The sequence below is a fragment of the Shinella sp. M31 genome (assembly GCF_049199205.1).
Lineage (GTDB): Bacteria > Pseudomonadota > Alphaproteobacteria > Rhizobiales > Rhizobiaceae > Shinella.
In genome coordinates this window covers 4487-50413 of record NZ_JBLZPH010000025.1, presented here as the reverse complement: position 1 = coordinate 50413, position 45927 = coordinate 4487, and the positions used below count along the sequence as shown (strand labels likewise).

At 62.9% G+C, this 45927-nt stretch carries 47 protein-coding genes; 36 read left to right on the top strand and 11 right to left on the bottom strand.

The annotated features are described in order from the left end of the window. Together rhaI and ACOZKU_RS04650 are read right to left on the bottom strand one after the other, a co-directional pair. A partial coding sequence (gene rhaI, locus ACOZKU_RS04655; protein WP_421577864.1) for an L-rhamnose catabolism isomerase occupies window positions 1–1006 on the bottom strand: 1006 nt, incomplete at its 3' end. Between the two features lie 8 nt (window positions 1007–1014). Beyond that, window positions 1015–3114 carry a bifunctional rhamnulose-1-phosphate aldolase/short-chain dehydrogenase gene (locus ACOZKU_RS04650; RefSeq protein WP_421577859.1) on the bottom strand — a complete coding sequence of 700 codons (2100 nt, stop codon included), beginning with the start codon at window positions 3112–3114 and terminating at the stop codon, window positions 1015–1017. A 201-nt stretch (window positions 3115–3315) separates the two neighbouring features. Between ACOZKU_RS04650 and ACOZKU_RS04645 the strand changes: the two genes are divergently transcribed. From ACOZKU_RS04645 to visR, 20 genes are all read left to right on the top strand, one after another. After that, entirely contained in the window at window positions 3316–4128 is an 813-nt protein-coding gene (locus ACOZKU_RS04645; protein WP_421577858.1) for a DeoR/GlpR family DNA-binding transcription regulator, read from the top strand. 36 nt (window positions 4129–4164) lie between these two features. Then, complete coding sequence (gene rhaS / locus ACOZKU_RS04640) at window positions 4165–5151, top strand: rhamnose ABC transporter substrate-binding protein (RefSeq protein ID WP_421577857.1); 987 nt, start codon at window positions 4165–4167, stop codon at window positions 5149–5151. Between the two features lie 190 nt (window positions 5152–5341). After that, a complete protein-coding gene (locus ACOZKU_RS04635; protein WP_421577856.1) occupies window positions 5342–6865 on the top strand; it encodes a sugar ABC transporter ATP-binding protein in 1524 nt (507 codons plus the stop codon). Next, window positions 6862–7848, top strand: a complete 987-nt coding sequence (locus tag ACOZKU_RS04630; protein WP_421577855.1) for an ABC transporter permease — start codon at window positions 6862–6864, stop codon at window positions 7846–7848. The genes ACOZKU_RS04635 and ACOZKU_RS04630 overlap by 4 nt, the downstream gene beginning before the upstream one ends. Continuing rightward, the gene (locus tag ACOZKU_RS04625) at window positions 7841–8845 is read left to right on the top strand and encodes an ABC transporter permease (RefSeq protein ID WP_421577854.1); all 1005 of its coding nucleotides are present in this window, start codon (window positions 7841–7843) and stop codon (window positions 8843–8845) included. The genes ACOZKU_RS04630 and ACOZKU_RS04625 overlap by 8 nt, the downstream gene beginning before the upstream one ends. A gap of 3 nt (window positions 8846–8848) precedes the next feature. Next, window positions 8849–9163: an L-rhamnose mutarotase gene (gene rhaM / locus ACOZKU_RS04620; RefSeq protein WP_421577853.1), complete on the top strand. Its 315-nt coding sequence runs from the start codon at window positions 8849–8851 to the stop codon at window positions 9161–9163. A gap of 4 nt (window positions 9164–9167) precedes the next feature. Then, on the top strand, window positions 9168–10529 hold the full coding sequence (locus ACOZKU_RS04615; RefSeq protein ID WP_421577852.1) for an FGGY-family carbohydrate kinase: 1362 nt from the start codon (window positions 9168–9170) through the stop codon (window positions 10527–10529). 523 nt (window positions 10530–11052) lie between these two features. Next, window positions 11053–12651 carry a globin-coupled sensor protein gene (locus ACOZKU_RS04610; protein WP_421577863.1) on the top strand — a complete coding sequence of 533 codons (1599 nt, stop codon included), beginning with the start codon at window positions 11053–11055 and terminating at the stop codon, window positions 12649–12651. A gap of 144 nt (window positions 12652–12795) precedes the next feature. Continuing rightward, window positions 12796–13095 (top strand): STAS domain-containing protein, encoded by a 300-nt coding sequence (locus ACOZKU_RS04605; protein ID WP_117368141.1) that lies wholly within the window; start codon window positions 12796–12798, stop codon window positions 13093–13095. Then, window positions 13092–13457 carry a chemotaxis response regulator CheY1 gene (gene cheY1 / locus ACOZKU_RS04600; RefSeq protein ID WP_117368143.1) on the top strand — a complete coding sequence of 122 codons (366 nt, stop codon included), beginning with the start codon at window positions 13092–13094 and terminating at the stop codon, window positions 13455–13457. The genes ACOZKU_RS04605 and cheY1 overlap by 4 nt, the downstream gene beginning before the upstream one ends. Before the next feature lie 23 nt (window positions 13458–13480). After that, on the top strand, window positions 13481–15766 hold the full coding sequence (locus ACOZKU_RS04595; protein WP_314092611.1) for a chemotaxis protein CheA: 2286 nt from the start codon (window positions 13481–13483) through the stop codon (window positions 15764–15766). Between the two features lie 7 nt (window positions 15767–15773). Beyond that, entirely contained in the window at window positions 15774–16238 is a 465-nt protein-coding gene (locus tag ACOZKU_RS04590; RefSeq protein WP_421577851.1) for a chemotaxis protein CheW, read from the top strand. Beyond that, a complete protein-coding gene (gene cheR, locus ACOZKU_RS04585; protein ID WP_117368149.1) occupies window positions 16235–17140 on the top strand; it encodes a protein-glutamate O-methyltransferase CheR in 906 nt (301 codons plus the stop codon). Before ACOZKU_RS04590 ends, cheR begins: the two co-directional genes overlap by 4 nt. Continuing rightward, window positions 17137–18192, top strand: coding sequence for a protein-glutamate O-methylesterase CheB (gene cheB, locus ACOZKU_RS04580; RefSeq protein WP_421577862.1), 1056 nt, complete (start codon window positions 17137–17139; stop codon window positions 18190–18192). Before cheR ends, cheB begins: the two co-directional genes overlap by 4 nt. Then, complete coding sequence (locus tag ACOZKU_RS04575) at window positions 18192–18581, top strand: response regulator (protein WP_298099611.1); 390 nt, start codon at window positions 18192–18194, stop codon at window positions 18579–18581. The genes cheB and ACOZKU_RS04575 overlap by 1 nt, the downstream gene beginning before the upstream one ends. Then, on the top strand, window positions 18578–19132 hold the full coding sequence (cheD, locus tag ACOZKU_RS04570) for a chemoreceptor glutamine deamidase CheD (RefSeq protein WP_314092617.1): 555 nt from the start codon (window positions 18578–18580) through the stop codon (window positions 19130–19132). Before ACOZKU_RS04575 ends, cheD begins: the two co-directional genes overlap by 4 nt. Window positions 19133–19220: 88 nt before the next feature. Then, window positions 19221–19610 (top strand): chemotaxis protein CheT, encoded by a 390-nt coding sequence (cheT, locus tag ACOZKU_RS04565; RefSeq protein ID WP_313523542.1) that lies wholly within the window; start codon window positions 19221–19223, stop codon window positions 19608–19610. A 267-nt stretch (window positions 19611–19877) separates the two neighbouring features. Beyond that, window positions 19878–21578, top strand: coding sequence for a flagellar basal-body MS-ring/collar protein FliF (fliF, locus tag ACOZKU_RS04560; RefSeq protein WP_421577850.1), 1701 nt, complete (start codon window positions 19878–19880; stop codon window positions 21576–21578). A gap of 568 nt (window positions 21579–22146) precedes the next feature. Further along, on the top strand, window positions 22147–22890 hold the full coding sequence (gene visN / locus ACOZKU_RS04555; protein WP_314092623.1) for a transcriptional regulator VisN: 744 nt from the start codon (window positions 22147–22149) through the stop codon (window positions 22888–22890). A gap of 69 nt (window positions 22891–22959) precedes the next feature. Continuing rightward, the gene (gene visR, locus ACOZKU_RS04550) at window positions 22960–23703 is read left to right on the top strand and encodes a transcriptional regulator VisR (protein ID WP_421577849.1); all 744 of its coding nucleotides are present in this window, start codon (window positions 22960–22962) and stop codon (window positions 23701–23703) included. Between the two features lie 55 nt (window positions 23704–23758). Here the strand turns inward: visR and ACOZKU_RS04545 are convergent, their stop codons facing one another. From ACOZKU_RS04545 to motA, 6 genes are all read right to left on the bottom strand, one after another. Then, entirely contained in the window at window positions 23759–24205 is a 447-nt protein-coding gene (locus tag ACOZKU_RS04545; RefSeq protein ID WP_421577848.1) for a hypothetical protein, read from the bottom strand. A gap of 5 nt (window positions 24206–24210) precedes the next feature. Continuing rightward, window positions 24211–25290 (bottom strand): flagellar biosynthesis protein FlhB, encoded by a 1080-nt coding sequence (gene flhB, locus ACOZKU_RS04540; protein ID WP_314092628.1) that lies wholly within the window; start codon window positions 25288–25290, stop codon window positions 24211–24213. 112 nt (window positions 25291–25402) lie between these two features. After that, window positions 25403–26437: a flagellar motor switch protein FliG gene (gene fliG, locus ACOZKU_RS04535; RefSeq protein WP_313523554.1), complete on the bottom strand. Its 1035-nt coding sequence runs from the start codon at window positions 26435–26437 to the stop codon at window positions 25403–25405. A gap of 30 nt (window positions 26438–26467) precedes the next feature. Next, a complete protein-coding gene (gene fliN / locus ACOZKU_RS04530; RefSeq protein ID WP_421577847.1) occupies window positions 26468–27052 on the bottom strand; it encodes a flagellar motor switch protein FliN in 585 nt (194 codons plus the stop codon). Window positions 27053–27114: 62 nt separating this feature from the next. After that, window positions 27115–28059, bottom strand: a complete 945-nt coding sequence (locus ACOZKU_RS04525) for a FliM/FliN family flagellar motor switch protein (protein WP_421577846.1) — start codon at window positions 28057–28059, stop codon at window positions 27115–27117. Between the two features lie 3 nt (window positions 28060–28062). Then, window positions 28063–28938, bottom strand: a complete 876-nt coding sequence (gene motA / locus ACOZKU_RS04520; protein WP_314092634.1) for a flagellar motor stator protein MotA — start codon at window positions 28936–28938, stop codon at window positions 28063–28065. A gap of 177 nt (window positions 28939–29115) precedes the next feature. On the opposite strand from motA, the gene ACOZKU_RS04515 reads away from it, so the two are divergent. From ACOZKU_RS04515 to ACOZKU_RS04440, 16 genes are all read left to right on the top strand, one after another. Then, window positions 29116–29895 carry a DUF1217 domain-containing protein gene (locus ACOZKU_RS04515; protein ID WP_421577845.1) on the top strand — a complete coding sequence of 260 codons (780 nt, stop codon included), beginning with the start codon at window positions 29116–29118 and terminating at the stop codon, window positions 29893–29895. Between the two features lies 1 nt (window position 29896). After that, window positions 29897–30622, top strand: a complete 726-nt coding sequence (gene flgF / locus ACOZKU_RS04510; RefSeq protein WP_421577844.1) for a flagellar basal-body rod protein FlgF — start codon at window positions 29897–29899, stop codon at window positions 30620–30622. A 54-nt stretch (window positions 30623–30676) separates the two neighbouring features. After that, window positions 30677–32032, top strand: a complete 1356-nt coding sequence (gene fliI, locus ACOZKU_RS04505; protein WP_421577861.1) for a flagellar protein export ATPase FliI — start codon at window positions 30677–30679, stop codon at window positions 32030–32032. After that, window positions 32029–32595: a flagellar protein gene (locus ACOZKU_RS04500; protein ID WP_421577843.1), complete on the top strand. Its 567-nt coding sequence runs from the start codon at window positions 32029–32031 to the stop codon at window positions 32593–32595. Before fliI ends, ACOZKU_RS04500 begins: the two co-directional genes overlap by 4 nt. A gap of 196 nt (window positions 32596–32791) precedes the next feature. Continuing rightward, window positions 32792–33172 carry a flagellar basal body rod protein FlgB gene (gene flgB, locus ACOZKU_RS04495; protein WP_117368463.1) on the top strand — a complete coding sequence of 127 codons (381 nt, stop codon included), beginning with the start codon at window positions 32792–32794 and terminating at the stop codon, window positions 33170–33172. Window positions 33173–33175: 3 nt separating this feature from the next. Further along, on the top strand, window positions 33176–33595 hold the full coding sequence (flgC, locus tag ACOZKU_RS04490; RefSeq protein WP_313523566.1) for a flagellar basal body rod protein FlgC: 420 nt from the start codon (window positions 33176–33178) through the stop codon (window positions 33593–33595). Continuing rightward, a complete protein-coding gene (locus ACOZKU_RS04485) occupies window positions 33592–33921 on the top strand; it encodes a flagellar hook-basal body complex protein FliE (protein WP_117368181.1) in 330 nt (109 codons plus the stop codon). The genes flgC and ACOZKU_RS04485 overlap by 4 nt, the downstream gene beginning before the upstream one ends. Before the next feature lie 9 nt (window positions 33922–33930). Further along, window positions 33931–34713: a flagellar basal-body rod protein FlgG gene (gene flgG, locus ACOZKU_RS04480; RefSeq protein ID WP_314092645.1), complete on the top strand. Its 783-nt coding sequence runs from the start codon at window positions 33931–33933 to the stop codon at window positions 34711–34713. 23 nt (window positions 34714–34736) lie between these two features. Then, a complete protein-coding gene (flgA, locus tag ACOZKU_RS04475; RefSeq protein ID WP_421577842.1) occupies window positions 34737–35246 on the top strand; it encodes a flagellar basal body P-ring formation chaperone FlgA in 510 nt (169 codons plus the stop codon). Further along, complete coding sequence (locus tag ACOZKU_RS04470; RefSeq protein WP_421577860.1) at window positions 35246–36355, top strand: flagellar basal body P-ring protein FlgI; 1110 nt, start codon at window positions 35246–35248, stop codon at window positions 36353–36355. Before flgA ends, ACOZKU_RS04470 begins: the two co-directional genes overlap by 1 nt. Next, window positions 36352–36882, top strand: a complete 531-nt coding sequence (locus tag ACOZKU_RS04465; RefSeq protein ID WP_421577841.1) for a MotE family protein — start codon at window positions 36352–36354, stop codon at window positions 36880–36882. Before ACOZKU_RS04470 ends, ACOZKU_RS04465 begins: the two co-directional genes overlap by 4 nt. Then, a complete protein-coding gene (gene flgH / locus ACOZKU_RS04460; protein ID WP_314092652.1) occupies window positions 36879–37589 on the top strand; it encodes a flagellar basal body L-ring protein FlgH in 711 nt (236 codons plus the stop codon). The genes ACOZKU_RS04465 and flgH overlap by 4 nt, the downstream gene beginning before the upstream one ends. 33 nt (window positions 37590–37622) lie before the next feature. After that, a complete protein-coding gene (locus ACOZKU_RS04455; RefSeq protein ID WP_421577840.1) occupies window positions 37623–38150 on the top strand; it encodes a flagellar basal body-associated FliL family protein in 528 nt (175 codons plus the stop codon). After that, the gene (fliP, locus tag ACOZKU_RS04450) at window positions 38147–38893 is read left to right on the top strand and encodes a flagellar type III secretion system pore protein FliP (RefSeq protein WP_421577839.1); all 747 of its coding nucleotides are present in this window, start codon (window positions 38147–38149) and stop codon (window positions 38891–38893) included. The genes ACOZKU_RS04455 and fliP overlap by 4 nt, the downstream gene beginning before the upstream one ends. Before the next feature lie 236 nt (window positions 38894–39129). Next, a complete protein-coding gene (locus ACOZKU_RS04445; RefSeq protein WP_117368195.1) occupies window positions 39130–40014 on the top strand; it encodes a flagellin in 885 nt (294 codons plus the stop codon). Window positions 40015–40268: 254 nt separating this feature from the next. Continuing rightward, on the top strand, window positions 40269–41234 hold the full coding sequence (locus ACOZKU_RS04440; protein WP_314092662.1) for a flagellin: 966 nt from the start codon (window positions 40269–40271) through the stop codon (window positions 41232–41234). A 67-nt stretch (window positions 41235–41301) separates the two neighbouring features. Here the strand turns inward: ACOZKU_RS04440 and glf are convergent, their stop codons facing one another. The 3 genes from glf to ACOZKU_RS04425 are packed head-to-tail and all read right to left on the bottom strand — an operon-like array spanning window position 41302 to window position 45882. Next, complete coding sequence (gene glf / locus ACOZKU_RS04435; RefSeq protein ID WP_421577838.1) at window positions 41302–42459, bottom strand: UDP-galactopyranose mutase; 1158 nt, start codon at window positions 42457–42459, stop codon at window positions 41302–41304. Window positions 42460–42497: 38 nt separating this feature from the next. Continuing rightward, window positions 42498–43784 (bottom strand): hypothetical protein, encoded by a 1287-nt coding sequence (locus ACOZKU_RS04430; protein WP_421577837.1) that lies wholly within the window; start codon window positions 43782–43784, stop codon window positions 42498–42500. A gap of 52 nt (window positions 43785–43836) precedes the next feature. Continuing rightward, on the bottom strand, window positions 43837–45882 hold the full coding sequence (locus tag ACOZKU_RS04425; RefSeq protein WP_421577836.1) for a glycosyl transferase: 2046 nt from the start codon (window positions 45880–45882) through the stop codon (window positions 43837–43839). Between the last annotated feature and the right edge of the window lie 45 nt (window positions 45883–45927).

Below are 45927 nucleotides of genomic sequence, written 5' to 3'. Positions count from 1 at the left end.
TCGGGTCGGTTACGTTATGGCTCTGGTCGAGCATATGCGCCGGGGCAAAGCCCTCCGCCTTGCGCACTTCCGCATCGACCAGCTCGTTGAAGACGAGGAACAGGCGATAGGGATCGATCGAACCCGTATCGAGATCGTCGTCGCCATATTTCGAATCGTTAAAATGGAAACCGCCGAGTTTCTTGAACTGGATAAGCCTTGCGACGATCATCTCGATATTGACGTTTGGCGCATGGTGGCCGAGGTCAACGAGGCAATAGGCCTTGGGGCCGAGTTCCTGGGCGATCAGGTAATTGGTGCCCCAGTCCTGCACGACGGTCGAATAGAAGGCCGGCTCGTACATCTTGTGCTCGGTGAAAAGCCGCCAGTCGTCCGGCAAGCCGTTGTAGATCGCCTTCATCGCGTCGAGATAGCGCTCGAAGCTTTTGGTGAAATTCGCCTGGCCCGGAAAGTTCGTGCCATCACCGATCCACACCGTCAGCGCCTTGGAGCCCAGCGCGTTACCGATGGCGATGCATTCCAGATTGTGCTCGACAGCCTGCTGGCGCGTGCCGGCATTGGCGTGCGACAGCGAGCCGTATTTGTAGGAGTGCTCCTGCTGCGGCGCATCGGAAAAGGTGTTGGAGTTCATCGCGTCGAAGCCGAGGCCGAGGGCAGCACCCCTTTCCTTCAACTCCTTGAGGTCCGAAACCTTGTCCCACGGAATATGCAGCGAGACGGTCGGCGTCGCGCGCGTCAGTTCCTGGATGACGGCGCAGTCCTCCAGCTTGTCGTAGATATTGCGCGGCTCGCCATCGCCGGGGAAGCGGGCGAAACGCGTGCCGCCGGTGCCGACACCCCAGGAGGGCACGGCGACCGCATAGGCCGCCACCTTCGCCTTCACCGCATCGATATCGATGCCGCGGCGGGCAAGCTGTGCGCCGAGATGCTCGTAGTCGCTTTTCAGGTCGGCGAGGCGCTTGTCGTTCTCGCGCGCAACCACATCCTTGGAAATCATCGTCATCAGGAAGTTCCTCAGCGCGTGAAGGACTGGGCATTGCCCGCGTCGACATTGACGATGTTGCCGGTCGATTTCGCCGACATGTCGGAGGCGAGGAAGTAGATGGCCTCGGCGATATCCTCCGGGAAGACCGAGAGTTTCAGCATCGAACGCTCGCGATAGAGTGCCTCCAGCCCTTCGGTGTCGGTCTTGTAGATTGCCGCGCGCTGCTCCTTCCACTCGCCGGTCCAGATCTTCGAGCCGCGCAGCACGGCATCCGGGTTCACCACGTTGACGCGGATCTGCTCGGAGGCGCCTTCGAGCGCGAGGCATCGGGCAAGATGGATTTCGGCGGCCTTCGCCGTGCAATAGGCCGAGGCGCCGGGGGAGGCGGCAAGGCCGTTCTTGGAGGCGACGAAGACAACGTTGCCGCCGGCCTTCTGGCGGCGGAAGATGCGGAAGGCTTCGCGCGAGACGAGGAAATAGCCCGTCGCGAGAATGCCGATATTCTTGTTCCACAGTTCCAGCGTCGTGTCCTCGATGACGGCGGAGGAGGCAAGGCCCGCATTGGAAACGAGAATGTCGAGGCCGCCGAATTCGACCAGCGTATCAGCAAAGCTTTTTGCGACCAGCGCCTCGTCGGTGACGTTCATGGTGACCGCGCGCACGACATCCTTGCCGTAGCGGCCGGCAAGCTCGCTCTGCGCCTCGGCCAATGCCGCCTCGTCGATATCGGCGAGCACGACGCAGGCGCCTTCCGCCATCAGCCGGTTCGCCGTCGCCTTGCCGATGCCGCCGGCGCCGCCGGTGACCAGCGCGATGCGACCGGCGAGGCTTTTTGGCTTCGGCATGCGCTGGAGCTTCGCTTCCTCCAGCAGCCAGTATTCGATGTCGAAGGCTTCCTGCTCCGGCAGGCCGACATAGTCCGAAACGCCGGACGCGCCGCGCATCACATTAATGGCGTTGACGTAGAATTCGCCGGAAATACGCGCCGTCGCCTTGTCCTTGGCGAAGGTGATCATGCCGACGCCGGGTACGAGATAGACGACCGCATTGGGGTCGCGCATGGCGGGGCTGCCCACGCGCTTGCAGCGCTCGTAATAGGCCGCATAGTCGGCGCGATAGGCGGCGACGGCCTCATCGAGGCCGGCCAGCGTCTTGTCGACATCAGGATTGGCGGGGTCGAAATCGACGACCAGCGGGCGGATTTTCGTACGCAAAAAATGGTCCGGGCAGCTGGTGCCGAGCGCCGCGAGCGGGGCGAGGTCCTTCGCCGTGACGAAGTCCAGCACCGCGCTGCTGTCGTCGAAATGGCCGACCTTCTTCTCGTCCTTGCTGATCATGCCGCGAATGACCGGCATCAGCTTTTCGGCGACCGCGCGGCGTTCGGCCGGTGCCAGAACCGGCTTCACCGCGCCGCCGAAGGCAGGGGCCGTGTTGTTGCCCTCGAACCAGGCGATCGCCTTGTTGATGATCTCGACCGTCGTCTCGTAACATTCCTTGGCCGTATCGCCCCAGGTGAAGAGGCCGTGGCTTTCCAGCACGAGGCCGCGTGCACCAGGATTTTCCAGGCAGAACTTTTCGAGCCAAAGGCCCAGCTCGTAGCCGGGGCGCTTCCAGGGCAGCCAGCCGATATCGTCGCCGAAGATTTTCTGGGTCAGCTCGCGGGAATTCTTCGCGGCCGCAATCGCGATGATCGCGTCGGGATGCATGTGGTCGACGTGCTTCCTCGGTACATAGGCGTGCAGCGGCGTGTCGATGGAGGCGGCGCGCGGGTTGAGGTCGAAGGTGCAGTGGGGCAGATACCCCACCATCTCGTCCTCATACTCGAGGCCGCGATAGAGGCTTTTCAGCGCGTTCAGCTTGTCCATGTAGAGCGTGGCGAAGCCGTCCATCTTGATCGTGCCGACATCGCCGCCCGAACCCTTGACCCAGAGCACCTCGACATTGCCGGCGCCGAGCGGATCCTTCTCGATGACCTTCGCCGAGGTGTTGCCGCCGCCGTAATTGGTGATGCGCTTGTCGGAGCCGAGCAGGTTGGAGCGATAGAGCAGGCGCTCGGGCTCGCTCATGGCCGACGCCTTGGCGTCATCCCACAGGTTTGCAAGGCGTGCGCCCTGGTTCTTGTCCAGCATCGGCATTTCCTCCCGGTATTTTCTCGTGGCAGCACCTGGCGCGGCGCTCGACGGCATGCTTTCAGATCACACGGGATTTTTGCCGATGTCAATCATAAACGATCAAAAACAATCATACCGCACTGCACAATGAAAAAATATGATTGATTGTGATTGACAATGCGCGATCCTGATGGAAGCATTGCGAGCACTGGAGGAGCCATGCACGAGAAGGAAAGACATCGGATCATTCTGTCCGCGGTTCAGGAAAAGCCGGTCGTCACCGTGCCTGAGCTGGTGGACCTGACCGACAGTTCCGAGGCGACGATCCGCCGCGATATCGCGGCGCTTCACGTGCAGAAGAAACTGCGCCGGGTGCGCGGCGGGGCGGAAGCGCTGCATCCGCCGCAATTCGTCGGCCTTGCCGGCCGGCCATTTACGGTCAACGAGACGCTGAACACCCGCCAGAAGCAAGCGATCGCCAAGGAGGCGGTGGCGCTCTGCGAGGATGGTGACCCGATCATCATCAACGGTGGGACCACCACCTTTCAGATGGTGCATTTCCTGACCAACCGCCGCATGCAGGTCTTCACCAATTCGTTCAACATCGCCGAGCACCTGCTGAAGCATTCGAAGAACACGATCATGCTGTCCGGCGGCACGATCTACCGTGAGCAGAACATCGTGCTCAGCCCCTTCGACAATGACGTGACGCGCAATTTCTATGCGCGCCGCATGTTCATAGGCGCGCAGGGCATCGGCCCGCTCGGCCTGATGGAGGCCGATCCGCTGCTCATCCAGGCCGAACAGAAGCTGATCGACCAGGCAGACGAGCTCATTGTGCTGGTCGATTCCACCAAATTCCGCAAGCGCTCCAGCCTCATTCTCTGCGGCCTGAAGCGCATTGCCACCGTCATCACGGATTCGGGCATCGAGGACAGGGATGCCGCGATGCTGGAGGAGGCCGGTGTCAACCTGATCGTCGCGAACGTTCAGGCCGGCACCAGATCGGAGACTGCATCCTCATCGGCATGAGGCCGGAGGGTTGATTTTTCACTGGGAGGAAATGACGTGAAAATTCTCAAAACCTTGCTCGTAACAGCGGCCGTTTCGGTCGCGATGATGGCGACCGCGCAGGCGGAAACCAAGAAAATCGCGCTTGTCGTGAAGGCGCTCGGCATCGGCTTCTTCGAAGCCGCCAATAAGGGCGCACAGGAAGCCGCCAAGGAACTCGGCGATGTCGAGGTCATCTATACCGGCCCGACGACGACGACCGCCGAAGGCCAGATCGAGGTGATCAATTCGCTGATCGCCCAGAAGGTCGACGCCATCGCCGTTTCGGCCAACGACACCAATGCGCTGGTGCCGGCCCTCAAGAAGGCCATGGACCGCGGCATCAAGGTCATCTCCTGGGATTCCGGCGTCGCCCCTGAAGGCCGTCTGATGCACCTCAACCCGTCGTCGAACCCGCTGATCGGCAACATGATCATCAAGCTCGCCGCCGACAACCTGCCCGAAGGCGGCGACGTCGCGGTGCTCTCAGCAACCGCCACCTCGACCAACCAGAACACCTGGATCGAGGAAATGAACAAGGTGCTGCCGAACTACAAGGGCATCAATGTCGTGGCGACCGTCTATGGCGACGACCTTGCCGACAAGTCCTACCGCGAGACGCAGGGCCTCATCCAGTCTCATCCGAACCTGAAGGCGATCATCGCGCCGACCTCCGTCGGCATCGTCGCCGCCGCCCAGGCCGTCACCGACGCCGGCAAGATCGGCCAGATCAACGTTACCGGTCTCGGCCTCCCCTCGGAAATGGCCGGCCATGTGAAGTCGGGCGCCTCCAAGTCCTTCGCGATCTGGAACCCGATCGACCTCGGCTACTCCGCCACGATGATCGCCAACGACCTGATCGGCGGCGCGGAAGCCAAGCCCGGCGCCGAACTGAAGATGGGCCGCATGGGCACCGTCAAGCTCGACGACAAGAACGAAGGCGCCATGGCCGATCCGTTCATCTACGATGCCAAGAACGTCGAAGAGTTCGCCAAGATCTTCTGATCCGGCGACGGCGTGGAATAAGCCCCTCATCCGGCCTGCCGGCCACCTTCTCCCCGCAGGCGGGGAGAAGGAAACGGGCCGCAACGCCTCTGTTGCCTCTCCCCGCTCGCAGGGAGAGGGCTAGGGTGAGGGGCAGCCCAAGCCGCATCGCTCGCAATCGAGCCAACATATCCAACCGGTGGACCGAGATTTGCTGCAGGACACGACCATATCGCGGACCAGGCCCGCCGTCGCGCTCGAGGGGATCTCGAAATCGTTTCCCGGCGTGCGCGCGCTGTCGGACGTTTCGCTCTCGCTCTATCCCGGCTCGGTGACGGCGCTGGTCGGCGAGAACGGCGCCGGCAAGTCGACGCTGGTGAAGATCCTCACTGGCATCTACCAGCCCGACGAGGGCACCATCCGCGTCGATGGTGCGGAAACCCATTTCCCGACCGCCAATGCCGCCGCGAAGGCCGGCGTGACGGCGATCCACCAGGAGACCGTGCTGTTCGACGAACTCTCGGTCGCCGAAAACATCTTTCTTGGCCATGCGCCGCGCGGCAGCTTCGGCCTGATCGACTGGAAAAAGATGAATGCCGATGCCCGCGCGCTCCTGTCGCGCGTCGGTGCCGATCTCGACCCGTCGATCCGCCTGCGCGATCTCGGCATCGCCAACAAGCACCTCGTCGCCATTGCGCGTGCACTCTCCATCGATGCCCGCGTCGTCATCATGGACGAGCCGACGGCCGCTCTGTCGCACAAGGAAATCCACGAGCTTTACGATCTGGTCGACCGGTTGAAGGCCGACGGCAAGGCAATCCTCTTCATCTCCCACAAGTTCGACGAGATCTTCCGCATCGCCGATCGCTACACCGTCTTCCGCGACGGGCGCATGGTGGGTGAGGGGTTGATCTCGGAGACGACGCAGGACGATTTGGTGCGCCAGATGGTCGGCCGCGATGTCGGGCAGGTCTTTCCCAAGCAGGAGGTCGCCATCGGCGAACCGGTGCTGACCGTCTCCGGCTATCGTCACCCGACGGAATTCGAGGACATCAATTTCGAACTGCGCCGTGGTGAAATCCTCGGTTTCTACGGTCTCGTCGGTGCCGGGCGCTCGGAATTCATGCAGTCGCTGATCGGCATTACCAAACCCTCCGCCGGCGCGATTCGGCTGGATGGCGAGATCAAAGTTATCCGCTCGCCGGCCGAAGCCATCGAAGCCGGCATCGTCTATGTGCCGGAGGAGCGCGGCCGGCAGGGCGCGATCATCGGCCTGCCGATCTTCCAGAACGTCACGCTGCCGTCGCTCACGCGCACCTCGCGCTCCGGCTTTCTGCGCATGGCGGAAGAATTCGCCCTGGCGCGCGAATATACCGCGCGGCTCGATCTGCGCGCCGCCTCGCTCGATCAGGATGTCGGCACTTTGTCAGGCGGCAACCAGCAGAAGGTCGTCATCGCAAAGTGGCTGGCGACGCGGCCGAAGGTCATTATCCTCGACGAGCCGACCAAGGGCATCGACATCGGCTCCAAGGCCGCCGTGCATGCCTTCATGAGCGAGCTTGCGGCCTCCGGCCTCAGCGTCATCATGGTCTCCTCGGAAATTCCCGAGATCATGGGCATGGCCGACCGCGTCATCGTCATGCGCGAGGGCCGCATCGCCGGCCGTTTCGAGCGCGCCGACCTGACGGCCGAAAAACTCGTGCGCGCCGCCGCCGGCATTCAGGAGGCCGCGTGATGAAGCTTCTCCTCAAGAACCGCGAAATGCTGCTGGTCGTCGCGATCGTCGCGCTGCTCGTGTTGATTGCCGTGCGCTTCCCGCCCTTCGTGGCGCCGGGCAATCTTGCCAATGTCTATAATGACACGTCGATCCTGATCATCCTGGCGCTCGGCCAGATGGCCGTCATCCTGACGCGCTGCATCGACCTGTCGATGGCTGCCAATCTGGCGCTGTCGGGCATGGCGGCGGCCATGCTCAATGCCGCGTTCCCGGGCCTGCCGGTGCCATTGATCATTCTCGTCGCCGTCGGTCTCGGTGCGTTCCTCGGCTCGATCAATGGCCTGCTCGTCTGGAAGCTCGACATCCCGCCGATCGTCGTCACACTCGGCACGCTCACCATCTATCGCGGCCTGATCTTCCTGCTTTCGGGCGGCGCCTGGATCAACGCGCACCAGATGAGCGATGCCTTCAAGGCCCTGCCGCGCGCCAGCATCCTCGGCTTCCCGCTGCTCTCCTGGCTGTCGCTGGTCATCATCGCCATCATGGTCGTCGTGATGCGCCGCACCCCGCTCGGCCGCGCCTTCTTCGCGCTCGGCGGCAATCCCCATGCGGCGGTCTATACCGGCATCGATGTCGGCCGCACGCGCTTCCTCGCCTATTGCCTGTCGGGCACGCTGGCCGGCCTTTCGGGCTATCTCTGGGTCTCGCGCTATGCCGTCGCCTATGTCGATATCGCCGCCGGCTTCGAGCTCGATATCATCGCGGCCTGCGTCATCGGTGGCGTATCGATTGCCGGCGGCATCGGCTCGGTCGGCGGCGCGGTGCTCGGCGCGCTGTTCCTCGGCGTCATCAAGAACGCGCTGCCCGTCATCAATATCTCGCCCTTTGCCCAGATGGCGATCTCGGGCATGGTCATCATCATTGCCGTTGCCGTGAATGCGCGTGCCGAAAAGCGCAAGGGCCGGGTCATTCTCAGGAAAGCGGAGGCCGCCCATGGCTGACGTCCAGACGATCGCACGCCACATTCCCGATCGGCTGGAAAGCCGCGGCGCGCGCCTCATCAAGAGCTGGGAGACGCTGCTGGTCGCCGTGGCGCTGGCGATTTTCCTCGTGAACTCCTTCGCCTCGCCCTATTTCCTCGATCCGTGGAACCTGTCCGACGCGACCTTCAACTTCACCGAAAAGGCGATGATCGCGTTTGCCATGGCGCTGGTCATCATTTCGGGCGAAATCGACCTCTCCGTCGCCTCGATTATCGCGCTCACCTCCACGGTGATGGGCTATGCCGTGCAGCTCGGCTTCGATACGCCCGCACTCGTCATGATCGGCCTTGCGACCGGTCTCCTCTGCGGCGCCTTCAACGGTCTGCTCGTCACCGGCCTCGGCCTGCCCTCCATCGTCGTCACCATCGGCACGATGAGCCTCTTCCGGGGCCTTTCCTTCCTCATCCTCGGGGATCAGGCCTTCACCGGATATCCGGCGAGCTTCTCCTGGTTCGGCCAGGGTTACGTCTGGTGGGTCTTCTCTTTCGAATTCTGCCTTTTCGTCGCGCTCGCGGTGATCTACGGCATCGTCCTGCACAAAACGAATTTCGGCCGCGCCGTCTATGCCATCGGCAACAACCAGACGGCCGCGCTGTTTTCCGGCGTGCGCGTCGGCCGGGTGAAATTCGTGCTCTTCCTGCTGACCGGCCTGATGGCGGCCATCGCCTCGATCTGCCTGACCGCCCGCCTCGGCTCGACGCGCCCGTCCATCGCGCTCGGCTGGGAGCTGGAAGTGGTGACGATGGTCGTGCTCGGCGGCGTAAACATTCTTGGCGGTTCCGGTACCATTCCGGGCGTCGTGCTGGCCGCCCTCATCATGGGCATGGTGACCTTCGGCTTCGGCCTGCTCAACGTGCCCGGCATCGTCATGTCGATCTTCATCGGCCTGCTGCTAATCTCGGTGATCGCGCTGCCGATCCTCTATCGCCGCTTCCGTGGCCGCAGGAGCCATTGAGCCATGGAGAAATATGCGTTTCGCATGCGGCTCAATCCCGGCTGCGCGGCCGAATACAAAGCACGGCACGATGCGATCTGGCCGGAATTGGTCGCGCTCCTCAAGGAGGCCGGCGTCTCCGACTACTCCATCCATCTCGATGTGGAGACTAACCTGCTCTTCGGCGTGCTCTGGCGACGTGACGACCGCACGATGGCGGACCTGCCAAACCATCCCGTCATGAAACGCTGGTGGGCGCATATGGCCGATATCATGGAGACGAAGCCGGACAACAAGCCCGTCGCGGTGCCGCTCGTCACCGTCTTTCATATGGATTGAGCCGATGAAGACCATTGCCGTCATCGATATCGGCAAGACGAATGCCAAGGTCGTGCTGGTCGATGGCGAGAGCTTTCGCGAGGTCGCCGCCCGCACCATGCCGAACGGCGTGATCAACGCCGCGCCCTATCCGCATGTCGATACGGAAAAGCTCTGGGCCTTCATCGTCGAAAGCCTTGCCGCACTGAATCGCGAACGCCAGATCGACGCCATCTCCGTCACGACGCACGGCGCGACCGCAGCCCTGGTGGGCGAAGACGGCGACCTTGTCCTGCCGGTTTTGGACTACGAGTATGAAGGCCCGCAGGAGGCTGCGGAGACCTATCGGAAGGTGCGGCCAGCCTTTGCCGCGAGCGGTACGCCGATCATGCCGATGGGCCTCAATGCCGGCTTGCAGATCTACTGGCAGTCGAAACGGTTCCCCGAAGCTTTCGCCAGAACGCGCCACATCCTGATGTATGCGCAATATTGGTCCTTCCGCCTGAGCGGCATCGCCGCCAGTGAAGTGACTTCGCTCGGCTGCCATGCCGATCTCTGGGAACCGATGAGCGGCCGCTTCTCCAGCCTCGTGAAAGACGAGGGCTGGAGGGAGCTGATGCCGCCGGTGCGCAAGGCTGGCGATGCGCTCGGTCCGGTCCGCCCTTACATCGCGGTGGCGACGGGCGTCAGGCCGGATGTGCCTGTCCATTGCGGCATCCACGATTCCAACGCCTCGCTTCTGCCCTATGTGCTGACGCGCAAGGCGCCCTATGCGGTGGTCTCCACCGGCACCTGGGTCGTGGTCATGGCGATCGGCGCAAAACCGGTCGCTCTGGACGAGGCGCGCGATACGCTCGTCAACGTCAATGCGCTCGGAGATCCCGTACCGTCCTCCCGTTTCATGGGTGGGCGGGCTTTTTCCATGCTTGGCGGCAAGTCCGGCGATCTCCCTGCCTCCGCCGTCGCCGCCGTGCTGGATCGCGACGCCATGCTGCTGCCGTCGCTGCCGGAGGAATCCGGGCCCTATCCCGGCCGCAAGGCGCTCTGGACCGTGCCGCGCGATGCCTTGAGCGACGACGAAGCGCAGGCCGTGATCGCCTTCCATCTCGCGTTGATGACGACGACCTGCCTCGATCTCATCGGCGCTGACGGCCCTGTCATCGTCGAGGGGCCGTTTGCGGCCAACCGGGCCTTTCTGATGATGCTGAAGATGGCGACAGGCCGCGACGTGCTGGCCGGCGGCAGCGCCACGGGCACGAGCATCGGCGCCGCCTGTCTTGCGGCGGGAAGCGCACCGGAGCCGGCATTGGTTGCGATCACGCAAGACCTGCCACCGGGGGCGGCGGGCTATGCGGCGCGCTGGCGCGCGCTCGCCGACAAGGCGTGAGGATGGTCGCTGGCGGGGTCTAGAAAACCCGGGCCTTGGCCGGGGCGCGGCCGGCGTCGATATCGAGAAGCAGCGTGATGGCGGCCAGCGTTGCCGCTGCAATCACCGTGGCGCCCAATGCCAGAACAATCATTGTCCGTTCCTCCTGACATCATTGTCAGTTCATGAGGGCACTCTACGCGCGCGAGCTTGCGTGTGGCTGACGTTACGGCGGCATGTTTTAATTTTAGCGATCCCCGAAGCAAGGCATAAAGCATTAACCTTCAGGCAAGGAATTAACCATAAACATGGTTCTACACGTCGGAATGGGAAATTCGCCATTTCTCACCCAGGCATGATGCCGACCCGCCGTACCGGATCAGAGCCGGTATTCGAGTTTCACAGAATTTGATCATGGATCGAGGGGTGCCCGTGCTTTGAGAGCACGGCCGGCTTCTCAGCCTTTCCTCCATGCGAAAATTCGGTCGGTTCGCTCACGAGCGCAACCGGGCATCGTTGGTTTGGGAGCATACTGGTGCAGGAAATGCCGGCAGAAAACGCTCGAACGGGACAGGCAGCCAGCCTGCGCGACCGTTTGCGCTTTGCCGGCGTCGAAGCAGCCCAGGGCGAAACGCTCCGCCGCCACCGCCAGACGCTCGAACGGCATGTCGAAACGGCCCTGCGCGATCTCTTCCAGCGTTTCCAGACCTTTCCCGATGCCGCCCGCCACTTCCAGAGCGAGCGCCAGATCGACCGCCTGCACGACCTCCAGAGCTCCCATTGGAGCGTGCTGACCGACGCGCGGTTCGACGGCCTCTACGCCGAGCGGGTGAAAGTTCTTTCCGACAGCGAAAGCCAGATGGGCCTCGACCCGCGCTGGCGCATTGCCGGCCATTCGGTCGTCGTCGAAACGGTCGTCTCCGGCCTGATCGAGGAATATTGGCCGAAATCCATCCTGCCCGGCGCCGGCAAGGCCCGCCGCAAGGAACTGACCGAACTCGTCTCCGCCTTCATCCGCACCGCGATGGTCGATGCGGAGATCGGCGTTTCGCTGCGCTTCAACGAGCTGCGCCACGCCCATGGCCGCGCTCTTGCCGAACAGCGTCGCGAAGACCGCGCCGAACTCGACCGCGTGTTCGGCGAAACGATCCGCAGCCTCTCCGCCCTCGATTTCTCCGCCCGCGTCTCCGGCGAGATGCCCGAGGCGTGGCGCGATATGGCCGACACGCTGAACGGCGCGCTCGACGAGATCCGGAAGCACCTTGCTTCCGCCGCCGACCGCGCCACGGAAAGCGACCGACTCGTCGGCACGCTTGCGTCCGGGGCATCCGGCCTTTCGGCCCGCTCGGCCGAGCAGTCGGCAAGCCTTATCGAAACCGCCAATGCGCTGGGCGCCATCGTCGGACGCGTGCGCCAGACGCTGGATGAAACCCGCAAGGCCCAATCCGCCGCGCTCGCAACGCAGGCTTCGGTGACGCAGAGCGGCAACATCGTCGGCGAGGCCATGTCGGCCATGGCCGATATCGAGGCCTCGGCGGAGAAGATCGGCCAGATCATCGGCGTGATCGACGAGATCGCCTTCCAGACCAATCTGCTGGCGCTCAATGCCGGTATCGAGGCGGCGCGCGCCGGCGACAGCGGTCGCGGCTTTGCGGTCGTCGCGCAGGAAGTGCGCGCGCTCGCCCAGCGCTCGGCGGACGCGGCGCGCGAGATCAAGCAACTCGTCACCAGCACCAAGTCGCAGGTCGAGACCGGCGTCGAACATGTTCACCGCACGCAGGATGCGATCGGCAACATCGTGCGCCAGGTCGAGGGCATCAACGACGCCATCACCGGCATCGTGCGCGAAAGCGCCGTGGATGCCGAAGGGCTCGACGGCGTCACGGCCGAGATCGGCCGCACCAGCCGCGCGCTGGAAGCCGACGCATCGGACGCCGACCGCATCGGTTCCGAAAGCCACGACCTTCACACCGTCATCCTCGAACTCGGCCGCACGATCCGCGAATTCCGCGTTTCGGCGCAGCGCGATGCCCGGCCTGCCCGCCCGGCCCCGGTGATGCCGCGCGCCGCTGTGGAGCCTGTGGCGGCGGATGCCGCTCCCCTCGATTTCCTGACGGCGCGGACCGTCGGCTTCGGAGGGTGAGATGGCGAAGCGGCAACCCAGACACTGGTTCTCCACGACGCGCAGCCTGGCCTCGGAAGAGGGCCTGCCGCCCGCGCCGAACGGGGGAACGATGACCTCAGACAGACGCAGCCCCAGAAACTGGCTCACACAAGGAACCCGGTAATGGCGAGCAAGAAAGCCGCTCAGAAAAGTTTAAGCCTTGCCCCCGTGCTCGATCTCAACGAGGCGACGGCGCTGCACCAGCAGCTCATGGGTCTCAAGGGCAATCCGCTCGTCATCGACGCCTCGGCGGTCGAGCGGGTCGGCGCGCTCTGTGTCCAGGTTCTCATGGCCGGCGCCAAGAGCTGGGAGGAGGAAGGCAAGCCTTTCACCTTCGGCAAGGTTTCCGATCCTTTCATGAAGACAATGCAACTTATTGGCGTGAATATTGATCACTTGCTGGCACAGGAGGCTGGGCAATGAAGAAAAAAGTTTTGACCGTGGATGATTCCAGGACAATCCGGAACATGCTTCTCGTGACGCTCAACAATGCGGGTTTCGAGACGATCCAGGCGGAAGACGGCGTCGAGGGCCTGGAAGTCCTCGAGAATGCCAATCCCGACGTCATCGTCACCGACATCAACATGCCGCGCCTCGACGGCTTCGGCTTCATCGAAGGTGTGCGCCGCAACGAGAAGTTCCGGGCCATCCCGATCCTCGTTCTGACCACCGAAAGCGATGCCGAGAAGAAGAACCGCGCCCGCCAGGCCGGTGCGACGGGCTGGATCGTCAAGCCCTTCGATCCGACCAAGCTGATCGACGCAATCGAGCGCGTTACCGCCTAATCCCTCAGCCAGGATTACTTCCGATGGATATGAACGAAATCAAAGAGATCTTTTTCCAGGAATGCGAGGAGCAGCTCGCCGAACTGGAATCCGGTCTCTTGAAGTTGAATGACGGGGATCGCGACCCGGAAACGGTCAACGCCGTCTTCCGTGCCGTGCATTCGATCAAGGGCGGTGCCGGCGCATTCGGCCTCGACGACCTCGTCTCCTTCGCCCATGTGTTCGAGACGACACTGGATTGCGTTCGATCCAACAAACTGGAGCCGACCCAGGATGTCCTGAAGGTCATGCTGAAGTCGGCCGACGTCCTGGCGGACCTGACCAATGCGGCGCGCGACGGCGGAAGCGTCGACGAAGCGCGCAGCCGCACCCTGATCCGTGAACTGGAAGCGCTCGCCCATGGCGAGGTTCCGGCCACGGCCGAAGCCCCGGCTCCGAAGCCCGCAGCCGCTGCTCCCAAGGCGGCCGTCCCGGCGCCGGTGGTGGAAAAGCCCGCGGTCAACGACGAGGGCTTCCAGCCGATCCCGTTCTCCTTCGGCGATTTCGACGACGAGCCGGCGATCCAGCATTACGTGCCGACCATCCAGATCGCCTTCAAGCCGAAGAAGGACCTCTACGCCAAGGGCAACGAAGCGGTTCTCCTACTGCGCGACGTCTCCCGCCTCGGCGAGATGAGCGTCTACTGCGACATGGATGCCCTGCCGACGCTCGACAAGATGAACCCGGAGGAAGCCTATTTCTCCTGGAAGATCTCGGTCACCACCGAAAAAGGCGAGGACGGCGTGCGCTCCGTCTTCGAATTCGCCGAGTGGGATTGCGATCTCGATATCCAGACCATCGAGGAAGACGTCGTCGGCGAGGTGACGGAAAACGAAGAGCAGCCGATGCAGCCGGTTCCCTTCGACCTGTCGATGCTTGATGAAGGGGCGTCCGTTGCCAGCGATGAGCCGGCCGTCATGGAAAGCGACGCCGCCGCTGCCGTCGCTGCCGCGGAAACCGCAACCAAGGTCGCGCAGGCCGCAAGCCGCGCCGCCGACAACAAGGCGGCCTCCGCTGCCGCCTCGGCCGCAAGCGCCGCCCAGGCCAGCCAGGCCGCTGCCGCAGGCCAGACGATCCGCGTCGATCTCGACCGCGTCGACCGCCTGATCAACCTCGTCGGCGAACTCGTCATCAATCAGGCGATGCTCTCGCAGAGCGTCGTTGAGAACGACACCAACGGCACGTCCTCGATCAATATGGGTCTCGAGGAGCTCCAGCAGCTCACCCGCGAGATCCAGGATTCGGTCATGGCCATCCGCGCGCAGCCGGTCAAGCCGGTCTTCCAGCGCATGGCCCGTACCGTCCGCGAAATCGCCGACATCACCGGCAAGTCGGTCCGCCTCATCACGGAAGGCGAGAACACCGAAGTCGACAAGACCGTCATCGACAAGCTCGCCGAGCCGCTGACGCACATGATCCGCAACGCGGTCGACCACGGCCTCGAAATGCCGGAGAAGCGTGAAGCCCTCGGCAAGAACCCGGAAGGCACGGTTCGCCTGACGGCGAAGCACCGTTCGGGCCGTATCGTCATCGAACTGGCCGACGACGGCGCCGGCATCAACCGCGAGAAGGTGCGCCAGAAGGCGATCGACAACGACCTGATCGCGGCCGACGCCAACCTGTCCGACGAGGAGATCGACAACCTGATCTTCCATGCCGGCTTCTCGACCGCCGACAAGGTCTCGGACCTGTCCGGCCGCGGTGTGGGCATGGACGTCGTCAAGCGCTCGATCCAGGCGCTCGGCGGCCGCATCTCGATCTCCTCCAAGCCCGGCCAGGGCTCCGTCTTCACCATGAGCCTGCCGCTGACGCTCGCCGTTCTCGACGGCATGGTGGTCACAGTCGCCGGCCAGACGCTCGTCGTGCCGCTGACAGCCATCGTCGAGACGTTGCAGCCGGAAGCCTCCGCCATCCATTCCTTCGGCGCCTCGCAGCGGCTCATCTCGATCCGCAACTCGTTCTGCCCGCTGGTGGATGTCGGCCGGATCCTCAATTTCCGCGCCACGCAGGCCAATCCGATCGAGGGCGTCGCCCTTCTGGTCGAATCGGAAGGCGGCGGCCAGCGTGCCCTGATGGTCGATGCGATCCAGGGCCAGCGCCAAGTCGTCATCAAGAGCCTGGAAGCGAACTATACCCACGTGCCGGGCATCGCCGCCGCGACCATTCTCGGCGACGGCCGCGTGGCCCTCATCCTGGACGTCGATGCGGTCGTTGCCGCCTCGCGCGGCCAGTCCCTGAAACAAGACGTCTCGCTTGCTGCCACGGGTTGATCATCCAATGTCGTACGCGGTCAACAATCACAGTCACGGACGCGAACTGATCGCCTTCAGGATCGGCGATCAGGAGTTCTGCGTGAACATCATGTCCGTCCGGGAGATCCGCGGCTGGACGCCGGCCACGTCGATGCCGCATGCGCCCCCCTACGTGCTCGGCATCATCAACCTGCGCGGTGCCGTCCTGCCGATCGTCGACCTGTCGCTGCGGCTCGGCATGAAGCCCGCCGAGCCGACGGTGCGCCATGTCATCATCGTCGCCCAGGTCGGGCCGAAGGTGGTGGGCCTGCTGGTCGATGCGGTGTCCGACATCCTGACCGTGACCGACGACAACATGCAGCCGACGCCCGACATCGCCAATGAGGCGGCCAAGGCCTATGCCCGCGGTATCTTCGCCCTCGAAGGGCGGATGATCTGCAATATCGAACTCGATGCCCTTTTCCCGCATTCCGAAAGCGAAGCTGCATGACCCATCCGGCCTTCGATAGCAGACAGTCTCCGGACGAGTGCCTTGCCAGCGGCGAATACCCGCTGACCCGCAGGGACCTCTCCGAGATTGCGGCCATGATCTACGCCGATGCGGGCATCTATCTCAACGAGACCAAGGCCTCGCTCGTCTATTCGCGGCTGTCGAAACATATCCGCCAGCTCGGCCTTAAGGGTTTTCGAGAATATTGCGCGCTCGTCTCGTCGCCCGCCGGTGCCGGCCCCCGCAAGGAGATGCTGTCGCATCTGACGACGAATTTCACCCGCTTCTTCCGTGAGAACCATCATTTCGACCACCTGAAGAGCGATGTCCTGCCGGATTTGCTGGCGCGCGCCCGCAACGGCGGCCGCGTACGCATCTGGTCGGCGGCCTGTTCGGACGGGCAGGAGCCCTATTCGATCGCGCTCACTGTGCTCTCCATGATGCCGAACGTCGCGGACTACGATTTCCGCATCCTGGCGACGGACATCGACCCGAAGATCCTGGCGATCGCCCGCGCCGGCGCCTATGACGCCAATGCGCTGGAAACCGTCAATCCGGCGATGCGCAAGCAGTTCTTCCGCGAGGTTGATGCCGGTGGCGGCCGCCAGAAGTGGCAGGTCGACGACCGGGTGAAGAAGCTCATCACCTATAACGAGCTGAACCTGATGGCCCAGTGGCCGTTCAAGGGTCCGTTCGACGTCATCTTCTGCCGCAACGTCGTCATCTATTTCGACGAGCCGACGCAGATGAAGATCTGGTCGCGTTTCGCCGGCATGCTCGGTGATAACGGCCATCTCTATATCGGCCATTCCGAGCGCGTCTCGGGCGAGGCGAAGAACCAGTTCGACAATATCGGCATCACGACCTACCGCTACACCGGCAAGTATAGGAGGGGCGCATAATGGCACCGGCGCGCGTACTCGTCGTCGACGATTCTCCGACCATGCGCGGCCTGATTACGGCCGTGCTCAATTCCGATCCGGACGTCAACGTCATCGGCCAGGCCGGTGACGCCATGGAAGCCCGCAACGCGATCAAGCAGCTCAATCCAGACGTCGTGACGCTGGATATCGAGATGCCGAACATGAACGGCCTCGAATTCCTCGACAAGATCATGAAGCTTAGGCCCATGCCGGTCATCATGGTCTCGACGCTGACCCATCGTGGCGCGGAAGCGTCGCTGATGGCGCTGGAAATCGGTGCCTTCGATTGTGTCGGCAAGCCGCAGCCCGGTGACGCGCGTCCGTTCGGCGACCTCGCCGAAAAGGTGAAGGCCGCCGCCCGCTCGCAGCGCCGCTTCCACGCCGAGCCGCCGCCGCTGGCGCCGACATCGGCCAACATCAACCCTGCCGCAGCCTACAGGCCCGGCCGCCGCGTCGTGGCCATCGGATCGTCGACGGGCGGCGTCGAGGCGCTGATTGCGGTTCTGCAGAAATTCCCGGTCAATTGCCCGCCGACCGTCATCACGCAGCATATGCCGCCGACCTTCACCAAGAGCTTCGCCGAGCGGCTGAACCGCCTCTGCGCGCCGGTGGTGCAGGAGGCGACCGATGGTGCGCGGCTGGAGATCGGCAAGATCTATCTGGCGCCGGGTGGCGACCGCCATCTGCAGATCGTCAACCCGCATGCTCCGTCCTGCCGGTTGCTCGAGCGCGATCCGGTCAACGGCCATCGTCCTTCGGTGGATGTGCTCTTCGATTCGGTGGCCGAGCTTGCCGGCCGCAACGCCGTCGGCGTCATCCTGACCGGCATGGGCCGGGACGGCGCGAGCGGCCTTCTGAAAATGCGCCATGCAGGGGCGCGGACCATCGGTCAGAACGAAAAAACCTGCGTCGTATATGGAATGCCGCGGGTGGCTTTCGAGCTGGGTGCCGTCGAACACCAGTTTCCGCTCTCCTCCATTGGGGAGGAAATCTTGAAAATTACTGCGGCCCGTAGAGAAGGGAGCGACTAATGTCTATCGCTGAAAAAATCAAAGTCCTTATCGTCGATGATCAGGTGACCAGTCGCCTGTTGCTGGGTGATGCCCTGCAGCAGCTCGGCTTCAAGCAGATCACGGCAGCCGGCGACGGTGCACAGGGCATGGCCATCATGTCCCAGCAGCCGCACCATCTGGTGATCTCCGACTTCAACATGCCGAAGATGGACGGGATCGAATTCCTCCAGGCGGTGCGGTCGAACCCCAACACCAAGAAGGCGGCTTTCATCATCCTGACGGCCCAGGGCGACCGTGCGCTGGTGCAGAAGGCCGCCGCACTCGGTGCCAACAACGTTCTTGCCAAACCGTTCACCATCGAAAAGATGAAGGCGGCTATCGAAGCCGTGTTCGGGGCATTGAAATGATAGCAGACGCCGGGACGCGCCGCGTTCATGTCATTCAGGGCGAATACAAGGTCATCAACGACCCGAATGTGGTGCTCACCACCATTCTCGGATCGTGTGTGGCCGCCTGCATGCGCGACCCGGTCATTGGCGTCGGCGGCATGAATCACTTCCTGCTGCCCGGCTCCGCGGAGGCTCTGGCCTCGGGGGGCGACGCCACGCGCTACGGCGTGCATCTGATGGAACTTCTGATCAACGGCCTCCTGAAGCAGGGCGCGCGGCGCGACCGGCTGGAGGCCAAGATCTTCGGTGGCGCGCGCACCATTGCCCGCTTCTCGAATGTCGGCGAGCAGAACGCCCTGTTCGCCCGCCAGTTCCTGATGGACGAGGGCATCAAGGTCATGGGCGAAAGCACCGGCGGCGAGCACGGGCGCAAGCTGGAATATTGGCCGTCGAGCGGCCGGGCCCGGCAATATGCGCTGACGGGCGTCGAGACGCAGAAGACGGTGGCGCTGGAACAGCGGCCCGCACCCGTCGCAAAGCCTGTCGAAAGCTCGATCGAATTCTTCTGAGCGGCGATTTCACCGCCTGAAGCGAAAGTACGAACAGTATTGCGTTGCCGGTCCATCATCCGCCGGCTCGTACAAAAAAGGGTCACCCATGCAAGCCGAGTATCTGAGTGCCGCAAATGCCATGGAGGAGGCCCTTCCAGATGTGCTGATGCGCATCGTGTCCGAACTGCACGATGTCGCCTATCTCATCGAGCGTATCGAGCCGCAGCTCGCGGCCATTCATGGCGATGTGCCCGAACATGCCTTCGAGCGCATGATGGTTCTGCAGGGCATCGACCTTGCGGTCCAGAAGACGCGCGGGCTCGCCGAGTTCATCGACACGATCACCGCCAGCATTCCCGACAGCTGCATCGTCGACATCACGACGGCGCTGAACCTGGTGAAGCTTGCCGACATGCAGAAGGCGCTGAGCAACGGCATGCGCCACGGCCATTCGCAGCCGCTCGGCAAGGCGGCCGGTGATTTCGAAGCCTTCTGATTGATCTGAAACGATATTCTTTCACGATGACGGCGCCCCTGCGGCGCCGTCTTTCGTTTGAACGCCCGTTTGGCACGCATGGCCACGCCATGCTCGCGCAAGTTTCGCCGTCTAGTCTCCAGGCCGGATCAGTGAGGTCCGCGTATTCCATGGGGCAGATCGGCGCGTGCGGAAATGTGCCGGCTCCGTCCCACGAAATTGAAAATGCGTCTTGCAAGCGCCGGCATGTAGCCAGGTGGTGAGGCGCCAAGTCCGTGCGGGAACAGAATGAATCTGTTGGAACAGTTGACGAAAGTCTACAAGAACCTGGCCTCGCTGGGGCAGGCGAAGCTTGCGATGCTGGCCGGTGCCGCCATCGTTTCGGTCGGCCTTGTGCTCGCCGCCGGGATCATGGTGAACAAGCCTGCCTACGAGACGCTCTATGTCGGACTGGAAAAGTCCGACGTGAACCAGATCAGCCTGGCGCTCGCTGAAGCCAACATCGATTTCAACACCGGAGCCGCGGGCGACAGCATCGAAGTGCCTGTCGGCCAGACCGGCAAGGCGCGGCTCTATCTCGCCGAACGCGGCCTGCCGAGCAGCGCGAATGCCGGTTACGAGCTCTTCGACAAGGTCGGCTCGCTCGGCCTCACCTCCTTCATGCAGGAAGTGACGCGTGTGCGCGCCCTCGAAGGCGAAATCGCCCGCACCATCCAGCAGATCTCCGGCATCGCCGCCGCCCGCGTCCATATCGTGATGCCGGAGCGCGGCAATTTCCGCAAAGCCGAACAGGTGCCGACGGCCTCCGTCATGATCCGCGCGAGCGCCCAGGCTGGCCGTGAATCCGCCGCCGCCATCCGCCACCTCGTCGCCGCCTCCGTTCCGGGCCTCGAAGTGGACGGCGTGACAATCCTCGATTCCGCCGGCCAGCTCCTTGCCTCCGGCGACGATGACGAAAACGGCGCGGTGAACCGCTCGCTGACCGCCGTCCAGACCATCCAGAGCGAAGTCGAGCGCAATATCGAAAAGGCGCTCGCGCCCTTCCTGGGCATGGACAATTTCCGCGCCAGCGTCACCGCTTCGCTCAACACGGATTCCCAGCAGATCCAGGAAACTGTTTACGATCCGGAATCGCGCGTCGAGCGCTCGGTCCGCGTGACGCGCGAAACGCAGAAGTCGCAGCAGCAGGCCGACAACAAGGCCGCGACGGTCGAGCAGAACATTCCGCAGGGCGGCCCTCAGGGCAAAGCCGATGGCCAGAAGTCCAGCGACGAGGCCGACAAGAAGGAAGAGCAGACCAACTACGAGATCAACAGCAAGACCGTCGCCACCACGCGCAACGGCTTTGCGGTCGAGAAGCTCTCCGTCGCCGTCGTCGTCAACCGTGCGCGCGTCGCGGCGATGGTCGGCGAGCCGGCGGACCAGGCAAAGATCGACGCCTATATCGCCGACATGCAGAAGATCGTCTCCTCGGCAGCCGGTCTCAATACCCAGCGCGGTGACGTCGTCACGATCAATGCCATGGAATTCCTCGACCACCAGCTGCTTAACGAAGCGGTGCCGGGTCCGGGCGTCATGGAAACCCTGACGCGCAATCTCGGTGGCATCATCAATGCGCTCGCCTTCCTCGGTGTGGCGGTGGTCGTGGTCTGGTTCGGCCTTCGCCCGGCAGTCCGCTCGATCACCGGCGGCGGCGCGGCAGCAGGCAATGCGCTGGAAAGCGATGCGGCCGGCCTCGAACTGCCCGACTTCTCCCCTGCCGCGGGTGGTATCGGCGGCCCTGGTGCGACGCTCATGGATGGCTTCGGCGCGGACTTCGGCTTCGACAGCACGGACGACCTGCTCAATGCCGGCGACGACAGCGATGGGGCCTTCAACCGCCGCGTCAAGGAAGGTCCGGAGCGCCGCCTCAGCCGCATGGTCGAGATCAGCGAGGAACGCGCTGCCAAGATCCTGCGCAAGTGGTCCATCGAAAAGGAAGCCGCCTGAGGGCATTCCGGAACGGAAATCAAGACGCGGCCGGCAACGGCCGCGTCTTTCGTTTGGGGATTGGCGTCCGTGGTTTTTGAGGTCCATGTCGCATTTCGGCAACGCGGACACGACGCCTTGAAGCAAATTCCTCGCTCACGGACTCCCGTTGAGGCCGAAGCGGAAGCGATGACGCCGGGTGCGAAAAATATTTTTCGGCATACCCGGTTGTGAAAGCCGGCATCACACTGCAATCCAGAATCGAATGAGTGACCGCTTTTTGCGGCAAGCCTTATGAAGGCTTCCAAATATTTCATAGTTAACAATATCTTAAACCATCCGTCGACGACAGGCTCATTCCCCTCCGTCGAAGCAAATCACCTGGGCCGTGGCGACTCATAGAAGCCGTCAAAAGTAAATCCCGAGAAGGGGGCGGTGGTTTTTAGCGGTGGTCGATGTACACTTTAGTCACTGATTCGCTTGGTGATTCCTGCCGATGCGGCCTGATCGGAAGGAGTTCGGACGGTTCCGGATTCCTGGCGGGAAGGAGGCAGGAATTCTCCGTTCGGAATCGGAACAGGGGGCTATCATGGAAACGATCCGGTCGGATGTCGCGGCCTGGGAATCCTATGGATTCTCCGCCGAGTCTGGTGAGCGTAAGAGTGCGCGTGAGCTTCTGGTTCAACATCTCGGACGCTGTGCGGATCGCGCCGGTCTGTCCCAGGGATTGCGGGCACTGACCGATTACGTCAGTGCCTCCAATTATCTTCTCGTTCGTCATGACGTGTCATCCGAAGCCGGAATGGAAGCCGTTGTCGCTTCGGACTGGCCCTTCGACATGGTGCGCACCATTGCCGGTGCCATCGTCGCCGGCCAGTCGCGCATGAGCGAACTGGACAAGTGTCTGAACCTTCTCAAACCTTGCTTTGCCCATCTGAGCGATGAGATTGCGGTGCCCTCGGGTGTCAGCCGCGAATACTGCACCATCGCCTTTCATGTTGGGCGCGTGCGCATGTCGCTCGTGCTGCTCTTCCCGGAGCATTTCATCCTCTCGCAAAGCAAGTTGCGCGATGTCGGCGTCATGACCGGCTATTTCGCCAGCGTCTGCTGCCGGGGTGCGATCCTTCGGCAGGACCGCGAGATGGACCTGACCGAGCGCGAGATCGAGTGCCTTTACTGGATCGCCGAAGGCAAGACGAGCGACGAGATCGCCGTCATCCTTGGCATATCCCGCAACACGATCAACAATTACATCACCAGCGTGATGCGCAAGACCGCGACGAAGACGCGGTCCGAAGCGATCGCCTGGGCCGTTCGCAACAGCCTGGTCTAAGCAATTCCAGCAAAAGTGCGCCGCGGTTTTGCGTTTGGAATTGCGCACAACAGCAGACAGGAGAACGCCATGGGTATCCAGCTTTCAGCCCCCGCTGCCCTGGAGACGGAAATCCGGCTCGCGCGACCGCCGAAAGCGGCGCGTGCATCCGATTTCGTTTCCCGCCTGCAGGTCATGCAGACCCTTCTCGGTGCCGAACATTTCGCGGTGCTGCGGGTCGCCGGCCATGGCTTGCCGTCGGCCCGCAAGCTGACGCTGTCGCTGCACAACTGGGCAACCGGTGTCGATGGCAATGCGCGGGCGCTGATCGAGGCCTATGGCCCAACGATGCTCGCCCATCTCGAAGCGTCCATGCTGCCGCTGATCTGGGAAGGGGCGGGCGACAACCAGTTCGTCGAACCCGGCGCGGAACCCTTCACGGTGCGTCTTCCGGCACGGCTGCTGCCTTGGTCGGGCATCGCCTTTCCGGTCCGCCTCGGGGCGCACGGCAACGGCTATGTCATCTTCACCGGCGCCTTCATCGCGCCCTCGAGCGACCTCGTCGTCGACCTGCATATGAAGAGCTGCCAGATCCTGATCGACATGCTGGCGGTCGACGAGAAGAAGCTTCTGCCCTCCGAGGCGCTCAGCGAACGCGAGATCGCCTGCCTGCAGATGGCCGGCGACGGCTGCATTTCCGAAGCCATCGCGGAAAAGATGGGGCTATCCGTGCATACGGTGAATGCCTATCTCGGCACGGCGACGACCAAGCTTGATGCGGTTAATCGCATCCAGGCGATCGCCAAGGCCATCCGCCTCGGCTACATCACCTGACAAATGAAAACGGCCATGGATACCATGGCCATTTCTTTTGCGCCCGATTGCAGGGTCAATGAGCGTGGTGCGATGCCGCGGGGCCGGATTTCACGTAGCGTGATTCGGCTAGGCTCTTGCGCAGGAAAGCGGTGTTGTCGTCCGGATCGGGCGATGGATCGTTGAAGGCGACATGGGTGACTTCCACGCCGGCAGTGTCCTTCTGCAGCAACAGCTTGGCATAGACCGTCACGCCCTGCGGGCGGATTTCCATGTCCAGCGTCACCTCCGGCTCGGTATCCCAGTCGAGGCGATAGTCGCCGCCGGCGCCGAAATTGATCGTGCCGGGCAGGAAATACAGCTCCGCAGCCGAAGAGACGAGGTCGGCCAGGTTCCCGTAGCACTCGAAACGCAACAGCGAGACGAGATCGGCGGCATCGAGCAGTCTGAGCTCAGTGGCGACCGGGCAGATTGCCTCTGCGACAATCTTCTCGCGCTCGGCGGAGTAGGTGCATTTTCTCATCGGATCTAGTTTACCCGTCTGGTCTGGGGCGAAGCTGCATAAACCCGGTGAATCAGCTCTGCCACGGCTTTGTAGAACACCGGTGGAATGACACTATCCACCGAGACTTGCGCAAACATTGAGCGTGCGAGCGGCGGATCTTCGAAAACCGGAATTCCGTTCTCCTCGGCGATCTCGCGAATCTTCAGCGCGACGAGGTCCTGCCCCTTGGCGACGACGACCGGCGCATCGCCCTCTTCGCGCACATAGCGCAGGGCGACGGCGAAGTGAGTCGGGTTGGCGATGACGAGCGTGGCGCGCGGCACCGCGGTGATCATGCGGCGGCGCGCGCGGTCGCGCTGGATCGAACGCATGCGGGCTTTCACGATCGGATCGCCCTGTGACTGCTTCATTTCCTCTTTCACTTCCTGCTTCGTCATCATCAGTTCGGAGAACCAGTGATAGCGCGTCCAGGCAAAGTCGATGCCGGCGATGATCGCGGTTGCGAAGAGGATGATGAGCAGGACCTTGTTGATATCAGACGTCATCAAATAGATGAGCGTCGCCGGTTCGGAGAACATGGTGTCGAGCGAGGCGAAATAATTGCCGCGCATCGCGATCCCGACGACCAGCGAGACGAGCATGATCTTGATCAGCGACTTGCCGAATTCGACCATGCCCTGCTTGCCGAACATGCGGCCGAGGCCCGCGACCGGGCTGAGGCGCGACATCTGCGGGCGTATGCGCTCCAGAACCGGGCTCGGCATGTTCTGGAAGACGGAGGAGGCGATGCCGAAGATCATCATCATGGCCAGGATCGGCAGAAGCAGCGCGCCGGCCTCCCAGCCGAGATGGCGGAAGATCGCGATGACGTCGGTGCCGGACTTGAGGTTCCAGGCCTCCGGCTGCTCGAAGAAGTCGCGCAGCGTCTCGTTCATGCGCGCCACGCCATCAGGCAGGAAGAAGACGAGGAAGAGATAGATCGCAAGCGTCGAGGCGAAAATGGTGATCTCGCGCGAGAAGGGCGTATTGCCCTTTTCCATCGCGTCCCTGATCTTTTTCTCTGACGGGAGTTCTGTTTTACTGTCTTTATCTTCGTCCGACATGGCGCACCCCGCGGCTGGCACAAGCAGCCAAAAGCAAAAGGCCCGACATCCCCTGCTGGAGAGTCGGGCCGTTGGATACGCTCCGCTTGCGGCGATGTCGTGTCAAGGTGGATCAGGCGGCCTGGGCTTCCTGTTCCTTCTCCTTCAACTGGATTTGTCCGGCTGCGGCCAGGCGAATGGCTTCCTGGGTGATCGAGCGGCGGGCAATCGCCACTTCGCGCGGGTTGCCGTCGCCGACGGCGAGGTCCGATTCGATCATGCGGCGCTGGCGCGCACCGATCGAGGAGAGGATCGATTCGCGCAGTTCCATCGTGGCGCCGCGCAGGGCCGCCGTGATGATATCGCCCGAGACGTCGTTGAACAGCGACACGCGGCTCTTCTGCGGCATGTAGAGCACGTCTTCGAAGAGGAAGATCTTCGGACGGACCTTCTTGACCGATTCGGTCGAGACCGTTTCGAGCGAGGCCAGCATCTCGTCGACCTGCGACTTTTCGAGCTCGTTCATGAGGTCGGCGACCTTGTTCGAGCCGACCGAGTTGCGCTCGGAGTCCAAGGCATTGATCATCTCGATGATCCGCGCCTCGACGATCGCGGTCGCCTTGGGGCTCGCGTCCTTGAGGTTGACGGTTCGGTTGATGATGTCGGCGCGCTGCGCCTCGGGAATTTCCACCAGCACCTTGGCGCCGAAGGCCGACGGCATCATGGAGAGAATATAGGCGATGGTCTGCGGGTGTTCGTTCAGCAGGAACTTCGAGACGAAGACCGGGTCGGCGTCCTGCAGGCGGTCCCAGATCGTCGATTCGAAGGCCTGGAAGGCGGCGCGGCGGCCGAGCAGGCCATCCACTTCGTCCGGTGTCAGGCCCTCTTCGAGGATGCCTTCCATCATCTTGGCATTGTCCATCAGCCCCGCGCCCTCGGTGAAGAGGTCCTCGAACTCGTTGACGAGATCGATCAGCTCATGCGGCGGGATGGCGCGCAGGTTCTGCGCGGCGGCGATGATCGCCTGAAGCTCGCTTTGCGTAAAATATTTGAGCAGCTTGCCGGCCACGCCCTTGCCCATGGCGAGAAGAACGGCTGCTGCCTTCTCGACCGGCGATAGCGGCGAACCAAGCGCCGTGGACGTCCCGAAATTTTCGAAATCCATCATGGATTATCCCCCTGAACCCTGAACCGGGTGTCAGACCTTGCGTGTACTCTTCACTTCAATCAGCTTCACCCCGAAACGGGTGTCGTCGTTCTCAAGAACCGTAATTTCGCCGCGGCCGATGACGCGGCCGTTGACCATGACCTCGACGGGTTCGCCGATGCGGCGATCGAGCGCGATCGTTGCGCCTTCGCTGAGGTTCATCAGGCTGGAAACCTGCATCTTGGACGAACCGAGCACGATCTGCAGATCGATCGGGATGTCCATGATGAGGTCCATGTTGGACTCCATCGCGCTGCCCGGACGGGGCGCTTCGCCGAGATCGGCGGAGAAATCGTTGGCGCCGAAGTCGTTACCGCCGCCGAAATCCGAACCGCCGAAGCTTGCGCCGCCGCCGAAATCGGAGGTCGCTGCCGCACCGCCGAAATCGGAGCTGCCGAAATCACCGCCGAAGGCCGCGAGCGGATCGTCCGCTGCCGCAAGATCGGTGCCGAGCGCGCCGGAGGCATCCTTCTGAAGAACGCCGCGCAGGTCGTCGATCGCCTGCTCCAGTTCCTGGTCGCCTGCATTGATGGAGGACATGATGTCGTCAGCGATGGGTGTTTTCTTCGGTGCCATATGACCACTATTCCATTCGAAACTTGCCTGAGGCTCGCGGCCCCGTACGAGTCATGCGTAAACTATCCGATGATGTGCTGGAGGAGATCGTCCTCCGATCCGTAGGTGTCCTTGACCCTGACCGTGTAGCGCGCGCCCGACCGGCCGAATTCGCAGACATAGAGATTGCGGCCGTTGGCGTTGACTTCGACGCGCACATCACCTGATTCGTTGAACGGGATGATGTCGCCGGCCTGCAGGCGGCTGATCGTGTCGAGCGTCTGGGCTTCGAGCCGGATGCGCGCCTCGAGCGTCACCTTCGAGCGGCGGACCTGCTCGCCGAGCCGCTCGCTCCATTCGACGCGGGTCTTCGGCGCATTGGCCGCCTTCGGTGCCGAAATCTTCGACTTCAGCAGAACGCTCTGCGGAATGACGACATGGAAGGTCGAGAGAACAGGACCGATGCCGACGGCCATGTTGACCATGGCGACATGTTCATTGTCGGAGCCGTCCTCGATTGCCTTGCGCGTTTCCGCATTGTGCGCGTGGCCGAGGAAGGGCTCGTAGCCGTTGGCGCCGGAAACGGCGGTCTTCAGCACGCTGGAGATGCGGTCGAACATCATCGCGGCGAGATCCAGCTCGATCTTGGAGAGCGGACGCGCCTCGGGGTCCTCGATGCTGTCGCTGACGGCGCCCAGCATGTTTTCGACGAGCGTGATGATCATCGGGCTGTCGCAGATCAGCGTGAAGCGATCGCACCAGTCGCGAAGCGAGGCGTCGCACATCGCCATGGCGCCGCCGAGGCCTTCGATGAGCGGGCCGTATTTGCCCGTCTCGAAACCGGCATAGGAAACCGCGACCTCGAAGCCGAGTTCGCTTTCCAGCATATCCGGCAGAAATTCGGAAAAGACGTCGCCCAGGGTGGCGCAGAGCTTCGAGATGGTCGCCGTGTCGCCAAGCTTGCCGGTGAGGCGTGCCAGCACGATCGGGTCGAGAGACGGGGCTGCGGTCACGGTCGCTTCACTCATTGCTTAGGCCGCCTTCGTGTCGCCGCCGCCCGGATTCATCATTTCCTGCTCGACCGCGTCGATCGACGGGCGCTCGTAGGAAGAGATGGTCTTGCGGCCGTATTCCAGCGCCACCTGCGGCACGGAACCGTTCATGTAGGCGAGCAGCGTCTGCTTGACGATGATGTAGAGGCGGTTCTGCTTCTCGCGCACGACCTTGATGTTGGTCGCGATCGGCGTGACGATTGAATAGGACAGGAAGATGCCGAGCATGGTGCCGACGAGCGCCGAGCCGATGAGGCCGCCGAGAACCTCGGGCGACTCGTTGATCTTGCCCATCGCCTTGATAACCCCGAGAACGGCGGCGATGATGCCGATGGCCGGGAAGGCGTCGCCCATGGTGGAGAGCGACTGGTAGGGCTTCATCTTGTCGCGCGTGATCGTCTGGATTTCCTCGTCCATCAGCGCCTCGATCTCGTGCGAGCGGGCATTGCCGATGATGATGAGGCGGACGTAGTCGCAGATGAAGGCCGTCAGTTCCTTGTTGGCGAGAACCGTCGGGGCCGACTGGAAGATCGGCGACTCGTCCGGATTGTCGATATGCGCTTCGATCTCGTTGCGCGACTTGGTGCGCAGGTCGCGCATCAGGCTGTAGAGCACGCCCAGCGTATCGAGATAGTGGCGTTCCTTGGGAACCTTGTGCTTGAAGGCCTCCATCAGCGCCTTGCCGGTCTCCTTGATGACCTTCATCGTGTTGGCCACGATGAAGCCGCCGACGCCCGCGCCGCCGATGATCATGAGCTCGAACGGCTGGTTGAGCACCGCAAGGTGTCCGCCCATGGCCATGAAGCCGCCCAAGACGCAACCGACCGTAACGATTAGACCAATGATGATATTCATGAGCGCAGGGGTCCCGACACAATTCTGATCTGACCCTTCTGGAAATACGGTTCCAGCCTTGCGTGAAGCTGTACCTAACGGCAGGTTTACCGATCAGGTTCGCGCAAGCAAAAGCCCGCAGGATCATGGCTCATAACGGGCCATCGCGCCCTCTTGCACCTTGATTGGCGGGCTGTCGTGACGACCACCTATACGAGCTACCAGTTGATTTCCTCCGACCTCCAGACGTCGCTGAAGCGCGTTTCGGAGCAGCCGGACGTCAAGCGCGAGACGGAATACTATCTCGAGAAGATCGGCGACGTGAAATCGATCGACGACTTCTTCGCCGATTCCAGGCTTTATAATTACGTGATGAAGGCGCACGGCCTCGAGGACATGGCCTATGCCAAGGCCTTCATGCGCAAGGTGCTGACCGAGGGCGTCGACAACAAAGATGCCTTCGCCAACCAACTCACCGACACGCGCTACAAGGAGCTGGCGCAATCGCTGAACTTCGCCCGCCACGGCGAAGTCGCCACGCTTATGGAAAGTGCCCAGAAGGGCATGGTCGAGAAGTATACCCGCCAGACGCTGGAGATCAGTGCGGGCGAGGACAATACCGGTGTGCGCCTCGCGCTCTATTTCGAGCGCATGGCCCCCTCGATCACCTCGGGCTATTCGATCATCGCCGACGACGCGATCGCGCAGGTCGTGCGCACCGCGCTCCAGCTTCCCGCCGAATTCGCCGCCACCGATATCGACCGTCAGGCCGCCTATTACGAGGACGTGCTGAAACTCGACGAGTTCAAGGACCCGTCGAAGGTCGGCAAGTTCCTCGAGCGGTTCACCTCGATGTGGGAGCTCGAAAATCCCACGGGCGGCGTCGATTCGCTTTCTGCTTTCCAGCCGTCGGGCCTCATCGGCATTTCGACGGATCTTCTGCTGTCCATCAACAACCTGAAACTTGGAGGTCGCTGAGATGCAGACCGGGCTCTATGTATCGCTTTCGTCCCAGCTTGCGCTCGACCGCCGCCTGACGACCCTTGCCGACAACGTCGCGAACTCGACGACCGTCGGCTTCCGCGCCACGGAAGTGAAGTTCAACCAGGTCGTCAGCGACCAGAAGATCGCCGACGTCGCCTTCGTTTCGCAGGGCGACGAATTCATCTCCCAGCGCAACGGCGGCATCACCGAGACCGGCGGCGCGCTGGACTTTGCCATCAAGGGTGACTCCTGGTTCCAGGTGGAAACGCCATCCGGCCCGACGCTGACCCGCGACGGCCGTTTCACGCTGACGGATGCCGGCGAGCTTGTCACGCTGAACGGCTATCCGGTGCTCGATGCCGGCGGCGGCCCGATCCAGATCGATGCGACCAACGGCGCAATCCAGCTCAGCGCCGACGGCCAGCTCAACCAGAACGGCCGTCCGGTCGCCTCGCTCGGCCTGTTCGATGCCGATCTCTCGGGCGGTTTCACCCGCGCCGGCAACAGCGGCATCATCTCGAAAATCCCGCCGGAGCCGGTGGTCGACCGCGTCGATGCCGGCGTGGTGCAGGGCTATGTCGAAGAGTCCAACGTCAACGCCATCGGTGAGATGACGCAGCTCATCCAGGTCACGCGCGCCTTCGAAAGCATCGCCTCGCTCATGCGCGACAGCGAGGAATCGATGAACGAAGCGGTGCGCACCCTCGGCGGAAGCAAGTAAACCATGGCGGCGGAAACGGGACCCAACGAGCGGCGCATTCCCGATGGCGGGCGCATGCTGAATGCGCTGGCCGGAGCCGTGAAGCGCTATTCTTCGCCGGAATTCTCGGTCGTCCATGGCGGCCATGTACAGACCATCGCGGCCGGCAACTACACGGTCAGCGGCCTGTCGCGCCATGTGCGGCTCGGCGAATTCGTGGCGCACAGAAGCCCGGCCGGCATCCATCTCGGCGAAGTCGTGCGTGTCGAGCCCGATTCCGTCGTCGTCTGCCCGATCGAGCCGGGCGAACCGATCAGCATCCACGATACGGTCATCCGCAAGGGCGCCTTCCGCGTCGCGCCGGCAGCCTCCTGGTGCGGCCGCACGATCAATGCGCTCGGCGAGCCGATCGACGGGCTCGGTCCGCTGACACAGGGCGACGATCGTCGCTCCATCTACAATTCCGCGCCGCCCTCGATGACGCGCAAGCGCGTCGAGAAGGGGTTCTCGACCGGCGTGCGCGCCATCGATATCTTCGCGCCGCTCTGCCTTGGCCAACGTCTCGGCATCTTCGCCGGTTCGGGCGTCGGCAAATCGACGCTGCTCTCGATGCTCGCCCGTGCCGATGCCTTCGACAAGGTCGTCATCGCGCTGGTCGGCGAACGCGGCCGTGAAGTGCGCGAATTCATCGAGGACACGCTCGGCGACAACCTGGCGAAATCCGTCGCCGTCGTCGCCACCAGCGACGAGAGCCCGATGCTGCGCAAGATGGCGCCGCTGACCGCCGTGACGATCGCCGAGCACTATCGCGACCAGGGTGACAACGTTCTGCTCATCATCGACAGCGTGACGCGCTTTGCCCATGCCATCCGCGAAGTGGCGACCGCTGCCGGCGAGCCGCCGATTGCCCGCGGCTACCCGGCCTCGGTGTTCACCGAATTGCCGCGCCTTCTGGAGCGCGCCGGTCCCGGCGCCGAGGGCACTGGCAGCATCACGGCGATCATCTCGATCCTTGTCGACGGAGACAACCACAACGACCCGATCGCCGACTCGACGCGCGGCATTCTCGACGGCCATATCGTCATGGAGCGTAGCCTCGCCGAAGAGGGGCGCTATCCGCCGATCAACCCGCTCGCCTCCATTTCGCGCCTCGCCCGCAAGGCCTGGACGCCGGATCAGGAGAAGCTGGTGTCGCGCCTCAAGGCGTTGATCCACCGCTTCGAGGAAACGCGCGACCTGCGCCTCATCGGCGGTTACCGCCCCGGCGGCGATGCCGATCTCGACATGGCGATCAAGCAGGTGCCGATCATCTACGAGGTTCTCAAACAGACACCGGGTGAAAAGCCCGCCGCCGATTCGTTCTCCGATCTTGCCATGGCGCTGAAGAACGCGGCCGGGCAGGGCGGTGCGCCGGGCATGCGAAGGGGATGACAGTGACGGATTTCGATGCGGACGAGGCAGTGCAGCCGCTCAAGCGGTCGGGACGGCGCGGCTACAGCACCGGTGACAAGCTGCTGGCCGGGACGGGCGTGCTGCTCGCGGCGATGGCCGCCTTTTTCCCCTGGTACGTCTTCCTCAATCCGGAAAAATTCTCCGTGCCCAACCTTTGGGACGGCACGACCCGCGACTTGCCCGAAACCGGCCCCAAACAGGTGGTCAGCGTCTCGCCGGCCGCCATGGTCGACGACGACCAGGATTCGGGGCCCGGTGCGAACCTCGACCCGGTCGCGACCGCCAGCGCCACGGACGAAGGCAACGAGACAAAGCTCGGGGCGCCCCTCGACAACGGTCTTGACCAGCCGCTGCCGGCCAGCACCGGTTTCCGGCTGATGCATGTGGCAAACGGCCGGGCGCTGATCGAGGACGCGCGCGGCATGTATATCGTGCGCGTCGGCTCGGTCCTGCCCGACAACAGCCGCCTTGCGACGCTGGAGCAGCGGGACGGCGCCTGGGTCATCGTGACGTCCAACGGCGACGTCATCAAGCGCAACTAACGGATGCGGGGTGTTGCGCCCCGCGACCGATTCGGCGGTCCTGGCTTGTCCGGACTATCCGCCCGCTCGCCGCGATGACTGCGGCTCGAGCATTTATAATCCCGGAAATACAGGCACTTGTAGCTCACCCGCAGCGGTGCAAGTCTGACGCAAGATTGGCTCCATAGGTTCGCCTCGAACAAGGATGGAGCTTGTCATGCAACCGATACAACTGTTTGAACTGGCCACGAAACAAGCCGATTGGCTTTCGGTCCGCCAGAGTGTGGTTGCAGGCAATCTCGCCAACGCCAACACCCCCGGGTTCAAGGCGAAGGACGTAACTCCCTTTCAGGCGGTGCTCGAGACGACGGGCATTCGCATGGCGGCGACGCAGCCGGGCCATTTCACCGAAACCGAAATGGCAAGCCGCGTCATCGAGACCAAACCCACCGAAGAGATCGGCGTGCAGGAATCCGGCAACACGGTCGGTATTGCCGAGGAACTCATGAAAGAGGGTCAGGTCAAGCGTGACTTTGAGTTGAATGCCGGCCTCGTCAAGGCCTTTCATCGCATGATGCTGATGACAGTCAGAAGGTAAAAAATGGATCCGCTCGTAGCTTCACTGAAAGTCGCGGCCTCGGGACTTGAGGCGCAATCAACCCGTATTCGCATCGTTTCGGAAAACCTGGCCAACGCCCGCTCGACGGGCGACACCCCCGGTGCCGATCCCTTCCGCCGCAAGACCGTGACCTTCGCTTCCGAGCTCGACCGGGCAACCGGCGCTTCGCTGGTCCAGGTCGAACGTCTCGGCGAGGACGAAGGCGATTTCTCGACCGAATACGACCCGGGCAACCCCGCCGCCGACGAAAAGGGCATCGTCAAGATGCCGAACGTCAACATGCTGGTCGAAATGGCCGACATGCGGGAAGCCAACCGCTCCTATGAAGCCAACCTGCAGAGCATCAAGCAGTCGCGCGACCTGATCTCCGCGACCATCGACCTCCTGAGGGCCTCGCAATGATCGATAGCGTAACGGGCGTCAAATCGCTCTTCTCCACCCATGGCCTTTCGGGCGTCAACGAGACCTCCAGCAGCGTTTCGGCTGCCGCTGCGCAGGGAACCGGTACCGGCATGAGCTTCGCCCAGGTGATGGGCGACATGGCCACCGAAATGACCAACACACTGAAGCTTGGTGAAACCAAGTCCTTCGAAGCCATCCAGGGCAAGGCGACGACCCGCGAAGTCGTCGACGCCGTCATGAACGCCGAGCAGACGCTGCAGACCGCCATCGCCATTCGCGACAAGGTCGTCACCGCCTATCTCGAAGTCGCAAGAATGCAGATCTGAGGACCGGACATGAAAGCCCTTGCTATTGCCGCCACCGGCATGAACGCGCAGCAGACCAACCTCGAAGTCATCGCGAACAACATCGCCAACATCAACACGACCGGCTTCAAGCGCGCCCGCGCCGAGTTCTCCGACCTTCTCTACCAGACCGAGCGCGCCGCCGGCGTGCCGAACCGCGCCAACCAGGCCGTGGTGCCGGAAGGCGCCATCATCGGTCTCGGCGTCAAGACCGCTGCCGTGCGCAACCTGCATCTGCAGGGCGGCCTCGTCTCGACGGGCAACTCCTTCGACATGGCGCTGATCGGCCGCGGTTGGTTCCAGATCGAGGCGCCCGATGGCTCCACGCTCTACACCCGCGCCGGCGCGTTCAACACCAATGCCGACGGCCAGCTGGTGACGCTCGACGGCTACACGGTCGTGCCGGGCATCACGGTGCCGCAGGATGCCACCGAAGTCACCGTCAGCAAGTCCGGCCAGGTCTATGCGACGGTCGGCGGCCAGCAGCAGGAACTCGGCCAGATCACGCTGGCGAACTTCGTCAACGAGGCCGGCCTCGAGCCGCTCGGTGAAAACCTCTATCGCGAGACCGCAGCTTCGGGTCCGGCCAATGTCGGCGCACCTGACGAAGCGGGCTTCGCCTATATCCAGCAGAACTACCTCGAAGCCTCCAACGTCGATCCGGTCAAGGAAATCACCGACCTGATCTCGGCCCAGCGCGCCTACGAGATGAACTCCAAGATCATCCAGGCAGCCGACGAAATGGCGGCCGTGGTCAGCAAGAACCTGAGATAACAACCGACAGACACGCGGGGAACATGATGTTTCGCCTGATAGCAGCCCTTCGCAGAGCAAAGACCCTTTCGGCCTCGCGCCGCGCGGCACTCGCCGCGTGCGCCGTGCTCGCCGGTCTTTTCGCAGCCGACGCGGCCCTTGCCGATACCCGCATGGCCGTCGTGCCCAAGCGGACGATCTATCCCGGCGAGGAAGTCCAGGCGGGGCAGCTCGAAGAGGTCGAGGTCACTAACCCGAACATCGTCAAGGGCTATGCCGAAAGCATCGGTCAGGTCGATGGCCTCATCACGAAGCGAACCCTGCTTGCGGGCCGCGTCATCCTTGTCTCGGCGCTGCGTGAGCCCTTCGCCGTTTCCCGCGGCACCACCGTCCAGCTCGTGTTCGACAATGGGTCGCTGATGCTGCGTGCTGCCGGCACGCCGCTTCAGGATGCCGCCGTCGGCGAACTGATCAAGGTTCGCAACAAGGATTCCGGCGTGATCGTCTCCGGCACGGTCATGGAAGACGGAACCGTACATGTGGTGGCACGATGATTGAGCTTTTCTTCCGCGTCGTTGCCGCCCTTGCGTGCATCATGCTTGCCGCAGGCCCGGCCCTTCCGGCCGCCCGCATCAAGGATGTCGCCTCGCTCCAGGCCGGCCGTGACAACCAGTTGATCGGCTACGGCCTCGTCGTCGGCCTTCAGGGCACCGGCGACAGCATGCGTTCGTCGCCGTTTACCGAGCAGTCCATGCGCGCGATGCTGCAGAACCTCGGCATCTCCATGGTCGGCACGCAGACGCGCGCCAAGAACATCGCGGCCGTGCTCGTCACCGCCAACCTGCCGCCCTTCGCCAGTCCCGGCAGCCGCATCGACGTGACGGTCGGTTCGCTGGGCGACGCGGCCTCGCTGCGCGGCGGCACGCTCGTCATGACGTCGCTGTCGGGCGCCGACGGCCAAATCTACGCGGTTGCGCAAGGCTCGATCGTCGTGACCGGCATCAGCGCCAGCGGCGATGCAGCCAGTGTCCAGCAGGGTGTGACGACCGCCGGCCGCGTGCCGAACGGCGCGATCATCGAGCGCGAACTCCCGTCGCGCTTCAAGGATTCGTCCGATCTCGTGCTGCAGCTTCGCAATCCGGACTTCTCCACCTCGGTCGGCATGGCCGATGCCATCAACCGCTATGCAGCCGCGCAATACGGCAATCCGATCGCCGAATCGCGCGATTCTCAGTCGGTCTATATCGCCAAGCCCAAGATGGCCGATCTGGCTCGTTTGATGGCCGATATCGAAAATCTCGTCATCGAGACCGACGTGCCGGCGCGCGTCGTGATCAACGAACGCACGGGCACGATCGTCATCGGTCAGGACGTGCGCATTTCACCGGTCGCTGTCAGTTACGGAACCTTGACCGTGCAGATCACCGAGATGCCAAAGGTCGTGCAGCCCGAACCCTTCTCCAGGGGCGTGACGGCGGTCGAGCCGAACACCGACATCCTCGTTCAGCAGAATGGTGGCAATGTCGCCCTGCTCGACGGCTCCAGCCTGCGCTCGCTGGTGGCGGGGCTGAACAGCATCGGCGTCAAGCCTGACGGCATCATTTCGATCCTGCAGAGCATCAAGACCGCGGGCGCCCTCCAGGCAGAACTGGTGCTGCAATGACGAACACCACCCTCTCCACCCTTGCCCGCAGGCTCGCCTTGCCGCTCGCCGGCTTCGTGATGATGGCCATTCCCGGCGCTTTCGCCGAGGAGCGCCCGGTCATCACGACCACCAATGCGAGCGCCGACGAAATACGGGAGTTCTGCACCAACATTGCGGACGCCGCGCGCGACCAGCGCTACCTGCTGCAGAAGCAGGAACTGGAAAACCTCCAGAAGGATGTCGACGAGCGTATCAAGACGCTCGAGGCGCGCCGTGCGGAATACGAGGACTGGCTGGCCCGCCGCAACGCTTTCCTGAAGCAGGCCGAGGGCGGACTGGTCGAAATCTACCGGAAGATGAAGCCGGATGCCGCCGCCGCGCAGCTTGCGGAGCTCAATCCGGAAATTGCGTCTGCGATCGTCATGAAGCTGCCGCCGCGCCAGTCGAGCACCATTCTCGGTGAAATGCCGGCCGCCAAGGCCGCGCTGCTCACCCGCATCATCGCGGTCGCGGGCGATGCGAAAACCTCAAAGGACCCGTCATGAAGAAGACCGCCTCTGCACTCGCCGTCGCGCTGGCATTGTCGAGCTGCTCCAGCCAGGCCCTCAACGAGATCGGCAAGGCGCCGGCGATGAGTCCGATCGGCAGCGGCCTCAACTATGCCGAAACGCCGCAGATGGCAGCCTATCCGAAACAGCCCCGCACGGCGGTTGCAGGCTACTCGATCTGGAGCGACCAGCAGTCGGCGCTGTTCAAGGATTCGCGCGCCTTCAAGGTCGGCGACATCATGACGGTCAATATCCGCGTCAACGACCGGGCGAGCTTCGACAACAAAACGGACCGGTCGCGCACCAACAAGAGCGGCATGAACCTCGGCATCGGCATGAGCGGCGACCTGCCTGACGTCGCAGGCAAGGGCGACCTGACCTACGGCTCCTCGACCAGTACCAAGGGCGACGGCTCCACGGCGCGCGCGGAGAAGCTGAACCTCCTCGTCGCCGCTGTCGTCACCGGCGTCATCGAGAACGGCAACCTTCTGATCAGCGGCTCGCAGGAAGTGCGCGTCAACCACGAGCTTCGCATTCTCAACGTCGCCGGCATCGTGCGGCCGCAGGATGTCGATTCCAACAACCAGATCTCCTACGAGAAGATCGCGGAAGCCCGCATCTCCTACGGCGGCCGCGGCCGCCTGACGGAAGTGCAGCAGCCGCCATGGGGTCAGCAGGCCGTCGACCTGTTCTCGCCGCTCTGACGCGGACAGGCCCAGTCAACCGGGAAGAAAGACATGGCGGAAGAAGAACAGGTCGTCGCTGAGAAGAAGCCGTCGATCGTCATCACCATCGCGATCATCGCCGTCCTGACGCTGCTTGCCGGCGGCGGTGGATGGGTTGTGGGCAACATGCTTGCACCGCCACCGGCTGAAAAGCCGGCTGAGGACGTGGCAAAGGCCGAGCCTGCCGCAGGCGGGCATGGTGAGGGCGGCAAGGGCGCGGCGGCCGGCGAGGAGGTCGCGCATATCTCGACACCGGCAAACGGCATCGTGCTGCTCGATCCGATCACCAGCAATCTGGCGTATCCCTCGGAAAACCGCATCCGGCTCGAAGTCGCCCTGATGTTCAAGGGGGCCACCGACGTCAAGATCGCCGAAGAAATCCATCAGGACATCATGGCCTATATGCGCACGGTGACGCTCCAGCAGGTGCAGGGGCCGCGCGGTTTCCAATATCTACGGGACGACCTGCAGGAGCGGGTTGACCTCCGGTCCGAAGGGCGCGTAACCAACGTCATGTTCCGGACCTTTGTGATCGAATGATTCGAGCCTTTCTGACCTTCGTCGCCATCATGGCGATGACCGGCATGGCGTATGCCCAGCAGCAGTTGCAGCTGCCGGGCAATATTTTCAATGCGCCCGTCGACGGCTCCGTTGCCTCCTGGATCATTCGAACCTTCGGGCTGCTCACGATCCTTTCGGTTGCCCCCGGCATCCTGATCATGGTGACGAGCTTTCCGCGCTTCGTCATCGCCTTCTCGATCCTGCGTTCCGGCATGGGCCTGGCGACGACGCCGTCCAACATGATTCTCGTGTCGCTGGCGCTGTTCATGACTTTCTACGTCATGGCGCCGACCTTCGACCGGGCCTGGCAGAACGGCGTCGAGCCGCTCATCGCCAACCAGATCGACGAGACCGAGGCCGCCAAGCGAATAGCCGAACCGTTCCGCGACTTCATGGTTGCTAACACCCGCGACAAGGACATCGAGCTTTTCATCTCGCTTGCCGAAGAGCGCGGCCAGACGGTTGTCGAGAACAACGTCGCCGACCTGCGTGTGGTCATCCCGGCCTTCATGATCTCGGAAATCCGGCGCGGCTTCGAGATCGGCTTCCTAGTCGTCCTGCCTTTCCTCGTCATCGATATGATCGTCGCCACCATCACCATGGCCATGGGCATGATGATGCTGCCGCCCACATCGATTTCGCTGCCCTTCAAGATCCTGTTCTTCGTGTTGATCGACGGCTGGAATCTGCTTGTCGGCAGCCTTGTCCGATCCTTCAATTAGACCTTCTTAACCATACATTCTCACCCGCTATTAACCCTGTTTTTCAACGGGTTGACGGCCCTTTGCCGGTTTAAGGAGTTGGCAAGGATTGGCTGCGAGTTTGGCATCACACGACGGGTTTGGTATCCCTCTGGATGTCTGGAGAAACCGAGTTGGCATGAAGCCGAACCGCCGTAACCGGTAAGTTTTCAGTCCGGTATGTCCCCACCAGTATTTCGTTCAAAGGGACAACTAGAATGTCGAGCATTCTCACCAACACTTCTGCAATGGCAGCCCTCCAGACGCTGCGCACGATCAACAACGACATGGAAACGACGCAGGGCCGCATTTCGTCCGGCGAGCGCGTTGGCGCGGCCAAGGACAACGCTGCCTACTGGTCGATCGCGACCACCATGCGCGCTGACAATGCAGCCATCTCGGCTGTTCAGGACGCGCTTGGCCTCGGCGCCGCAAAGGTCGACGTCGCCTACAGCGGTGTCGAAGCTGCCATCGACGTCGTTAAGACGATCAAGCAGAAGCTCGTTACCGCAACCGAACAGGGCGTTGACAAGACCAAGGTCCAGGAAGAAATCAAGCAGCTCCAGGACCAGCTGAAGAGCATCGGCGCTTCGGCGACGTTCAACGGCGAAAACTGGCTGGCCGGCGGCAGTGCAGACAGCACGGTTGTCACCGGCTTCGTGCGCGGCGACGACGGCACGGTCAAGGTCACGACGGCAAGCTACGACTCGGCTGCAAATGCCCTGTTCGGCGCCTATGATCCGTCCACCGGCGAAGTTGACGACAGCTCGGGCTACCTGGCAGACACGCTCGCCATCGAGCTGACGGACGCCACGACCGACGACGAAGTGGCCGGTCACCTCGACACGATCGAAACCGCGCTGACGAACCTCACGACGGTCGGTTCGAACCTTGGTTCGCTCTCCATGCGTATCGGCCTGCAGGAAGACTTCGCAAACAAGCTCTCCGACGCCCTCGACAAGGGTGTAGGCCGTCTCGTCGACGCCGACATGAACGAGGAATCGACCCGCCTGAAGGCCCTGCAGACCCAGCAGCAGCTCGCCATCCAGTCGCTGTCGATCGCGAACTCCAACTCGCAGAACATCCTCTCGCTGTTCCGTTAATAACGGACGGGAGACGGCGGGAAGGCTGACCCCGCCAGATCCTACAAAAAGGCCGCGTCCGGAAACGGGCGCGGCCTTTTTTCGTTTTTCTTTCGCGTTAAAGAATTCCTTAACCTTATTGCGGTTTTCTAAGCCCATCGAAACGGTGGGTTAACCAAGAAACTTAACCGGTTAGCAGGCATGATGCTGACCACCGTTTACCGGTAACATCCGGAATGCCCTCCTCAGTCAGCCATTCAAGGGGCACGCATCACATGACCAGCATTCTGACCAACGTCGCGGCAATGTCCGCTCTCAACACCCTTCGCTCGATCGGCGCGGACATGGAAACGACGCAGGGTCGCGTCTCCTCCGGCATGCGCGTCGGTGAAGCCGCAGACAACGCTGCCTACTGGTCGATCGCGACCACCATGCGCTCCGACAACATGGCCCTCTCGGCTGTTCAGGACGCCCTCGGCCTCGGCGCCGCCAAGGTCGACACCGCCTATGCCGGTATGAACGCCGCCATCGACGTCGTGAAGGAAATGAAGAAGAAGGTTACGGCGGCGACCGAACAGGGCGTCGACAAGGCCAAGGTTCAGGAAGAAATCAAGCAGCTCCAGCAGCAGCTGGTTTCGATCGCCTCGGGCGCTGCCTTCAACGGCCAGAACTGGCTCGTCTTCGACAGCACCGCCGCCGACGCCGTTGCCGACAAGACGATCGTTTCGGGCTTCGTCCGCGACGCTTCGGGCACCGTCAAGGTCAACACCACCACCTATACGCTCGACGAACTGACCGCTGACTCACAGAACGTTCTGTTCGGCACCGTTGACACGGACGACTACACGCAGAGCGTCGGCGGTATCCTCGGCTCGGCCGGTGACGACATCGACGGGACGAGCAACACCTACACGATCACCGACACGGTCGTAACGCTCGACATCTCGGCCTTCACCGACGCCGAAATGGGCGAAGCGCTGAACCTGACGGAAGCCGCCATCCAGGGCATGACGAAGGCTGCTTCGCAGCTCGGCTCGATCTCCATGCGCATCGACCTGCAGGAAGACTTCGCTTCCAAGCTGAGCGACGCCATCGACAGCGGTATCGGCCGCCTCGTCGATGCCGACATGAACGAAGAATCGACCCGCCTCAAGGCTCTCCAGACGCAGCAGCAGCTGGGCATCCAGGCACTCTCGATCGCCAACTCCTCGGCCGAAGGCATCCTCACCCTCTTCCGTTAATCGGCAGACGCGGTTCAAATCCTTCGAAGATCTCGCAAGGCCCCGGTTATCCGGGGCCTTCGTGTTTTTAGAGCGGCGCATGCAGGAAGGTCGACATGGCGGCGCCCTCGTCCCTGCGGGCGAGATAGAGCCGTGCGGTATCGAGCGCTTCGCGGATGGTCACGTCCATGTCGAGGTAACGGTAGGTTCCGAGGCGCCCGACAAAGGTGACGCCCGTTTCCTGCTCGGCTCGGGCGATATAGTCGGCCAGCTGCGCCTTCTCCTCGACGAGGCGGATCGGATAGTAAGGAATATCGTCGGGGCCGCAGGCGCGCGAAAATTCGCGGTAGCAGACCGAACCCTCATGCTCTTCCCACGGCGAGAAGTGCTTGTGCTCGGTGATACGCGTATAGGGCACGGCGACGTCGCCGTAGTTCATCACCGCGCAGCCCTGATAGTCGCCATCATAGGTGAAACGCTCGAAATCCAGCGTGCGATAGCCCAGCCGGCCGAGCTCGTAGTCGAAATAGCCATCGAGCGGGCCGGAATAGAAGACGTGTGCATAGCCCGCCGCCTGGTCGCGCCGGAAGCTCGTCTCCAGCGAAATATGGATGTCGGGATGGTCGAGAATGCCTTCGATCATCTCGGTATAGCCGTTTGCCGGCATGCCCTGGAACTTATGGAAGAAATAGTTGTCGTCGTAGTTGAACCGCACCGGCAGGCGCTTCAGGATCGAGGCCGGAAGCTCGGTTGGCGAGCAGCCCCATTGCTTCTGGGTGTAGCCCTTGAAGAAGGCTTCGTAGAGATCGTTGCCGACGAAGCGCAGCGCCTGCTCCTCGAAGGTCTGCGGATCCGAGATCGTCTTGTCGGCTTGCTCCTCGAGGAAGACGCGGGCCTCGTCGGGCCGGAACGTCTTGCCGAAGAATTGGTTGATCGTGTGCAGGTTGACGGGCAGCGAGAAGACTTGGCCACCGCTCGTCGTCTTCACCCGGTTCTTGTAGGGCATAAAGGTCGTGAAACCGTTCACATAGTCCCAGACCTCGGCATCGTCGGTATGGAAGATGTGCGGGCCGTAGATATGCACCATCACGCCGGTCGCCTCGTCGCGCACCGTATGGCAATTGCCGCCGATATGGTTGCGCGCGTCGAGGATGTCGACCTTGTAGCCTTCCTGCGCGAGTTCCCGGCCGATGACGGCGCCGGAAAGCCCGGCGCCGACGATGAGGATTTTTTCTTTCACGCTCATTCTATTCCACCCTGCGAAATGTTCTGTCCGGCCGCCGCTTAGCCGGCCGCGCGCAGCACCGGCTTTTCGGTTTCCGGGAAGAGGCGCGAGCGCATCAGGGCTTCATACGCCTTGATGAGCGGCGTCGGATCCCAGCCGCGCTCCTGCGGGCCGAAGCTCAGATGGCTGACGGTGAAATCGGAATAGATCGCCGAGGGGCGGCCGAGGAAGGTCGGCACGCCGATGGTGAGCGCATGTTCGTCGTCGCCCTGCGGCAGCGCCATGTGCAGAAGGTCGCGGCCGAGCCAGGCGATGAAGTTGATCGACTGCCGCTCGGTCCAGTCGACGGACGGCTGGGGGAGGGGCAGTGTGCGGCCGTCTTCGCCCAGGAAATAGCCGTGCAGCCTGGCTGCCCGCTCGGCGCTCTCCCAGAGCGTGCCGCCGAAACCGCCCGGCGGGTGCTCGAACTCGCCGACCGAGGTCGGGATGGAGCCCGCCGCTTGCTGGAGATAGGCGCACACGCCGTTGTTCACGACATTGGCCGAGACGATGAAGTAGTGCGGGTTGGCGCGGCGGAACTGGATGTAGCCGTCGAGCTTGTCGATATCGACATAGACGATGTCGTCGTCGCATTTCAGGAAGACGGCGTCCTTGAAGTCCTCGAAGCGCGTCGCGTAATAGTCATAGGCCTGGTAGTAGGGCAGTTGCTCGTTCGGATTGCCGATATAGCGCCGCGTGCGCGCATCGACATCGCAGCGTTCGAGATCCGCACCCCAGCCGCCGCGGATTTGCACCGTGGCGCCGGCCGAAAGGTTGATCTCCGGCCAGGTGCCGATCGTCACGTCGTTGATGCGCAGGATCGGCGCGCCGGCCGCATCGACTGAAAGTGTGACGTCGTTGGGACGGCCGGGCGAGAGGATGCCGGGCGTCGGTTGGCTCCAGAGCGTCTGCTCATTGCCGCGGTCGAAATGCGCAAGCTGGTCGCGGCCGATCTTGCGCAGCACCGAATGCGTATTCTTCCAGCCACCGACCGCGATCTCGTAGCAGTCGTGCGGGCGATCATTCGGGATGACGGCGATGTGCAGGTCGTGACGGATGCGGGCGCTGGTGCGGAACGAGGCGCTCGGCGAGACGGTGCCGGCGTCCTGATAGGGCACCTTGGAGCCCATATAACGGGCGGGACCGAATTCGCGCGTCACCCAGGCATGGTCGTCGGCTGAGCGGGTGAAGTCCCAGATGTGCCACTCGTCGATGATCCCGAGGTCCAGCACACGGCGAATGTATTGCGTGAGGATTTCCATCCTCGTCTGCCGTCCGGCAAAGGTCACCAGGATAACTGGGGTCATGCGATCCTCGTCGTTCAGAGCGGTTCGTGTTTCAAATCGGGTCTGCCGGCACTCAGCCGGCAAGATCCTTCCAAAGGCGGGCGTCGGGCGTCAGCGGCGCGTGTTCGTCCATCAGCTTGAGCTGGTCGAGGTAGCGCTGCCGGTAGGCCTGTTCGCTTTCGAATTCGATGCCGGCAGCGGCAAGCTCGGCGCCGACCTCGTAATAGACGTTGAGGTTGCGCAGGTCCGGCACGGGCGTTTCGCCGCGCTCGGCCTCGCCCTGCATCTGCCAGAACAGCTCTTCCAGACGGCGCACGAGGCGATCCATGTCGCGCAGCGCACAGGTCTCGCGCTGGTCCTGCAAGGACTGGCGGATCGCGACGAGGCTTTCCGGGTTCTTGGCGAAGGCGATCGCCTTGCCGACATAGTCTTCCGGCCCGGTGCAGATCAGCTCCGGAACGCCGGCGGCCGAGACGATGCTGGCGCAGAAGCGCGAGGCGAAGCTCTTGCCCGGCACGGTCAAGACGGGAAGCCCCTGCGTGATCGCGTCGGCGGCGGTCGAATGCGCGCCATAGGGGAAAGTGTCAAGGAACAGATTGGCAAGTCCGATGCGGGCCAGATGATCCGGGTTCTGCACCTTGCCGGCGAAGATCAGCCGGTCGGGCGAGACGCCGGCCTGCTGGGCCATCTGCTTGACACGCTCGTTGACGCTGTCGTCGCCGACGAGCAGCCAGAGAACGCTGCCGGGGGTCGCAAGCAGGATCGCCATCCAGCGCGAGAAGCAGGACGCCGAGATCTTCTGCATGCCGTTGAAGCTTGCGAAGACGAAGGCGTCTTCCGGTAGGCCGACGGAGGCGCGCGTCGGGAGCGCATTGACAGTGCGCTTGCGGTCCACCGGCTGGTTGCAAGGGATGCGCAGGACCTTTTCCGTATAATAAAGCTCGTTTTCCCGCGGCACGATATAGTCGTCGGCGATCATGTACTGGTGGTATGGGCTCGCCATCGAACCGGGATAGCCGCAGAAATTCACGATCACGGGCGCGGGCCGGTGCGCGAAGATTTTCGTGCGGGCATGTTTGGTGTAGCCGTTGACGTCGATGAGCACGTCGATCTCGTCGGCGACGATCTGGCGGGCCGCATCGATATCGCTCATCTTGGTGATGTCGCGCCAATGATCGACGGCCTGCTTGATGCGGGCCTGGGTGTGATCGATCGGAGCCGGATCGCCGCAATAATAGGCGAAGATCTCGACCTGAGACTTGTCATGCAGCTCCAGCACTTCGCTGAGCGCGAAGCCGACGGCGTGCTGGCGCAGGTCCGAGGAGACATAGCCGATGCGCAGGCGCTGGCCGGTGCCGGATTTCTGACGGACCGGCTTGCGCACGAAGCCGCGCGTATCCGGACGGCCGACGGTGGCGGTGCAGTAGCGATGCGCCTTGGCGAGCTGGAACAGCGGGTCGTCGGCGTAGCAGGCGATCGTCATGGAGGACATGGCGTCCATGAATTGCCGGCTCGAAATGTGAATGTTGGGCGTGATGACCGGCCACTTGACCTGGCGCATGCGCAGCGAAATCCAGTGCTGCGCGGCTTCGGTGCGGTGCGGCTGCAGCTCCATCGCCTGCCAGAGGGCCGCTTCCGCTTCCTCCAGCTTGCCGGCGCCTTCGAGAACGCGGCCGATATGCTGGAGCACGAGATGGCGATGATTGATGCGGTCGGGCGTGACGTCGCTGGTCGTATCGACATAGCTGCGCCATTGCAGCACGGCCTGGCCGGTCAGGCCGCAATCCTCGAGCGTACGGCCGAGATTGACATGCGCCTGGCCGAAATCCGGATTGATCTTCAGCGCGGCGCGCAGCGCGTTCAGCGTGCCGGAGATGTCGCCGGACTTCGAAAGCGAGACGGCATAGTTGAAATAGGCGAGGTGCAGCAGCGGGTTGCTATCGTTGAAGGCGATCCACGTCTTGTAGAGCTCGATGGCCTGCGGCGCCTGCCCGGCGGCCGACAGCCCCTCGGCCATCTGGAAGAGTTCGGCAAGCGAAAGCTGCTGGGTGCGGGCGCGGCCGAGAACGTTGGCGAGCGTTGCGTTCGGATCGGGAACGATGGGGGTGCTGACAGTCATGGCCATCCTGCGGCAAGGCGGCCTTTCGGCCGGGCGGTTGAACGA

Excerpts from the sequence above, each read along its gene's own strand:
- ACOZKU_RS04650 (WP_421577859.1), bottom strand. The coding sequence starts at position 3,114 with ATGCTGGACAAGAACCAGGGCGCACGCCTTGCAAACCTGTGGGATGAC.
- ACOZKU_RS04645 (WP_421577858.1), top strand. The coding sequence starts at position 3,316 with ATGCACGAGAAGGAAAGACATCGGATCATTCTGTCCGCGGTTCAGGAA.
- ACOZKU_RS04625 (WP_421577854.1), top strand. The coding sequence starts at position 7,841 with ATGGCTGACGTCCAGACGATCGCACGCCACATTCCCGATCGGCTGGAA.
- rhaM (WP_421577853.1), top strand. The coding sequence starts at position 8,849 with ATGGAGAAATATGCGTTTCGCATGCGGCTCAATCCCGGCTGCGCGGCC.
- ACOZKU_RS04615 (WP_421577852.1), top strand. The coding sequence starts at position 9,168 with ATGAAGACCATTGCCGTCATCGATATCGGCAAGACGAATGCCAAGGTC.
- ACOZKU_RS04610 (WP_421577863.1), top strand. The coding sequence starts at position 11,053 with ATGCCGGCAGAAAACGCTCGAACGGGACAGGCAGCCAGCCTGCGCGAC.
- ACOZKU_RS04605 (WP_117368141.1), top strand. The coding sequence starts at position 12,796 with ATGGCGAGCAAGAAAGCCGCTCAGAAAAGTTTAAGCCTTGCCCCCGTG.
- cheY1 (WP_117368143.1), top strand. The coding sequence starts at position 13,092 with ATGAAGAAAAAAGTTTTGACCGTGGATGATTCCAGGACAATCCGGAAC.
- ACOZKU_RS04595 (WP_314092611.1), top strand. The coding sequence starts at position 13,481 with ATGGATATGAACGAAATCAAAGAGATCTTTTTCCAGGAATGCGAGGAG.
- ACOZKU_RS04590 (WP_421577851.1), top strand. The coding sequence starts at position 15,774 with ATGTCGTACGCGGTCAACAATCACAGTCACGGACGCGAACTGATCGCC.
- cheR (WP_117368149.1), top strand. The coding sequence starts at position 16,235 with ATGACCCATCCGGCCTTCGATAGCAGACAGTCTCCGGACGAGTGCCTT.
- ACOZKU_RS04575 (WP_298099611.1), top strand. The coding sequence starts at position 18,192 with ATGTCTATCGCTGAAAAAATCAAAGTCCTTATCGTCGATGATCAGGTG.
- cheD (WP_314092617.1), top strand. The coding sequence starts at position 18,578 with ATGATAGCAGACGCCGGGACGCGCCGCGTTCATGTCATTCAGGGCGAA.
- cheT (WP_313523542.1), top strand. The coding sequence starts at position 19,221 with ATGCAAGCCGAGTATCTGAGTGCCGCAAATGCCATGGAGGAGGCCCTT.
- fliF (WP_421577850.1), top strand. The coding sequence starts at position 19,878 with ATGAATCTGTTGGAACAGTTGACGAAAGTCTACAAGAACCTGGCCTCG.
- visN (WP_314092623.1), top strand. The coding sequence starts at position 22,147 with ATGGAAACGATCCGGTCGGATGTCGCGGCCTGGGAATCCTATGGATTC.
- visR (WP_421577849.1), top strand. The coding sequence starts at position 22,960 with ATGGGTATCCAGCTTTCAGCCCCCGCTGCCCTGGAGACGGAAATCCGG.
- ACOZKU_RS04545 (WP_421577848.1), bottom strand. The coding sequence starts at position 24,205 with ATGAGAAAATGCACCTACTCCGCCGAGCGCGAGAAGATTGTCGCAGAG.
- flhB (WP_314092628.1), bottom strand. The coding sequence starts at position 25,290 with ATGTCGGACGAAGATAAAGACAGTAAAACAGAACTCCCGTCAGAGAAA.
- fliG (WP_313523554.1), bottom strand. The coding sequence starts at position 26,437 with ATGATGGATTTCGAAAATTTCGGGACGTCCACGGCGCTTGGTTCGCCG.
- fliN (WP_421577847.1), bottom strand. The coding sequence starts at position 27,052 with ATGGCACCGAAGAAAACACCCATCGCTGACGACATCATGTCCTCCATC.
- ACOZKU_RS04525 (WP_421577846.1), bottom strand. The coding sequence starts at position 28,059 with ATGAGTGAAGCGACCGTGACCGCAGCCCCGTCTCTCGACCCGATCGTG.
- motA (WP_314092634.1), bottom strand. The coding sequence starts at position 28,938 with ATGAATATCATCATTGGTCTAATCGTTACGGTCGGTTGCGTCTTGGGC.
- flgF (WP_421577844.1), top strand. The coding sequence starts at position 29,897 with ATGCAGACCGGGCTCTATGTATCGCTTTCGTCCCAGCTTGCGCTCGAC.
- fliI (WP_421577861.1), top strand. The coding sequence starts at position 30,677 with ATGCTGAATGCGCTGGCCGGAGCCGTGAAGCGCTATTCTTCGCCGGAA.
- ACOZKU_RS04500 (WP_421577843.1), top strand. The coding sequence starts at position 32,029 with ATGACAGTGACGGATTTCGATGCGGACGAGGCAGTGCAGCCGCTCAAG.
- flgB (WP_117368463.1), top strand. The coding sequence starts at position 32,792 with ATGCAACCGATACAACTGTTTGAACTGGCCACGAAACAAGCCGATTGG.
- flgC (WP_313523566.1), top strand. The coding sequence starts at position 33,176 with ATGGATCCGCTCGTAGCTTCACTGAAAGTCGCGGCCTCGGGACTTGAG.
- ACOZKU_RS04485 (WP_117368181.1), top strand. The coding sequence starts at position 33,592 with ATGATCGATAGCGTAACGGGCGTCAAATCGCTCTTCTCCACCCATGGC.
- flgG (WP_314092645.1), top strand. The coding sequence starts at position 33,931 with ATGAAAGCCCTTGCTATTGCCGCCACCGGCATGAACGCGCAGCAGACC.
- flgA (WP_421577842.1), top strand. The coding sequence starts at position 34,737 with ATGATGTTTCGCCTGATAGCAGCCCTTCGCAGAGCAAAGACCCTTTCG.
- ACOZKU_RS04465 (WP_421577841.1), top strand. The coding sequence starts at position 36,352 with ATGACGAACACCACCCTCTCCACCCTTGCCCGCAGGCTCGCCTTGCCG.
- flgH (WP_314092652.1), top strand. The coding sequence starts at position 36,879 with ATGAAGAAGACCGCCTCTGCACTCGCCGTCGCGCTGGCATTGTCGAGC.
- ACOZKU_RS04455 (WP_421577840.1), top strand. The coding sequence starts at position 37,623 with ATGGCGGAAGAAGAACAGGTCGTCGCTGAGAAGAAGCCGTCGATCGTC.
- fliP (WP_421577839.1), top strand. The coding sequence starts at position 38,147 with ATGATTCGAGCCTTTCTGACCTTCGTCGCCATCATGGCGATGACCGGC.
- ACOZKU_RS04445 (WP_117368195.1), top strand. The coding sequence starts at position 39,130 with ATGTCGAGCATTCTCACCAACACTTCTGCAATGGCAGCCCTCCAGACG.
- ACOZKU_RS04440 (WP_314092662.1), top strand. The coding sequence starts at position 40,269 with ATGACCAGCATTCTGACCAACGTCGCGGCAATGTCCGCTCTCAACACC.
- glf (WP_421577838.1), bottom strand. The coding sequence starts at position 42,459 with ATGAGCGTGAAAGAAAAAATCCTCATCGTCGGCGCCGGGCTTTCCGGC.
- ACOZKU_RS04430 (WP_421577837.1), bottom strand. The coding sequence starts at position 43,784 with ATGACCCCAGTTATCCTGGTGACCTTTGCCGGACGGCAGACGAGGATG.
- ACOZKU_RS04425 (WP_421577836.1), bottom strand. The coding sequence starts at position 45,882 with ATGACTGTCAGCACCCCCATCGTTCCCGATCCGAACGCAACGCTCGCC.